Genomic DNA, 41,021 nt, shown 5'->3' on the forward strand with positions numbered 1-41,021 from the left:
AAAAATGCTCAAGATGATGCAATGTTTGAACGGAATACCGCCAAAGATGGAAGTCCGTTTTTTAATTTAAAATCGAGTAATGGTCAAGTAATTGGCACTAGTGAGATGTATTCGAGTACTTCGGCTATGGAAACTGGAATCACTTCTGTTAAATCAAATGCACCTGATACAGTAATAGTAGATAATTCTCAACTATAAACACATAAACGCTCTCTTTTGCTATTACTATAATAGCGATCATGATAAGGCAGACTAACACCAATTAGTCTGCCTTTTTGTTTACCTATTTTTTCCTTCTTCAACGGACACTTTTCTAAACTCTTTAAAAAGCTTTGTAAGCTCTAGTTCCAGCTGCTTTATTTCCACTTTCTAGTTGCGAGTTTGCATCTTTTTGAAATGATTCGAATTCGGCTTCGATCTTTGAAATTAAATCTTTCATGTTACTTTTTTTTAAATTGATGATGTAATATAAATAGAAAAATTATTTTTCATTTGAGGGCAAACTTTTTTCTATAGTATCACTATTACACCTTAAGTCCTAATGATATAGATTTGAACTTGTAATTATCTCATAGAAGAATTACGCCCAAGAATAAATGATGGTTTTATCACAATACTAGTGCTACTGCCGTACTGACTTGGAACTCCAATAATCCGCAATACTTCCAATAATTAATGAGATGGATCCAATTGTAAAAAGCATTGTATAAGACCCATACCTGGAGAAAAGGTAGGTTAATACATATGCAGTTAGGGCATGAGCTACAGAATAGGTTACTGTCATATAACTCCATACTTTTTTCTGGTGACTTTGTGAGACCAATTCTCCAGTTCTACCTGCGGCTAGAGAGCTTATTCCTAAAGCTAAACTACCCACAAAAACACTGGATGCAGCAAGGCTCCATATGGAGGTAGACATTAATGGTAAAATAACGCCAATAGCCTTGATCAGCAAACTTATCCTTATACTTTTTGCAAAACCAATTTTATCTGCGATGTACCCTGTTAATAAGGGTCCGAGCGCGGCAGCGATCCCTAAAAGCACCCACAATTGTGTCCCCTTCCCTATTCCTAATTTTAACCCTCTACTGATAAAATCTACCCAAAAGACCGTATGTGGAACAAACCCTACTGCATTAGAAGCATAAGAAACTATCAGTAAGATGATGGTTTTATTCCAAACCCTACTACCTGAACCATAAGTTAAGGATGTGATCTTATGCTTTTCATTACTTCCATTAGGCCACCCGTTCCAAGTAACCGATATCAAAACTATAGCTGTTATTACATAAGCAAACCATGTTATTGACAAGCCTTTATCTACAAGTAGCGGGATGATTGTTCCTGACAAGGCAATACCTATTCCAACTCCAGAGAAAACTAATCCTCCTACCAGTCCCTTTTTATCGTTTGATGTATATTTAAAAAGAGTGGGAGCTGTGAGAACCATTAAAACACCGCCAGTAATACCTGCAATAACTCTTAGTGTAAAGTACAAGAGAAATGAGAGTTGAAAAGAACATCCAAGAAATGTTATTGCTGTAAATAATAGCATTACCCGTATTAATGTAACCGAAGGAATATACCTATTCAATAGTGTTGCAATCATGGAACCTATAATATAGCCTGTTAAGTTAGCAGCTCCTAGGTAATCTGCCTGTGCAATGGTGAACCATTTTTGATTAATTATTTCGGGGATGAGCGGTGGATAGCCAAACCTACCAATACCTATCCCAACTAATAGCGCGGCTAGACCGGTAAAAGAATAACCAATAGGGTATTTCTTTTTCAATTCTTTATTCATAACAATTCATTTTAAACAATGCAAAACTATTTGTATTTTTACATATGTAAAAACGATATATAATGATATATATTTATCATTAAAAACGAATAATAATATTGATAAAATGAATATTAATGACTTAAAAATATTTATAGCAGTGGCAGAGTATGAAAGTATAACTAAATCCGCAGCCATAAATAATACTGTTCAATCTAACGTATCAGCGAGAATAAAATATTTAGAAGAACAATTGGGAGTGACACTCTTAACCAGAACAACTAGGGTAATAAAGTTGACAGAAGAAGGAATACAGTTCTTAAAAGCAGCTAAGGAAATTATAAATATTTTAAGTGATTATAAGAATTCAGTCAACAAAAATGGGGTGGTTACAGGGCAATTAAAAATTGGAGCCCTACAGTCTGTTGCAGCATTTAGAGCACCAGACATTCTTCAAAGATTTGTGTCTAAATATCCAGAGATGGATTTTATTCTGAAAACAGGAACAACGGATGAATTAATAAAGAAAGTGATTTCGTTCAAACTTGATGGTGCCTTTGTTGCAGGAAGGGTGAAGCATTCAGACCTAATAGTGAAACCTATTATTATGGAGAAGATGTGTATTGTCTCTACGCCATTATATGGCAGTATTGATCTTTTAAAAAAAAGTAATAAACCTATTAAATTAATTGTTTTCAGTAAAGGATGTTCCTACCGTAACCTTTTAGAAGAGTTACTTACTGAAATGGGTCTGATAAATTTAAAGATTATGGAGATGGATTCACTTGATAGCATTATTCGGTCAGTGGAAAATGGTTTAGGAATTACACTGCTTCCTGAGGAATTAATTAAGAAAAACTATGCTTATAGAAGTTTGGTTAAAATAAAGATACCGATAAAATATGCCCTATACCCTACTGTTTTTATAAGAATGAAGAACTCGCTTTCCAACAGAGGTTTGCAACTATTTGAGAATTCAATTGAAGACCAATAATTACAGTAGATTCTCAGTTTAAAGTTCAAGTGCTAGCTATACGCTGACCTGAATAAACTACCCTGCACTTAAAATGGAGGATGAGCTAAAAAAACAACATAGATAATTATAGTCTAGAGGAAAAAACTTAGCTACCAATTATTTTCCTTCTGTGCCTTTTTCCCCATTCTGTCAAATTATCTATAATTGTTCGTAATGTTTTTCCGTGCTCGGTAAGTTGGTAATGAATAGTTACAGGATGTGTATCTATAACTGTACGCGTGATTAACTGATTGATTTCAAGCTCCTTTAACTCTTTACTTAACATTTTATTGGATATGCCATGTACATCGTTTAGAATATCTGAGAATCTTCTTTTATTGTAAAAACAAATAGATGATAGGATCGTTATTTTCCACTTTCCCCGTAGCACATCCATAGTGTCTTGAACGGCCATCATTTCTTTTTTATGTTGATCTGGTTTGAATTCTTCGCACTCCATCATAAGTTACTTTGTTACTTTAAGGTTACTGTTACTTTTTGTTACTTAATAACAAAAATAAATAAAACTGTTCTAAGTTTGTATCCAAACTATAAATAATTATAAAATGAATTTCGAAAATAAAAATGTAGTAATTACTGGTGGAAGTACAGGTATAGGGTTTGCAACGGCAAAAGCCTTTATAGAAAAAGGTGCAAATGTATGGATCACAGGAAGAAGTGCAGAAAATCTTCAAAAAGCAGCTGCAAAAATAAACAGCCAACGATTGAATACAGTAGTTTCAGATACTTCAAATTTAACCGGGATTACAGTATTAGAAAAAGCAGTTTCAGAAAGTGGAATTAAAATAGACGTTCTTTTCATAAACGCGGGAACAGCTGTATTCGACTCCATTGAACAAGTAACAGAAGAAGATTTTGATGCCCAATTCAACACCAATGTAAAAGGAAGTTTCTTTACATTGCAAAAATTACTTCCTCACATTAAAGACGGAGGAGCTATATTATTTACATCATCAACCGTAGCAACAGCAGCCAATTTGGGATCAAGTGTCTATGCTGCCACTAAAGGGGCACTTAATAAGATTGCCCAAATTGCAGCAAACGAGTTGGCTGACAGAAAGATTAGGGTAAATATTGTGAGTCCTGGCCCTGTTCAAACAGAAGGTCTTGACAGTGTAGTTCCTACTAAAGAAGCAAAAGGCCATTTGGCTTCGGCAACAGCTCTACAAAGACTAGGGAATCCTCATGAAATTGCAAAGGCGGTATTGTTCTTAGCTTCAGATGAGGCAAGTTTTATCTTGGGAACAGAATTATTGGTTGATGGTGGCTACACCACCTTCGCAAAAAAATAAAGTAATGAATTTGCACAGGCATTAATTGTACTAATTTTTGCCTGTGTATTTTAATTAATAGTGGAATGGTCGGAACAAACTGTCATAAATCAAACTAATAAATTACCATTGGAATATAAATCGTTTTTAATTAAACTGATAATATAAAATCATAGTAGTAGACAGAAAATGGTCTTCTCTATTGCATATGATAAAACTAAGTAACGTAAGCACCTCATTCTCCTAAATTCCGAGAAAAGTTACATTTTCAGACGGTAGCGCTTCCGTAAATAAGTCTTGGACACCATCCCAAATTTCTCCTTTCCATTGCGTAAACTTTTCCTACTAAACTGGAGAAGAACACTTTGTCATTGCTCCAGAATTGTTTATTCAGTCTGCCCTACGAGTCTACTAAGAATGAAAAATGTTATGTCATCCCTAATAAATGACAGGGATAATATTATTTTTATATTTTATACAACAAATTACCTGAAAGCTAAAATATAAATGAAATACATAGATAAAATTTACGGAGAATTTGAAATCACAGGAGTAATTGAAGAATTGATTAATACAAGAGTATTTCAAAGATTAAAGGGAATCCATCAAGGAGGAGCAATTTTTTTAGTCAATCCGGAAATAAACCATACGAGATTTGAACATTCAATCGGAGTGATGTTACTCATAAAAAAATTAAGGGGCAGTAGTGAAGAGCAAATAGCTGGATTAATTCACGATATTTCGCATACAGCATTCTCTCATTTAATAGATTACGTATTGGAAATCGAAGAAGAAGATTATCACGAAAAAAGGTTTGAAGAAGTCTTAAGAGATAACGAACTAAACGCTGTTCTCAAAAAATATCAACTAGATATTAATAAATTCATTGAAATTGAAAACTATCAGATTTTAGAATATCCCCTACCCAATTTATCAGCCGATAGAATAGATTATACTTTAAGAGACTTATTTCAAATTGGAAAGATTACGAGGAAAGAAATTTTATGGTTTCTAAGTGGGCTGAAAATAGTTGATAATAGAATTGTCTTGATTTCTGAAGAGCACGCAAAGTGGTTTCAATCAAAATATGAATTTTTAGTAGCTGAATATTTTGGGGGGAAACAAAACAAAGGGGTGAATATCTTAATGAAGAAGATTGTAAAAGATTGTCTAACAAAAGGAATTATTCAAGAGGAGGATTTTTACCAAGACGATTTCTATTTAATAGACAAAATAAACCGCTCCGTTAATCTAAAAAAAATGATAAGCGAAATCAATAGTTTGAAGATAGAAAACGAAAAAATAACACAAAAGAAAAGAAAGATTGACCCTGAAATACTTGTTGATAATCGAGTCTTAAAATTATCCGAAATAAGTTAAAAAGCCAGCAGGTAACATTGCTTATAGCAAATGCTGGAAAAGTGCTCGAAATTTATGAAATTATCACTAAACAAATTTACGTCAGACAAACAAGAAAGCGACTTCAAAATTCCGAACTTGCCATAACCAGCGCCCTTAACGGTAATATTGACCCAAATAATAGCTGAAATCATTGGTTTCAGTTTTATTTTTTCTATTTTTGTATCGAATATTACAAAAATAAATGAAAGGAAGGCCAATAGTCTTTAAAGACAAGGAAATGGTGCTCAAAGCACAAGAACTATTTTGGGAAAAAGGATATAACGCCACGTCCTTGTCGGATCTAAGTACTGCGACAGGTGCAGGTGCAGGTAGTTTATACAACACCTTTAAAGGAGGAAAAAAAGAGCTTTTCAAAAAATCGCTTCAACAACGCAAAGAAGATTTAGAAGGTTTCAAAATCAAACTAGCCAATAGCGACACTCCTATTGAATTAATTAAATCGTTTTTCATAAGTGTGGCCACTGCATCAAAAAAATCTCACTTGAAAGGATGTATTGTTGCAAATACAATAGTTGAGATGACTTTTATAGATGAAGAACTAGAAAATGAAGCAATAGAAATTTTAAAAGAAACTGAAAAACTTTACACCACAACTATTCTTGCAGCACAGAAAAAGGGAAACATCAAATCAAAAATACCAGCACCTACTTTAGGAAAGCATTTAATTACCCTTTGGTGTGGAATTAATACATTACGAAGAATTTATCCGGATAAAGAAATTTTAAAACAACAAATTGAATTACAACTACAGCTAATCAATTAAAAAAATTTAATTATTTATTTAATAATCATTACAAAAATAAAATGGATTTAAAATTAAAAGGAAAAAGAGCATTTATTAGTGGCTCAACACAAGGCATTGGTTTTGCTATTGCACAACAATTATTAGAAGAGGGAGCTTCTGTGACAATTAATGGACGACAAAAATCAAAGACAGAACAGGCGAAAGAAAAACTACAAAAACAATTTCCTAATACTCAGGTTTCGGCAATTTCAGCAGATTTTTCAAAGAAAGAAGAAGTTGAAAACTTACTTAATCAATTAACTGATATAGCTATTTTGATAAACAATGTCGGAATCTTTGAAATTGAAGAATTTAAAAACATAAACGATCAAGATTGGTACAGATATTTTGAGATAAACGTAATGAGTGCTGTTCGTTTATCTCGAAAATTATTACCGCAAATGCAAAACAATAATTGGGGACGAATCATTTTTATCAGTAGCGAATCAGGTGTAAATGTTCCTGAAAATATGATCCATTATGGAATGTCAAAAGCGGCTATGGCTGCCATTGCAAATGGACTTTCTAAATTAACAAAAGGAACGGAGATTACGGTCAATACTATTTTGGGAGGACCAACCTATTCCGATGGCGTTGCAGCAACAGTAGCGCAAATTGCAGAAACACAAAACCTAGAATTAGAACAAATGAAAAATGCAATTGTACAACAGACCAATCCACACATTTTATTGCAGCGATTCATTGATCCAAGCGAAATAGCAAGTTTAGTAGCTTATTTAGCAAGCCCTCTATCCATTGCTACAAATGGAGCTTCTTTAAGAGCAGATTCAGGAGTATTGAAAACCATTTAAAAAGCAATAACAAACATTCAAAACGAAGTTCAGGTAAAAACTAATAGAATTTCCAAAACGTAGGCATCCTTAAAACAGTTCCAATTGATTGCTTTGTTTTGCTTTCAGTTTAAAACTCCCGTGCTAGCTATACGCTAACCTGAATGAAATTTATTAAAGATAGTTATTCTTGTAACAAGTTAAAATTAATCCTAGTTACAAAAGATATTGAACATTACATCTACAATATTTGATTTAGAAGGTAGTTAAAATACCGAAAATATGGCTATCAGTACCTCAAAGATTAGCTCCAGGTTTGTTTTTGATAATTATTTCTTTATTGATAAAGCAGCAAATTTCTACATAGATAAAGTAAAATTGCAGGAGTGTTACCACCCCTGCAATAATTAAATCAAACTAATACCCATTATTTTGGGTTACTAAACCAGCATCTACTCCATCAATATATGCTTGTGGAATTGGCCAATATTCATTTTTCCCTTCTATAAAACTGGCGTTAGATAGATGGGTTCTTCTAGTTTTCTCTACTTCAAGATATTTAGAGATAATCTCATCTGCCTTTTTCCATCTAACTAAGTTAAAAAAGCGATGTCCTTCAAGGGCTAATTCTAATCTAGATTCCATACGAACTGCTTCTCTGGCTTGCTCCTGGTTACTCCATACGGAATTATACAACTCAATACTATAATTGGCAGCATTGGCACTCCCATCTAGGGTTTTAACATATGCAGTATTCTTTGCACGATTTCTTATCTGATTGATTAATGTACGTGCTACTTCTAACTGACCAATCTCAACCGCAGCTTCTGCTCTCCATAATAAAACTTCCCCATACCTTAGGATGTAATAATTTAAAGCACTAACATAAGGCCATACTTCTAAATGAAATGATGAATTGGCTGAAACAATTCTTTTCTTCGGACTAAACTCTCCATAAGTAGCCAAATCTCTTGCCCAATTAGCTTCGTATAAAACACCTAAATCTTTATAAGGAACTCCTGGTCTACCTATAGTAATATCTATTCTTGGATCTACAAGATCGGTTTCTTTTAGATTTTCATTACTGTTGGCAGGAAGTCCATTTGCTGTTACCTTATAGGCATTAACCAGATTTTGTGAAGGTCTGTGAAAACCATACTGTGAATAAAAAGGCCCTCCGGGAGCTAACAATCGATCACCAATACTTCCATTATAATTACTTGGTTGCCCATCATTTATAGAATGTTGCACTGCAAAAATTATTTCCTTATTGTTATCGTTCTCAGGTAAAAATAGTTCTTGAAAATCATCCATCAACCCGTAATTACTATTAACAACTTCCGTGGTGGCATCAAATGCCATTTGCCACTTTTCTTGAAATAGATATGTTTTAGCTAAATATGCTTTCGCTGCAATTTTAGTAGGTCGCCCTGCATCTTCTTGAGTAACAGGTAACACATTGTACGCCGCCTGAAAATCAGCTTCTATTTTCCCCCATAACTCTTCAGAGGTAAATTCTGTGTTTGATTTCGCATAATCATTTACGGTTTCAGCAGTTTCATCAATATAGGGAATATGATTATATATTTTTTTCAACTCAAAATAAAAATGTCCCCGTAAGAATTGCAATTCAGCTTTTCTTTGTGCTTTTAAGTTTGTATCAAAATTTTCAGAAGCAGCCAGCAAACGCATTGCTTCATTAACTCTTTTAACACCTTCGTATAATGCCATCCATTTACGTTCTACATCAATAGTGGTAGGTAAGGTGTTAAATATTTCCATTTGGTGAATATTATTTTGATCCCCGGTTCCACCACCTCCCTTGTAGGCATCATCCGATACCACATCACCAAAGCTCCAATTAGACGCTGGAGAATTATAGGCATTACTTGCTCCATCAAATTGCCCATTTAGAACGCTATATGCTGAAATAATTGCGCGTTCAACATTTGCTGGCTTAGTCATTTCATCTGGAGAAACCTCCCCGTAAGTTACTTCTTCTAAATAATCATTCGAACAAGAAGTACTACTTATTACGATTGTTGAAACAACCATAATTTTTGCTATATATGCTTTAAATTTCATCATTATTTTTTTTAAAATTTCAGGTTAAATCCAAATACAAAAGTTCTGGATGGTGGGTAGATACCACGATCCACACCAATATCTAAATTCCTACTACTACTTGAATAGTTTTGAAGTCCTATCTCTGGAGTCATTCCACTATAATCGGTAATGGTAAAGACATTACTAGCTTGTGCATAAACCCTTAGATTTAAATCTCCTAATACGGATGCTGGAATGGTATAACCAACTTGCAAGTTATTGAGTTTTAAATAAGACCCATCTTCAACATAATATGAAGAAGGACGTATATTATTATTTGGATCATCAAGGCTAAGTCTTGGAATGTCAGCATCAGGATTAGCTGGTGTCCATGCACCAAGTAACGAAGAATCTTTGTTATAGGCAGATTGATTAAAAAATTGTGTTTTGTATTTGGTAAGATTGTAAAGGTCATTCCCAATACTTGCATTAAAGAACATGCCTAAGTCAAAATTTTTATAATTAAGATTCACATTAAAACCAATAACTACATCTGGGTGTGGAGAACCAATAAAAGTTCTGTCTTTATCATCAATGACACCGTCATTATTTACATCTTCAAACTTAATATCTCCAGGTTGTGCATCAGGCTGTAAACCGTATGCATCTACTTCTTGTTGGCTTCTAAATAAACCTGCTGCCTGATAACCAAAAAAAGATGCTATTGGCTCCCCCACTGTACTTCTTGAAATTTCCTGATCAAAGTTTACACTGTGTAATGAAGAACTTGGAATTCCTAAATAAGCTACGCTATAAAGTTCCTTTAATTCATTCTTATAACCTGTTACATTTAAACCTAAGTCATAACCAAAGTCTCCTTTTTGGTCTCTAAATTTAAAATTAAGTTCATACCCTTTATTCTCCATACTCCCATCATTAATCCACTGTCCATCATTTGTTCCTCCAAAGGTTAATGGCACTGCATTGTATACTAAAATGTCGTCTGTTACCTTTTTATAAACTTCTGCAGTTATACTCAATTTATTATTGAAAAAACCTAAATCTACTCCCAGGGAAGTCTGCGTAGTAGTTTCCCATTGAAGATCTGCATTAGGAACTCTTGTTTGTGCCAGCCCAGTTGACACAGAATTCTGTCCACCATCGATAGCATAGTCACTATAATTGTTATTATTGCTATAGCTATCCACTGTAGAGTAAGAAGGTACTTGTTGATTCCCTGTTTGTCCCCAACTTGCACGAATCATCATATTTGTAAATCCATTTCCAAAATCGAAGAAATTTTCTTTATCTACTCTCCAGCCTGCAGAGAATGCAGGAAAAGTTCCCCAATTATTATTTGCTAAACGGGAGGTTCCGTCTCTTCTAACTGTAGCGGTGAGAAGGTATTTTTCATCAAAATTATAATTTACTCGTCCGAAATACGAATTAAGTTTCCATTCACCTGCATTACCAGCATTTAACTGATTTTCAGTACCAAAACTCAAATACCTAAAATTTAAATCTTCATACAGAAAATTCTGTCTTGAGGCAGAGAAGTTTTCATTATAATACTCAATTGCTTCTTGACCTAACAATACATCCAGATTATGGTTTCCAAAGGACTTGGCATAATTTAATGTGTTCGTGAAAGTGAATTGATAATTATAACTATTCTGAGTACTTAAACTATTAATGGTATTTTGAGATAGAATTTCATCATAAACTGGCGAAAAACCGCGGTAATTAAAATTATTATAGTCCAAACCAAAGGATGATTTAAAGGTGAAATCTCCAAAATTAAGTGCAGCAAAAGCATTTCCAAAAGCGCGAACATTTTTACGCTTGTTATCCTTAGCACGATATAAATTCCCTAATGGGTTTCCCACATCATTTATTGGATTTCCTCCAAACTCCCCATTTAAGTCTTTTACAGGAACAATTGATGGAAATTGAAAAGAATCATAAATAATACTTCCCAAAGAGCTATTCGTTCCAACAGACACTTCTTCTGTATAAGACCCTGTGAAATTTTCTCCTATGGTGAGCCAATCTGTTACCTTATAATTTGAATTAAAACGAGCTGAATATCTTGAAAAACCAGTATGTTTAACAACACCTTCTTGATCATAGTATCCAAGAGAAAATGAATGTTGTCCTTTTTCTGATCCCTTTTGAATTGAGACATTGTAGTTTTGAATAAATGCTGGCTGCATAATTTCAGCTACCCAATCCACATCACTGCTAGGTAATGTTTGTTCTGTATTAAGCCATTCAGGGATTTGCGCTTGATTAGGATTGTTTCCATAAATATCATGCGCTGGAGTTTGCCCGTCATTTTTATATGCCTGCCATAACAAATCTCCATATTGCTGCGCATTCAACATTCTAGGTAAGTTAATAGCTGTTTGAAGCCCAGCATACCCATCAAAATTTACAACAAAAGAATCTTTTCTCGCTCCTTTTTTAGTAGTAATAACCACTACTCCATTTGCTGCTCTAGAACCATAAATAGAAGAAGAAGCTGCATCTTTAAGCACCTGTATGCTCTCAATATCCTGTGGATTAATACTACTCAACCCATTTGAAGTAGGCACCCCATCTATAACCACAAGAGGATCATTATTATTAATGGTACTAAAACCTCTTACACGAATGGATGTTCCTCCCCCTGGGCGGTTATCGCTCATTACTTGTACTCCAGGCATTCTCCCTTGAAGCATTTCTGCAACATTCGCCTTTGGTAACGACTTTATTTCTTCTGGATCTACTGTTGAAATAGCAGCTGTAATATTTTCACGCTTTTCCGTTCCATATCCTACGACTACAATTTGTTCCAACATATTAGTGTCTTCTTCTAAAGAAATTGAAATTTCTGTTTTTCCGACAATGTCTATGTCAGCTCTTTTAAAGCCCATAAAAGTCACGCTTATCGTTTCGGTATCTATAGGGACATTTAACACGAAGTTTCCATCAAAATCTGTTGGAGTACCTATATTGGTCCCAGCTACAAAAACATTAGCTCCTGGAACTGGTGTCCCACTATTGTCTCTTATCGTTCCACTAATTTTACGTTGTTGCTGGGTGCTATTGGTATTTACTATTTCTTTAACCAATATCCCATCTCCTGCTATTTTGAATTCTAAGCTTGTGAGTTTCTCAAGTTCAGTAAGGGTTTCTTTTATATTAGCATTATTTATATTTATACTGATATTTTCTTTAAGAAAATGCTGGTCTGATCTGTAAATAAATCGTCTTTTAGACTGTGCTTCAATCAGTTCAAATACTCTTTCAATAGAAGAGTTTTTAAGGTTTAAATTAATTTTTTCAGAGATTTCAATCTTATTGAAAGTATTCTGATTATTATTCCCTGCCTTAACTCCATACATTATGGAAAGTACCAACAAAGAGAAAAGTAAAATTTTGTTTTTCATTATTTTAGATTGATAATTTGTAGTTTTAACGGAAGTTATTTTCTGTTTTTCTTACGCAATACTTCTAGTTCTAAGCGAATATGTTTCATTGCTAAAGCAATATGATTTTCCACTGTACGAGGAGACAGGTCTAATATTTCTGAAATATCCTTATATTTAAATCCATCTATCCTACTTAACTCGAAAACTCTTCGAGATTTTTGTGGTATCCTCCCTAAAATAGACTGGATTAATTGTGTGTTAATTTCTTCTTGTTCCTGATCTATCATTTCATCCTCTATACTTGGGGAAAATGGAACATCTTGACTGTAACTTCCATCTAGTGAGTAGTGCAATTGGCTAATTTTGGTTTTCTTTAAAAGACTGTGTTTTGCTATTACATATATATAAGATTTTGGTTTTTCAATTTTTTTTAGTTGTTTCCGTTTATTCCATAGTAGAATAAAAACATCCGATATTTTCTCTTCAACAATGGCTATATTACTCTCATAGCTTAATCCAAAACGGCAGAGATCATCATAATATTTATCGAATATAACCTCTAAGGAAGCATACTCTCCTTTAGAAATTTTACAAAAATGTTCACGATCATGAGTTTGATTATCTATGGCTACTCCTTTACTATATCTAATTTTCATCGGAAGCTTGTATTGAGAATGTTTTAGCAGTATGCTTAATTACTTTTACATTTGTTATAAATTCTAATGAAGCTATAAAATCTTCTAAACTTTGATCCTTAAAGGCACCTGTTATTCTTTGTGTTTTTAATCGATCCTCATCAATAGAAAAATGAACTCCATAGAATTCATTTATTTTATGAATTGCTTCTGAAAAGGGAAGATTATCTAAAAGCAATGTATTTTCCTTCCAAGCTAAGAACTTCTGTGGTTTAAAATTTCTTTTTATAACCTCATTGGAAGATACATTCCAGATTAATTGTTCTTCGGGCAGCAAGTTGACCCTATCTTTAGTCCGCTTGAGTAATACATTTACTTTGCCAGTTTCTAAGGAAATTGTTTGCTTTTCAGCAGAAGCCAACACACCAAAACTAGTACCTACAACCTCTACATCAACTTCAGCAGTGTGTACGATGAACGGATTATTCTTATCTTTGGTGACCTCAAAAAAGGCCTCCCCATTCAAAAAAACCGATCTAGGATTTGAAAATTTCTGATTGTACTTTAAGGTAGCACCCGCATTTAAAATAACGCTGCTACTATCTGGTAAATAAAAGTGTAAGCGTTCTCCTTTATCTGCTATTTTTACGTTGGTATACTTAATAGTATCTGAAAATAATAGAGCTGAAACCCCCGATAGCATTAGAAAAATAAATAGAATAACAAGGATGATGTTTCGTTTAACAAATACCTTCTCACGAATCTTTCCTTGAATTTTTTGCTGACTAATTTCTGGATGTAACTCTAAGCTTTTATTAGGATAAAACATCCAAATTTTTTTATAATAACTATATAATGATTTCAATTCATCATCAATGGATAGTTCGATTTCAAAGACAGAACGGTCTTCTTTAGACATTTCATTGGCTAAGTACCGAATACACTTTTTATCTTTTTCCGTTAGGTTTTCCATTTACCTTCATGCGTTTATTATAAAGAGCTTGAAAGATGAAAAAACCCCTAGCTTCGAATATCAACAAAAGGTAAAATCAGAAAGTTTCTAATTAACATTTAGTTAACATCAACTAGGAGTGCAAAACAAGTATGCTTTTTATCAGAGGAATTTTAATTCATAAAAGAAAAAAACAAGGAAAATTAAAATGACATTAGAAGCATTCATTGACTACTCATAAAGTTTGAAGATGGTACAAAAAAACATATATCGGTAACTCACAAAAAATATTAATAGTTACACTGTTTAAAATTTCAATCAATTCTAACAATATGATTACTTATTTTAGGAAATTTAGAAAAAAATAAATCATCATGCCCTGGTATAATAAATAAAATATCTTTTACAAATGTTTTCATTCTTTCCATTTCTTTCACGTATGCAATGATGTCAAAGGTAGCATGGTTAGGTGCAGACATAAGATTATTTAAATTATAGTAAGTAAACACATTGTCTGAAGCAATTATTATATTATTCTTATCATTTTCCACCATCACATATTGTGATTCAAATGTATGCCTGGATCCAGTAAAAACTTTAATATTTGGAAGGATAACCTTATCATCTCCATCTATAAAAAATAATTTACCTTCAATATTTAACTTCATAAGTTTTAGAACATCTTCCTTATTAAAGCCTCCTCTGCCATTTTTTTGCCAAGCATCTGTTACAAAGTAATAATAATCCTTTTTTTGAATCCAAACATTTGCATTAGGATATAGGCTAACTCCTCCTACATGGCCCCAATGAGGATGCGTTACAATAATATCTGTAATATCTGATGCTTTTAAACCTAACTCTTGAAGCATTAAATCTGGGCGAACATAATTTATAATACCAAATGTTTTTACTTGTTCAATATCTCCCAAAAACCCAGTATCCACTATTATGTTTTTTCCATTATTACCTTTAAGTAGCCAATACATAAAAATTGGTTTCAATTGTTCAGACGCTGGAGCGTTTAAAACCATTCCGGATAATGGTTGTGTGGAACCTACTTCTGCAAATTTTATAGCGTATATTTCATAATTAGCATTCTTTGATAAAACAGTATTAATATTAATAAAACTAACTAAAATAGTAAAGAGTATTTGTATCATTTTTTTTAATTCTAAAGAGCTAGAAATCATACTTTTTTTTTATAGCAATAAATGAATTAAAACTTCTATTTGTTGTATGATGTAGTTCAAAGGTTCATGATTTTATATTAAAGAGTAGAAAATGTTTTATCCATGACTCATGATTAATTTGCCCAAGTTTAATTCTTGAATTATCTATTTGAATATGTCAAATATTAAAATCCTTTAATTTTTATAAACCCTATATAGCGTCCATACTTTTATGATTCTAATTATAAAAATGATTCTGTACTTAGTGTTGTATGCCAAAAACCATCAAGGTATTTAAGTCCTGTTCCAATTGCTCTGTCCATAGTAGCATGAGCAAACAGAATAATCCCAACGAGCATGAATTTTCGATTTCCTTTTACTAATCCATAGGTAATAAACAGTACAGCGATCCCTCTAAAATGAACTAAATTGTAGGTAACTGCACCAAAGGCATCGTTAACCAAGTACCCTAACATTCCCAAATCTGGCAACATTAATAAGGCAGGAAACCACCACCATTTAAAATTTAAAAGTGAAAATAAATAGATGGACATAAAGAACATTGTTAGTTCTTCAATTTGAATCAAGATTTCCATAAATGCTTTTTTTAAAAAATTAGTGTTAGAGATTATTTAGTGTTTAATATGAATATTTCTAATAAAATCTGTTAGATTTTAAGGATATTAACGTTTGCAACAATTAAATAACAGATTAATTTATATTCAATAATTTGATGAAGCAAATGTAAAGGCTCATTAGAACCTAAAATTGTATGAAAACGAGATTATTTTCGGGATTAAATTTTCATCTTTTGGTTGAATAGTTTCCATCCGAAAAATGTTGTCACAGTCTTCTAAATCAAAATTCCACTTAGCATTTTTACAAATTTTGTTAATGTTTGGTGTTAATTGATTTACTAATCTCTGGGTAGTTACTGAAGTTTTGAAAACATATACCATCATAAAAATGCCTTTTTAGTTTCTTGTTTCCACATCGCTACACGCTCTGTAGTTACCTTGTCAGCTTGATCAAAGAAAAAATGTTTTATAATTTCTAAGCCGCTATAAGTGTATATTCCGGTGTCAGATGTTAAAGAGAGCGCTTTGTCCATCCCTAAACTTTGATATTCCCTATGTGACTTTCCGTGTGTATTTATAATAACTACTTTCTTACCAGTTAGCAACCCTTTTTGGACGCCTGCATCATAACGGTAAGCAAAACCATAGCTAAAAACTCGGTCAATATACCCTTTCATGATAGCGGGTAAACCAGTCCACCAAATGGGGTGAATAATGGTAATACAATCCGCCCAGGTAATAAAATCTTGTTCTTGCTTTACATCAGCAGCTACGACTCCTTGTAGTTGTCCAGCCAAATCATCAAATGACAGTACTGGATTGAAATTTAAAGCATACAAATCCCTAACGTATACTTCGTTATTGTTTTCTTGAAGATATTCTACAACATAATCTTTTAATGTACTGTTTAAACTTTTGGTATTTGGGTGACAATAAATAATCAAATGTTTCATCTGTTTTTATTTTATAATTTGATGAAGCAAATGTAAATTCTAGCAACAGGCTAGAATTGTAGGAAAACGAAATCAGGATATTGGATTGCAAATATCTTGTTGAAATTTAATGTATTCTGTGGGGGTAAGATGGATATAATATTTAAAATCACGAATAAGTTGACTCTGGTCATAATAACCACATTGATTAACTATTTCAAACCAATCAATTTTTGAAGTATTGGAAGCTACCCCTTGGATAAATTCAGTGGCTTTTAAAAACCTTTTATAGCGTATCAATTCTTTGGCGGAATAACCAAAGTGTTTTTTATGTTGTAGTTGTATATTACGTGGGGTTTGCCCATATTCCTTGGCTACTGACTTTATTGAACTTATAGATTGATTTTCAAAATTAGCTAATTCTTTAGCAATTTTATTTCGTTTCATTAGATAAGGTTCACTGAATTTAAGAATGTGATTAACTCTGGCGTTTATATCATCCATTTTACTAAGTTGATGCCACAAAATATGGAAGCAGTCCCCATGTACAATAGCTTCTGGTTGGATAGGTAAATGTTCTGAAATAGCGGAATACCTAAAAAACCGATAAAAAGCATCATCTTTAAAGTTAACAATCAGTATTTCTGTATTTGGAGGGAGTGTGTAATCAAAGGCCTTTTTTACAGGACCAATAACAAGAAATTTATCAACTTCAATCCGTGTGTTTTGTTGGGTACGGAAAGATGGCTTTTCTTTAAAATTGAAAATTAGTATGGTTTGATACGATGGTAATAATGTTTTTGTAATACGTTTATTCGAATTGTTTTCAGCATAATAAAAATGTGTAAATACCTCCTCATAGCTCCTTGGTACTGCTATTCTATAATTATTGAATTCATGTTTATTTTCTTTCATTCTTTACAATTAAAAAATCCTTATTTAAGTAGTATACAAAATGACTTCACTATTCGTTGAAAAAATCCATTATCACTTTTTTTTACCGCAGTTTTTACTTCTTTTCCCAATTTTCTATAAAAGTTAAATGATTTGGGATGACTACTACTTACTAAAAGGTATTCAAACCCCCTATTCTTATACAGAGGTAGGATTACATTATGTAGCCAATAAGTTCCGTAACCATTCCCTTTATCAACCACATGAAAATACTTTAAAAGTAGGGTTTTATCAATTGGATAATTTATTAATTCTCCTTCTATTTGATCTAAAGCGCCTCCAACAATTAATACTACGCCTATTACAGTATTGTTTTTCTCCATTGTGTGCGTTTCAAACCAAATATTTTCTTGCTTTTTTATGTTTTCAATATACTGTATAGCATGATAAAGTTCGTTGTAGTCATCCCAATCATTTTTTAATTTCCAATTGACATATTTTCCTATAGGGAGTAAAAAATTATAATGAAATATAGCATGAATATAAAAAACTACAGTTCCCTTTCTACCTAATTCTTGCATCCTTATTTAGTGTTTTAAAATTATACTGATTTGTTTTACTTCATTACAAATTTATCCATAAAAAATATAAAAATATGATTCGGGTTGATATAGCTATATTATTATAAAACTGTAATAATAGGTCAAATAAGTACGAGATTCTGTTAGTGGAAATTCTTATTTTTTATGTGAAGACTTTTCTATAAAATACACTTGAGACTGGAATTACTATGTTAGACTTTCAATAGGTAGAGAAAATATATTTTGTATCCTTATTCTTTTGAAAATCTTTAGTTTACCATAATCTTCGGTCTTCTTTTCATTTCCACATTTTCAAATTAGAACATTCACAAATTTAAAACTTTGCCTCTTTACCTCTTCAAATCAGAAGTTATAAAGAAAAAACTGCCTACTGAACACTTTGCTTTATATTGAAAGATTGAAGAAGAAAAAGTCGGAAGAAAAAGGGTGAACAAGAATAAAGAGAAGAGAATATAGATTAAGTCGGAAGTTCTCAAATTTCTCTTAAATCCCTAGTGAACTAGTTATAAGGCTATGGTAATTTACTAAGAAAATTATTTAAGTGTTCTAAGTGCTTTTGCTTTAATTCATCGTTAATAATAACTCCTTTCTTTATAGAAAAATTCTCACTAAAAAGAGGTAAAGAAAACACATTGTCAATCTTTGCACCAAACCTTGGTAAGGTTTGTTCTGTATTTGTTATTGCAGAGATAGCTCCCCTTGTTCCTGGTGATGTCCCCATTAAAAAAACTGGTTTATCTAGTAGAAATTTACGCTCCACACGCGAAAGCCAATCGATTAGATTTTTAAAATAAGACGACACATTACTATTATGTTCATTTACACTAATAATTACGCCATCAGATTCCAAAATATCTTCCTTCAATTCTATTAATGAGTTTTTATAACCAAACTCACGTTCATCGTCTTCACTAAACATTGGAAAGGGCATATTAGCCATATTCAATAATTGTATGTCATGGTCGTCTATCAAAGAAACTGTATATTTTACGAGTTCATAATTAATAGAATTTGAAGAATTACTTCCAGCAAATGCAATTATTTTTTTCATCAAACAAAATAGTTATAGGATCAATATTCATAACAAGGTAATAATCTTTTTTAAGATAGTGAATTAGAATTTGTACTTTTAAGAAGAAAATATTATTTGCAGTATTACAATGAAAAATTCTGAAAAAGTAGCTATAAAAAACAAGTTTCTTCAAATTGAAATCACAAAAACTGGCGCTGAGCTTTGCAGTATTAAAAACAATGAAAATCCGGAATTTATATGGCAAGCTAACCCCGATATTTGGGGAAGTTCTGCTCCAGTACTTTTTCCAATAATTGGTGCTTTAAAAGACGCTGTTTTTTATTATGAAGGAAAAGAGTATAGTGTTCCAAAACATGGATTTATTAGGCACAATAACGCCCTACATATTATTTATCATAAAGAAGATAGTGTTACATTTGAGTATACTTATAACCAAGAGACCCTTAAAAACTATCCTTTTAAATTTGAGTTCTCTATAAGTTTTTCTTTAGATGATAAAAATCTAAACGTCTCTCATAAAGTAGTAAACCATGGAACTAATAATATGTTGTTTTCTTTAGGAGGACATCCTGCATTTAAATGTCCGCTCCAAGAAGATGAAAAATATGAAGATTATGTGTTGCAATTCGAAAAAATAGAGAATAGTTCTCGCCATTTAATTAATAATAATGGTTTACAAAATGGAAAAACAGCTACTAGCTTAATACATACAAATTTATTACCGCTCTCCCATAAACTTTTTACAGAGGACGCGCTCATATATAAAGATTTAAGGTCTAAAAAAATTAGCTTAGCGCATCAAGTTAAAGGGAAAGTACTTACAGTTTCTTTTTCTGATTTTGATTATGTAGGAATTTGGGCGAAGCCCAATGGGAATTTTGTATGTATAGAACCTTGGCTTGGAATTACGGATCATGAAGACACAAATGGCAATTTGAAGCAAAAAGAAGGTATTATTAGCTTAGCACCAAAAAAAGAGTTTAAGGCTAGTTATACCATTGAAATCCATAAAGCTTAGTTTTTAAACCCTCTTAGAGGGTTTAATTCCCCGAAGGATTCTACATCGAAATGAGTTGAATTAATTTCCTTTGAATATCTAGTGGTCTTGCCTCGAAGTAGTTAATTAACAAAAAGCTGTCTAAAAAGTAATTTATAGTTGTCAAACTGAGCTTGTTCGTTGTCAAACTGAGCTTGTCGAAGTTTAAAACAACTAGCACTCAAAAGAATCCTTCGACAAGCTCAGGAAAGCATTTAGAGTTTATATACTTTTTTAGACAGCCTCTTGCTGTTATATTATTACAACTATACGTGTAAAGCTCTATCTTCTGTTGCAGCCAGAGCGGCTTCTTTTACCGCTTCAGCATACGTAGGGTGTGCATGACTCATACGTGAAATATCTTCAGCGCTAGCTCTAAATTCCATAGCAGTAACTGCCTCTGCAATTAAATCTGCCGTACGAGCACCAATCATATGAACTCCTAAAACTTCATCTGTTTCCGCATCTGCAAGGATTTTAACAAATCCATCAATATCCATACTTGCACGAGCTCTTCCTAAAGCACGCATTGGAAATTGTCCTGCTTTGTATTTTACACCGGCTTCTTTTAATTGCTCTTCTGTTTTACCAACAGCAGCAACTTCTGGCCATGTATAAACCACTCCAGGAATTAAATTATAATCAATATGAGGTTTTTGCCCTGCAATACTTTCTGCCACTAAAACCCCTTCTTCTTCGGCTTTATGAGCCAACATTGCTCCTTTAATTACATCTCCAATTGCATAAATATTTTCAACATTTGTTTGCAAATGGTCGTTAACTTCCACTTGTCCTCTATCGTTTAATTTAACGCCTGCTTTATCAGCATTTAATCCATCAGTATAAGGACGTCTTCCTACAGAAACTAAGCAGTAATCTCCTTCAAAAGAAACCTCTTTCCCTTTCTTATCATCTGCTTTTACAACTACTTGCTCTCCTTTTCTGGTAACTTCTTTTACTTTATGAGAGGTGAAGAATTTAATACCTTTTTTCTTTAAAGAACGTTGTAACTCTTTAGAAAGTCCAGCATCCATTGTAGGAATAATTCTATCCATATATTCTATTACAGAAACATCCGCTCCTAAACGACTGTATACTTGACCTAGTTCTAAACCAATTACACCGCCACCAATAATAATAAGATGCTTAGGAATTTCTTTTAATTTTAATGCTTCTGTAGAAGTTATAACTCTTTCTTTATCTATTTCAATAAAAGGAAGACTAGATGGCTTAGAACCCGTAGCAATAATTGTTTTCTTTGCTTCGATTTCTTCGTTCTTTTCTCCTTTTATTTCAATATGAGTAGCGTCTTTAAAGCTTCCGATTCCGTGGTAAACATCAATTTTATTTTTGTTCATCAAGAAATCTATCCCGCTTGTAGTCTGGTCTACTACTCCTTGCTTACGAGCTATCATCTGCTCTAGATTAACTTTTACCTCCCCTGGAATTTCAATTCCGTGTTCTTTAAAATGACTAATAGCATCGTCATAATGGTGAGAAGAATCTAAAAGTGCTTTTGAAGGAATACAACCTACGTTAAGGCAAGTTCCTCCTAAAGTATTGTACTTTTCTATAATAGCTGTTTTCATTCCCAATTGTGCGCAACGAATTGCTGCAACATAACCTCCGGGTCCTGAGCCTATAACGGCTACATCATATGAGTTCATAGAATGTTTTTTGTATAACTTTTGTTTATCGACTAACAAAAATACAAATGTTTTACGGGAAGGCAACTATGTATCTTTTTAAAATTTGAATTATGTTTTTATCTAACAAAAAATCCATTTTTAAGCTAAAAATAAATTAGATGATAAATTCCAATATTTCACTTTTTAAAAAAATATCAGCTATTTTACTATATTTAAATTATTGTTGTCCGATAAAAGTTTACGGAATTTATTAAACTCCACTTATATCAAGGTCCAAAATGAGGTTTTAAAATAGACTTCTTGCTATTAATAAAAAGAGGATTTTAGCAATGTTGTTTCTTTAAAAGTGCTTATTTTTTGATAGTTAATATTTAGTCTTTGTTCTTATAGCGAAGTGGTCTTGTATTTTTACTCGGACATTAAAGTATTTAAATATAAATAATTAAAGAAACATCATCTTAATGAAACAGCTTCTCCTATTACTTTTATCTATTTGCTTGTTTGCATGTCAGACAAAAAAACAAGAGTTCCCTGCAGATACTAAAAGTATTGTTGGAATTCCAGAAATATCTGGAAAAGTTTCTCTTATTGTTTTAGGAAATGTTCAGGATGCAGGGTCTCCACAAATTGGTTGTACTAAAAAATGTTGTGAGAATTTATTTAAAAATCCAGATCGGAACAGAAAAATAACTTCGTTGGGGATTTACGATCAAGAAAATAATAAAACTTTTCTTTTTGAAGCCTCCCCAGATATTATAACACAAACAAAATATCTAAAAAATTACGCTCAAACAGTTGGCGAACTTCCTGATGGAATTTTCTTAACCCATGCTCATATTGGTCATTACAGCGGTTTGATGTTTCTAGGAAAAGAAGCTATGAACGCTTCCGATGTACCTGTTTATGTAATGCCAAAATTCAAGTTGTTTATAGAAACTAATGGTCCTTGGGATCAATTAGTCAATAATAAAAACATAGCTTTAAAAGCATTAAACCACAAAGACACCTTAGAAATTACATCAAATCTTAAAATTATACCTTTTAAAGTTCCGCATAGAGACGAATATTCCGAAACGGTTGGTTACACCATTATTGGTCCAGAAAAATCGGTTTTATTTATTCCTGATATTGACAAATGGGAAAAATGGGAAGAAAGCATCATTGAAAAAGTAAAACAAGTAGATTATGCCTTTTTAGATGCTACTTTTTTTGATGCTGAAGAAATTAACAATCGTGATATTTCCGAAATCCCACACCCCTTTGTAATAGAAAGTATGTCTCTTTTTTCTGATTTAAAGGTATCAGAAAAAAAGAAAATTCATTTTATCCATTTCAATCATACCAATCCCCTATTAAATCCAGAAAGTAAACAAACAAAAGAGGTGCTCCAAAAAGGCTATAAAATAGCCCGTCTAGGCAATACCATTCAATTATAAGCTAAACTAGCTCGAAGTAATCTTTCAAAGCATTTCAACGTAGAACCCTTTAAGATACTCAGGACAGACTCTGGGGAATAAAAGTGGCTATCTAAGAAAATTATAGTTTTACAACTGTAGTGTTTTTAACTTCCTCAATCATAAAAATACTATGCGTACTTCCTATATGTTTTAAAGACGTAAGTTTTGTAGTCATAAACTCACGATAAGCAACCATCCCTTCTACATTCACCTTTAAAATATAATCATAATCGCCACTAACATGATAGCATTCTAAAACTTCCTGTAACTTTTTTACTTCTTGTTCAAAACTAACAATATGCTCTTTGGTATGCTGCACCAGTCTAACATGGCAAAATACCACAAAAGACTTATTGATTTTCTTTTTATCTAAAATAGCAGTATATCCTTTTATAACTCCCTCCTTTTCAAGTTTTTTAATCCGCTCATAAACTGCTGTTTTGGAAAGATTTAATTGCATAGAAAGGGCTTTGGTAGTTTGCTTAGCGTCTTTTTGCAGTAATTCTAAAAGTATTTTATCAACTGTATCAAATATCATTCTGAAAAATTTTCATTAAAAATAAATTCCTTTCTGTGAAATTAAACTTTTTATCATAAATAACATTAATTATAAGAATAATTATCTAAATAAATGAATAGTAGTTGAATTTTATTCTTATTAAACCTTATTTTGATGATAAAATAAATTACCTATTATGAAATTTAATCCGGCAGATGCTATTCAAGACTTACAATATTTTGGAGAATTTGGAGGTGTAAATCCTTCTATTTCTGATTCTTCCACCTATACTTTTTTATCAGCAAAAACAATGTTTGATACTTTTGAAGGAAATACCGAAGGTTGCTATTTATATAGTAGACATTCTTCTCCTTCAAATTTATATTTAGGTGAAGCCTTAGCTGCACTAGAAGGAACTGAAACAGCAAATGTTACAGCATCTGGAATGGGCGCTATTACAGCCGTAATTATGCAGTTGTGCAATACAAACGACCATATTGTTTCTAGCCGAACAATTTACGGAGGAACCTACGCTTTTATGAAAAATTTCCTTCCAAAATTTAATATTTCAACCTCGTTTGTAGATACCACTAATCTTGAAATAGTTGAAGCGGCTATTACAGAAAATACAAAAATGATATACTGTGAAACCATTAGCAATCCGCTATTAGAAATTGCAGATATAAAAGGCCTGGCAGCTATTGCTAAAAAGCATAATATTCCGTTGGTGGTAGATAATACGTTCTCTCCGCTCACAGTTGCTCCAACAAAATTAGGTGCCGATATTGTTATTCATAGTCTTACAAAATTTATCAACGGTAGTAGTGATGCTGTTGGAGGTGTTGTTTGTGGAAGTGCCGATTTTTGTTTGAGTTTAAAAGATGTAAACGACGGTGCTGGAATGCTTTTAGGAAGCACTATGGATAGCCTAAGAGCAGCTTCCATTTTAAAGAATATGCGTACGCTACACATTAGAATAAAAAAACATAGTGATAATGCACTTTATTTAGCTGAAAGTTTTGAAAAAGACGGATTAAAAGTGGTGTACCCTGGATTAAAATCGCATACTGGACACGAAGTTATAAAAGCACAAATGAATGAAGAATATGGTTTTGGCGGGATGCTTACTATAGATGTAGGTTCTATTGACAAAGCCAATGCTTTTATGGAAAAAATGCAAGAAAATAATCTTGGTTATTTAGCAGTTAGCTTAGGATTTTACAAAACATTATTTAGTGCACCGGGAAGTTCTACTTCTTCTGAAATTCCACTAGAAGAACAAAAAGAAATGGGATTATCAAACGGATTAATTCGTTTTTCTATTGGATTGGATAACGATATTAAACGTACCTACGAAATGATGAAAACGTGTATGAAAGAGCTAGAGATACTTAACTAAAACTGACAATTAGGTTTAGGTATTTTTAAAACTGCAGTATCCTAATTTATATTAGGGCTGCAGTTTTATATTACTCGATAATCGAGATTTAAGCACTTCAACACTTGATGGACTAACGCAGGCAGACGGACTTAAACCTTAGCCCAAATACTATTGTCTTTTAATTATAATATTCTTCAATTTGATTTATTAAATCATCAGGCTTTCTTACATAGGTAAAAAAACTATCTTGCTCTCCATTTCTTTTTAATAAAACCATTGTCGGAACTGACTCTATCCCATAAATCTCACGATACTTCTTTACATATTCCTGATTCTCAGTATTCTCTTTATCCAAATCATCATAAATTTTAACCATAACAAACTTCTTGGAGTATTCTTTAAATTCTTCTGTTACAAAAGCATACTTTTTAATAAATCTGCAAGGGACACATTTTTTCATTCCAAAATAAATAATCACGTCTTTATCGGCCTTCTCTCCTAATTTTATTCCTTCATCGACATTATATACCCATTCCACAAGCTCTGTTAATTCATCAGTACTTTTTTCTTGTGAAAAACCTAAACATGTACTACTAAAGAAAATTATAAGAATTAATAATTTTTGATACATAAATAAGAATTTTAGTTTCTATAAAAATAACATATTTTCATTACATCTACTTATTCAAACAATTGTATTTGCAAAAAACTTAGTAATATTGTAACATTACATCCTAAACTATCTTTAGCGTATCTAAAGATTATTTATCAATCGTAATAATTCAATTTTACACTTAAAATCGGATAATTAAACCCTCTCTGAGGGATCAAATATTTTTAATGAAAGACGAAAAAGTAATTCAGAATAGAGAGCTTAGTATTTGGGAGGCTCTTATCCCAGTTGTAGTTTTAGTAGGTTTATTAGCATTTAATGTATTTGTTTTTGGAGATGATGCGCTTAGTGGCTCCAATCAATTTATTTTATTAATAGGTGGTGCTGTAGCTGCAATTGTAGGTATTTTTAATAAAGTTACTTATGAAAAAATGCTGGATGAAGTTGCTAACAACATTAAATCTACTGCTGGTGCCATTCTAATATTACTTTTTGTAGGAGCTTTAGCTGGAACATGGCTTATAAGCGGTGTTATTCCTTCCATGATTTATTATGGATTACAGATTTTAAATCCGACTTTCTTTTTAGCTGCATGTGTTGTTATTTGTGCCATCATTTCGGTAGCTACAGGAAGTAGCTGGACAACTTCAGCAACTGTAGGTATTGCCTTAGTTGGTATTGGAGGTGCTTTGGGCATTTCTCCTGGAATGACGGCTGGTGCTGTAATTTCTGGAGCTTATTTTGGAGATAAAATGTCTCCCCTAAGCGATACCACCAACCTAGCCCCTGCTATGGCTGGAACCGATCTTTTTACACATATTAGATATATGGCGTTAACTACCGTTCCTACGGTTGTAGTAACCCTCATTATATTTACTATTATCGGTCTTAATTTAGACACTACAAAGGTACCAGATACTGCTTCCTTACTTTCATCTATAGATGCATCTTTCAATATTTCGCCTTGGTTATTTTTAGTTCCTGTGGTTGTTATTTTCTTAATTGTAAAAAAAGCGCCGCCTCTTTTGGCTTTACTTATAGGAACACTTTTAGGAGGAATTTTTGCATTAATTTTTCAGCCTGAAATAGTAAAATCTATTACAGGGGCAGATAAGCTTACTTTTATCTCGGGTTATAAAGGAGTTATGAATGCTATTACAGTAGATACTTCTATAGAAACTACCAATGAAAAGCTAAACGATCTTTTCTCTTCTGGAGGAATGGCAGGAATGTTAGGCACTATTTGGCTAATTATATGTGCCATGGTTTTTGGTGGTATTATGGATGCTATTGGTGCTTTAGCTAGAATAAGTAAAGCGTTACTTACAGCTTTTGATTCTGTTTTTGGTTTGTTTGCCAGTACTGTTGCCAGCTGTTTAGCTTTAAATGTAACAGCATCCGATCAATATTTGGCAATTGTAGTACCTGGAAAAATGTATGCGCAAGCATATAAAGACAAAGGATTAGCTCCAGAAAATTTAAGTAGAACATTAGAAGATTCTGGAACTGTTACCTCTGTTTTAGTTCCTTGGAACACCTGTGGTGCCTACCAAAGTGGCGTACTTGGAGTAGATACTACTGCCTACATTGGCTATGCTTTCTTTAATTATTTGAGTCCGTTTGTAACATTACTGTATGCTGCTTTAAATATTAAAATAAAACAGCATACAGAAAAAAAATAATATCATAATTTTTCAAGCACTCTATTGAGTATTCCTTAATTAAAGAGGTCGAAAATTACATCATCAATAAAAATAATACCTATTCCGCACTAGTATAAGTAAACTCTATTTTTTAATAAGTTAATATAATTCAAAAAATATGGTTTCCTCTCTATTACTTTTTAAATTTGCATTGAAAGTTTAACACAAATAAAAAGTAATAAATATGGCATTAGTAGGTAAAAAATTTCCAAACATAGCAGTAGATGCTATGAACGAAATGGGAGACACTTTTAAATTGAATGTTTTAGAAGAAGCAATCAAAAACAAGAAAAAAGTAATCCTTTTTTGGTATCCAAAGGATTTTACATTTGTTTGCCCTACAGAATTACATGCATTCCAATCAGCTTTAGGAGAATTTGAAAAAAGAAACACCCTTGTAATTGGTGCTTCTTGTGATACTCCTGAAGTACACTTTGCATGGTTAAATACAGCAAAAGACAACGGAGGAATTGAAGGAGTTACTTACCCTCTATTAGCAGATAGCAACAGAAACTTAGCAAATATGTTACGTATTTTAGATTTATCTTCTGAAACGTATAACGAAGAAACAGATTCTTATGTTTACGAAGGAGATAATGTAACTTTTAGAGCTACTTTCTTAATCGACGAAGATGGTAAAGTATTCCACGAAAGTGTAAACGATATGCCTGTAGGAAGAAATGTAAACGAATATTTACGTTTAATAGACGCATATGCGCACGTTCAGAAAAACGGAGAAGTTTGTCCTGCAAACTGGGAAGAAGGTAAAGAGGCTATGAACGCCGACAGAAAAGGGGTTGCAGCTTACTTAAGTTCAAACTAAAAATACGATGTTAGTAGAATTAGAAAAAGATAATTTAGCTGATTTAGTTGCAGAAAACGATACCGTACTTGTACAGTATTCTGCTGGATGGTGTGGCAATTGCCGAATCATGAAACCTAAATTCAAGAAGTTTTCTCAAGAAGCAGCAAATGCAACTTTTGTTATTGTTGATGCTGAAAAATTTCCTGAATCTAGAAAGTTAGCAAGTGTAGACAACTTACCTACCTTTGCTGCTTTTAAAGGTGGAAAAGTGAGCAACCAAATTCAGACAAATAAAACAGACGTCTTAAAAGATTTTATTGATGAAGCTACCAGTAATTAAACAGCTTTCCAATTTTATTGAAGCCAACGATGAGGATTATGTAATTGAGGCCATTGAAACTTTGGAAGCTATTACAGAAGTCCCTTCATTAAAAGACGAAGAGTTGGACGTTATTGGAGAACTTATTTCCAATATGTATGGCGCTTTGGAGGTCAATAAAATGGTAAAAGAAGACGGAATGAACCAAAAAGAGGCTGTAAATGCCTTTATGAAGAGAGTTTTAGGTTCTATTGATAAATAGAATTGAATTCCTCAGATGGGAAAAAATTAGAAAAAGAAACAAAAAAGGTTGTCTGAAAAGACAGCCTTTTTTGTTTCTAATACCAGCATTTATTAATACCTTTAAATTTAGAAAAATCAACTATTTTTCTTTAAACATAAAAATTCAAGACAAATAAAATGGCAACAGTAACATTAAAAGGAAATCAAATTCACACATCAGGAGAGCTTCCTAAAACTGGAAACAAGGCACCCGATTTTAATCTTGTAAAAACAGATCTTTCTACTACTTCTTTAGCAGATTTTAAAGGTTCTAAAGTAGTATTAAATATCTTTCCAAGTGTAGATACAGGAACCTGTGCAGCCAGTGTACGTGCGTTTAATAAAGAAGTTTCTGCATTAGAAAACACAAAAGTATTATGTATTTCAAGAGACTTACCTTTTGCAATGGCTCGTTTTTGCGGGGCAGAAGGTTTGGAAAACGTAATTTCTCTATCAGATTTTAAAAATCATAAATTTGGTAAAGACTACGGTTTAGACTTTACAGATGGTCCTTTAGAAGGGCTTTTAAGTAGGGTTGTTATTGTTTTAAATGAAAATGGAGAAGTTATTTATTCAGAACAAATAGCTGAAACTGTAGACGAACCTAACTATGAAGCTGCATTAAATGCTTTAAAAGCTTGAACAATTTTATAAAAAATAGATTACACAGTATTAGGTACGCTTGTAAAGGAGCGTACCTTTTATTAAAAACTGAAGCCAGTATTCAAACGCAGGCTTCCATTGCCCTAATTGCTACAATTGCTGGTTTTTACTATCAAATTTCTCCTACTGAATGGATCTTACAAATTCTTACAATTGCTTTAATAATGAGTATTGAAGGTTTGAATACTGCTGTAGAAAAAATAGCAGATTTTATACATCCCGAGCATCATTATAAAATAGGATTTATTAAAGATATTGCTGCTGGCGCAGTTTGGATTTCAGCTATTACAGCTATAATAATTGGGGCTATAATCTACATTCCTAAAATATTTTAAAAATATAATTAGAAACTGTACGTTTGTAATTAGTATTTTTGCGACAAAACTTAATGTAGCCAATGGCCAAGAAAAAGACTAAAACGAGTACTAAAACTTCCTCAAAAAAAATTCCATCTTTTAAGGTATCCAATCAACAAAAAATTATTTTTGGAAGCCTCTTGATGCTTTTAAGTGTGGCTTGCGTTATTGCATTTATCTCGTATTTTTCTACTTGGCAAGAAGATCAAAGTTTACTTAAAGAGTTTGGAAACCGACAAGCAGAGGCTAAAAACTGGCTTAATAAATTTGGGGCTTCTGTAAGCCATTTATTTATTTATAAAGGTTTTGGAATTGCTGCATTTATATTTCCTATTTTACTTTTTCAAACAGGTCTTTATCTGTTTCTAAATTACAAACTTAAATTACTGACTAATAGGTGGTTTTGGGGAATTATTGTAAGTACTTGGTTAGCTATATTTTTTGGATTCTTTTCTGAAAGTGCCCCTTTGCTTGGCGGTGTTGTTGGGTTTGAAATGAATGATTTCCTTCGTGCTTACATCGGGAAAATTGGAGTTGCATTATTATTGTTTTTTATTTTTATAACCTATGCTGTTACTAGGCTTGGGGTAACTCCACAAAAGATAAAAGCTTTATTTTATACTACTCAAGAAGAGTTTAAAGCTGCTTTTAAATCAAATAAAGTAAAGGCTGAAGGTAATGAACCTGAAACAGCAACTTCTTATACAGAAACTTCTTCCACTCAAGAACCTAAAACTGTTTCAAATTCCTCAGAACCCGATACTACTTCTGATGTAGATATTGAAAATTCCTTCGAAATTAAACTAGCCGAAGAAGAGGAAGAGCTTGCTCCTCCAACATTAAAAACTCAAGCACCTTCTTCAAATAATGAAAATGATGAACTTAAAATAGAAGTAGAAACAGTTGAAGAAGAGAAAGAAGAAATTGATAATCTTTCTGAAAAACTGGTTAAAGATTTTGGGGAATTCGACCCGAAATTAGCTTTAAGCAATTATAAGTTCCCTACCCTAGAACTTTTAAACGACTATGGTTCTGGAAGTATCACTATTAATCAGGAAGAACTAGAAGAAAATAAAAATAAAATTGTAGACACTCTTAAAAACTACAAAATTGAAATTTCTCAAATAAAAGCCACTATTGGCCCTACTGTAACACTTTATGAAATTGTTCCAGCGGCGGGGGTGCGTATTTCAAAAATTAAGAATTTGGAGGACGACATTGCACTTTCTTTAGCGGCTTTAGGAATTAGAATCATCGCTCCTATTCCTGGAAAAGGTACTATTGGTATTGAAGTTCCTAATAAAAATTCTACCATTGTTTCTATGCGTTCGGTAATAGCTTCCAAGAAATTCCAAGCTGCCGAAATGGAATTACCTATTGCTTTTGGTAAAACCATTAGTAATGAAACTTTTGTTGTTGACCTTGCTAAAATGCCTCACTTATTGATGGCAGGAGCAACAGGACAAGGAAAATCTGTTGGATTAAATGCTATATTAACTTCATTATTATACAAAAAACATCCTGCGGAAGTAAAATTTGTATTGGTTGACCCTAAAAAAGTAGAGCTTACTCTGTTTAATAAAATAGAACGTCATTTTTTAGCCAAGCTTCCAGATAGTGAAGAAGCTATAATAACCGACAATACTAAAGTTATAAATACTTTAAATTCGCTTTGTATAGAAATGGATAATCGCTATGAGATGTTGAAAAATGCCATGGTGAGAAACATAAAAGAATACAACACAAAATTTAAAGCTCGTAAGTTAAATCCTAATGACGGTCACCAATTCCTCCCATATATTGTATTGGTTATTGATGAGTTTGCCGATTTAATTATGACGGCTGGAAAAGAGGTAGAAACCCCTATTGCTCGTTTAGCTCAATTGGCTCGTGCTATTGGAATTCATTTAATTGTTGCTACTCAACGTCCTTCTGTAAACGTAATTACTGGTATTATTAAAGCAAATTTCCCTGCGCGAGTAGCTTTTAGAGTGACTTCAAAAATTGACTCAAGAACAATTTTAGATTCTCCAGGAGCCGACCAATTAATTGGACGTGGAGACATGCTTTATACACAAGGAAATGACCTTACCCGTTTGCAATGTGCCTTTGTAGATACACCAGAAGTAGATAAAATAACTGACTTTATTGGTGGACAACGTGCATATCCAGATGCTCATTTACTGCCAGAATATGTAGGAGAAGAGTCTGGCACAGGACTTGATATAGATATCTCAGAACGAGATGCTCTATTTAGAGAAGCAGCCGAAGTAATTGTTATTGCTCAACAAGGTTCTGCTTCCCTATTACAACGTAAATTAAAACTAGGTTATAATAGGGCTGGAAGAATTATAGATCAGCTAGAAGCCGCTGGTATTGTTGGACCTTTTGAAGGAAGTAAGGCTAGACAAGTACTTGTTCCAGATATGGTAGCACTCGATCAATTATTGAATAACGAATAAATTATTTTAACACAAAACATTCTATTCCTTTTCAATTTATAAATAGAATAGAAAAATAAGTATACAAAAACATGAAAAAAATATTCTTTTTTATAGCAATAGCTCTAATATCATTTAATACAAATGCACAAAATGATGCAAAAGCAAAAAACCTTCTAGATGAAGTATATGCTAAAGTTAAAAGCTATGATAATATATTTATCGAATTTAAATATGCTTTAGACAACACTGCAGAAAGTATTCACCAGGAAACAAAAGGAGATGTTACTATCCAAGGAGATAAGTATGTATTTAATTACTTAGGAGCTACCAAAATATTTGACGGAAGTAAAACATATACTATTATTCCTGAAAATGAAGAAGTAGTTATTGAAGCTAGTCAAGAAGAAGGAGAAGGCGCTATAACACCATCTAAAATGCTTACTTTTTACAAAGAAGGTTATAATTATAAATGGGATATTCTAAAAAACGTAAAAGGAAGAAACATTCAATATGTAGAATTAACGCCTATTGATAGCAATTCAGAAATAAAGCAAATCCTTTTAGGAATCGACGCGCAAACAAAGCATATCTATGATTTGATTGAAGTTGGCAGCAACGGTACCAAAACTACAATTACCGTAAATTCCTTCAAAACAAACGAACCAATTTCGAAGTCTTTATTTACTTTTAATAAAGCAAAATACGACGAATTAGGGTATTACATCATAACAAACTAGTACATTGAAAATTTTAGACAGATACATTCTATCAAGGTTTTTATATAATTTCATCAGTTCGTTTGTGATTCTGATGTTTATATTTATCTTTCAAGCAATATGGTTTTTCATAGATGAATTTGCAGGTAAAGATATCGACCTAATTATTGTAGGGAAATTTCTGTTTTACTACTCCCCTAACCTTGTTCCAAATGTTCTTCCGCTAACAGTACTATTGGCGTCTATTATGACCTTTGGTTCTTTAGCAGAAAACTATGAATTTGCGGCAATGAAAGCCTCTGGTATTTCTTTATATCGAGCCATGCGGGGACTTATTATTTTTATTACTTTTCTGAGTATCGGTACCTTCTTTTTTGCTAATAATGTTATTCCTGCTGCCGAATATAAATCGTATAACTTAAGAAGAAATATCGGACAAATGAAACCTGCAATGGCTATTACCGAAGGGGTATTTAGTAATGTAGGGGAAGATGTTAGCATGAAGGTTGAAAAGAAGCATGGAAATAACGACAACCTACTAGACAATGTAATTATTCATCAATTAGCAGATGGAGGACTTAATAATAAGGTTATAAAATCTGTTGAAGGGGAATTAGTAAGTAGCGAAAATTCTAATATTCTTCAGCTTGTATTAAAAGATGGAAATTATTACGAAGATTTAAAGGCTGAAAGTAGAGATAAACGTGATAACTATCCGCATGCTAAAGCATATTTTGATCGCTATACCATGTTTATGGACTTATCAAAACTTAATGATGTTGATTTAGATAAAGGGGACATTAAAAACTCTTACAAAATGCTAAGAGTGAGCGAATTAGATTACGCTATTGATTCCATACATACTTCACATAAAAAAATATTTACCAACTTTGGGGAGAATATTTATAAAAGAACAGGCGCTGCAAATCTTTACATCAAAAGAGACACTAAAAAAGAGGCTCCAAAAAAAGATACTCCTGAAATAAAAGCAGATAGTATTTCTAGTAATAATTTTAAAGTATTAGTTGATAAAAACACCGATAGTATTATTACCATTTTTGAAGACTACAGACAGAATCAATTGGTAGAAATGGCTTTGAATACCGTTAAAAATACGAAGACCACTTTAGAAGGAAAAAAATGGGATTTAAATAGAAGAACAAAGCTTTATAACCATTACAAACTTGCAATGCATCAAAAATATGCGCTTGCATTTGCTTGTTTTATTCTGTTTTTTGTGGGTGCTCCTTTAGGTGCAATTATCAGAAAAGGTGGTTTAGGACTCCCAATGGTTCTTGCTATTGGATTGTTTTTGACTTATCATTTTATAGGAATTTTTGCTAAAAATTATTCAGAAGATGGAAGCATCCCTCCTCTTATTGGTGCTTGGGTTGCTACAGGAATTATGCTCCCACTAGGAATTTTCTTAACCCGACGGGCAACTGCCGATAAAGCAGTGTTTGATTCTGGTGGTATTTTTTCAAAAGTATCTAGTCTGTTTAGTTTTTTAAAGAAAAAGAAATCGGATTCTAAAACTAACCCATAATAATGTAAAATAAACATCCTTGAGGAGTTTAAATAAAATAACTTAAATTCAATTCGACTGAGAGTACTTCGGTAAACTCAGAACAGGCTCTTAGGAATTAAACCCTCTATGAGAGGTTAATTTAGAAAAGCAAATTAATAATTCAATGCTTACCTAGCGAGTCAAAAGTGAAGAATTAAGTATCTTTGATAAAAATTTGCAATGAATACAGATACGCTAATGCCAACATCAGATATAAAATTAAATACTATTGAAGAAGCAATTGCCGATATCCGCCAAGGAAAGGTTATTATTGTTGTTGATGATGAAAATAGAGAAAATGAAGGAGACTTTGTAGCGGCTGCAGATAAAGTAACGCCAGAAATGATAAATTTTATGGCTACTTATGGGCGTGGTCTTATTTGTACCCCGCTTACTGAAAAACGTTGTAAAGAGTTAGATTTACACCCTATGGTTGGTAATAATACCGACCCTATGGAGACAGCATTTACAGTTTCTGTAGATTTACGAGGTTATGGCGTAACTACTGGTATTTCTGCTGGAGATAGAGCCAAAACAGTGAAAGCACTTATAAATCCTGAAACAAAATCTTACGAATTAGGAAGACCCGGACATATTTTCCCATTAGTAGCTAAAGAAGGTGGGGTTTTAAGACGTACAGGACATACGGAAGCAGCTATTGATTTTGCACGCTTAGCAGGACTCTCTCCTGCAGGAGTGATTGTAGAAATTATGAATGAAGATGGTTCTATGGCTAGACTTCCAGAACTATGCGAAGTTGCTAAAAACCTTGATATCAAAATTGTTACTATAGAAGATTTAGTTGCTTATAGAATGCAACACGATAGTTTGATTGAGAAAAAAGAAGATTTTGATATTGAAACAAGATTTGGTAAATTTAGACTTAGAGCCTACAAACAAACTACAAACGACCAAATCCATATAGCACTTACCAAAGGTAATTGGAACAGTGAAGAGCCTGTTTTAACACGTATTAACTCTACCTTAGTAAATAATGACATTTTAGGCACACTTACCAGCAATGCTGACAAAAAGCTAGACGATATGTTTAAATTGTTAAATAAGGAAGAGAAAGGCGCTATTGTGTTTATTAATCAAGAAAGTCATTCACTTAACTTACTCAATCGTTTATCAGAATTAAAAAAGCTTCAAGAAGAAGGAGAAATGAGAGCGCCAAAAGTAAATATGGATGCTAAAGATTTTGGAATTGGAGCACAAATACTACACGATTTAGATATCTCAAAAATTAAATTAATGTCTAATTCCTCACAAACAAAAAGAGTAGGAATTATTGGTTACGGACTTGAGATTGTGGAATATGCAAATTATTAATTTTTTTATTGTTGTCCGATAAAAGTTAACGGAATTTATTGCACTCCACTTATATCAAGGTTTAAATGAGGTATTCAAAATAGCCCCTTGCTATTAATAAAAAGAAGATTATAGTAATGTTATTTCTTTAAACTACTTATTCTTTGATAGTTAACATTTAGTCTTTGTTCTTTTTTCTTATAGCGAAGCGGTCTTGTATTTTACTCGGACATTAATGTGATTTTTTTATTATACTAAATCACTCTGCACATAAAGTACAGAGTGATTTAGTATTTTTACATCTCCATCTGAGTAACTACCTACTTATATTAGATTAATCATCTTCATACTCAGTAGTAAAGGCAATATCCTTCCCTTCAGCTCTTGCTTGATCGATTTATTTCGTTTCTAACAAAACACCACTTAATACTTGCTTCATTTTTTGAGCTCTCTCATTAACTTCTTCGTCCGTCCAGCTTAGTTTTATTAATACTGAAATATTACGTCCTAACCATTGGTCGGACTGACTAAAATCTTGAGAATTATAATCTGGTAATCCTTTAATAACTTCTTCAGGAAGCTTTCCTAAACTTTTTAAATCTTTTAAATGCTCCCATTTTTTGATATAATGCCAATTATTATCAAACCAATAAAAACAACCATCAACTCCATTGGCTACCAGCTCCTTTTGTGTAGCTCTAGCAGTTTCTTCATCGTTCATAAAAAAGCTGAGAAAAGAATAATTCTCTTCCCCACCATCTGGAACTGTTCTCATGGTAATCCCAGAAATAGTTTCAATAGCTTCTCTTAAAACAGTATAGTTTTTTTTCTGAATTACTAAAAAATCATCCAAACGATTTATTTGCGCCAAGCCTACTGCCGCATTCAATTCTGAAATTCGATAATTATATCCTAAAAACGGATGCGTTTCTGCTCCCCTATCTTTTCCTACATGATTATGCCCATGATCTGAATAATGATCGGCATTGGTAGCATAGTTTTCATTATTTGTAATAACAGCACCACCTTCACCACAAGTAATAGTTTTAACATAATCAAAAGAAAAACAACCTAAATCGCCATAACTACCAAGAGGTTTTCCTTTATAACTCCCTCCTATAGCCTGGCAAGCATCTTCCAGAAGTAAAAGTCCATTTGCCTCACAAATATCTTTTAGTGCTTTTAAATTCGCCATAGAACCACACATATGTACAGGCATTACTACCTTTGTTTTAGCGGTAATTGCTTCTTCTACTTTTTTGGGATCTATTGTTAACGTATCATCAATATCTACCAAAACAGGAACAGCTCCCAAGGCAATAATCGATTCAAAACTCGCTACAAATGTAAATGTTGGCATAATAACTTCATCTCCTGCTCCAATTCCAGCACTTGCCAACGCTATTGTTAATGCAGATGTGCCGCTACTAACTAATTGTGTATGTGCAACCTCCATTCTTTTTGAAATAGCTTTTTCCAGTTCAACAGCCTTCCAATGTCCATTTCTCATTCCATCAAAACCATAGCGCATTAAAACACCACTTTCCAAGACATCATTTACGTGTTTTCTTTCTTCGTCTCCAAATAATTCAAATCCAGGCATCCTTATATTTTTATCATTGCTTAGCCACAAAGTTAGCTAAAAGCATATATATTATAAAGTCTATAAATAAACAATATCTTACTTTAATTCTATCACGCTATCTTGCAAAGGTTTACGTACCTTTTTAAATGCTGCAAACATATCATCTTCAGCACGATATCCAATAGGTAATACTAAAACAGCTGTGAGATTTTTTGATTTAAGGTCAAGAATTTCATCATATTCTTCAGAAGAAAAACCTTCCATTGGGCACGCATCTATTTTTTCGATAGCACAAACCGTAAGTAAATTTCCCATAGCAAGGTAAACTTGGTTTTTAGCCCAGTTTTTAATCTCTTCAGCATTTTTACTATTAAAATCTTCAATTAAGAAATTCTGAAAAGGTTCTAAAATTTCATCAGGAGTATTACGGATATGCTTCACTCTTGCAAAGTAATTTTTGATATAGACATCATCAATTTTATTTTCGATTGAAAAAATCAATAGATGTGAAGCATCTTCTACTTGCGCTTGATTCCATGAACTGGCTCTTAATTGCTTCTGAAGTTTTTTATCGGAAACTATTAGCAATTTTACTGGTTGTAAGCCATAGGAAGTAGCCGTTAGATTAAAGGCTTTCTTTAAAACATTTAATTTTTCTTCGGTAAGAAATTTGGAAGAATCAAATTTCTTAACAGCATAACGCCATTCTAAAGCATTAATAATACTCATTCTAAATTGGTTTTAAACAAAAGTAAGTGATAATATAATGATATAACACTTGTTTTAGCTTTTTCTGACCCCTAAAAAATGTTTGAAATTCACATCTAATATTAGTTTAATTATGCATAGTGATGCTACTTGAAGTAAACTCTGAAAGAGTTAATATGAAAAACAAATAACCATTTTAGATATAAGCTCTTTAATAGACTCAGCACATAATTTTTAAGTATTTAAACCTTAATTATAGAGTAAAAATGAAAAGTCTAACAAATAAATTTAAAAAAAAGGAAAATTATATAGCTGATAATCAGCATCAAGAAATAAAAGCATAAAAAAAACCGCATTTTAGTCTTTTATATTCAAAAAAGGTTTTTATATTTGCACCCGCAAAGGAGAAATGGCAGAGTGGTCGAATGCGGCAGTCTTGAAAACTGTTGAGGGTCACACCTCCGGGGGTTCGAATCCCTCTTTCTCCGCTGAGAGCGTAATAAGCTCCAACAAAATCCCGTAAACCATCAGTGTTTACGGGATTTTTCATTTTATACCATTTCATTTAAATTCAATTAATAGCAATAAAAAGTGGGGCAATTCGGTGTCTGTCCAATCCACAAAATAAGTGACACCGAATGAAGTGAAACCCCTTTATTTTAGCGCTATTTGGCGTTTTTTGGATTTTGTAATTCGATGTCTATTTTGTACCTTTTTTCAAAATTCGGTGTCACTTATGATAAATTCACTTTCACTTTTGTATTACATAAAGAAATCCAAAGTCGATTCTAATAATAAATGTAATATCTACATGAGAATAACTATAGATGGTAAAAGAGCAGAGTTTAGTGTTAATAGGAAAGTTCAGCAAGATCGTTGGATCGCTAAGTCTGGAATGGCTAGAGGATCTAACCCTGAGATTAATGAACTCAATAACTATTTAAATAAAGTTAAAACAGCTATTCTTAATAAACATCAAGAATTCATAACTAATGAAAAGGCTCTAACAGCAATTGCGCTTAGAGATGCCTATCTTGGGAAAAATAAGAAGCATAAAATGCTTTTAAGAATTTTTCAAGAGCATAATGATAAAGTTGATAGTCTTATTGGAAAAGATTTCTCTGCGGGTACTGCAGAACGTTATAGAACCGCAAAGAAACATATTGAAAACTTCATTAAACATGAGTATAAACTTAACGATATTCCTGTTACTGATGTTGACTACCAATTCATAAGCGGATTTGAATACTATCTTAAAACCGTCCGTAAGTGTAGCCATAATACAGCAATTAAATACATAACGAACTTTAAAAAGATTATACGTATTGCTTTAGCTAATGACTGGATTAAAAAAGATCCTTTCTTAAACTGGAAGGTTCGATTGAAAAACGTAGAGCGTGAATTTCTAACAAAGCAAGAAATAGAAACATTATTAAAAAAGAATCTTAGAACGCCAAGACTAGAACAGGTTCGAGATATTTTTATCTTCTGTTGCTTTACTGGTTTAGCCTATGCTGATGTAGAGAAGTTAAATGAAAATGACATCACAATAGGTATTGATGGTGAAAAATGGATCAAAACTAAAAGGAAAAAGACTAATTCAAAAAGCAATATTCCAATTTTACCTATTGCTGCTATGATTTTAGATAAGTATTCTGATTATAAAGATAATGAGGGAAACAATAAGTTATTACCTGTATTAACCAATCAAAAAATGAATGCCTATTTAAAAGAAATAGCCGATTTATGTGGTATCCATAAAAATTTTACCACTCATATGGCAAGGCATACATTCGCCACAACTGTAACTCTTTCCAATGGAGTTCCTATAGAATCGGTTAGTAAAATGCTTGGTCATAGCTCCTTAAAAACAACACAACATTATGCTAAAATTTTGGATATGAAAATAAGTGATGATATGAATGTATTAAAACAAAAGTTTAGTTGATATCCTAGTAAATTTCACCTCTGCCAATAGTATGAATTGAAGTAAGTAAAAAACTGAATTATACAAATAATATTAAATCATAACACTAAAGTTACATAACAAATATTTCGTTTATTCCTATTCTAAGATATGATTATCATTTTAATTCTCTCCCCTATTCAACCCCTACAATTCCACTAATAATTTTTGCTTATCGCTAAGCACATATTTAGGAAGGACATATAAAGTATAGGGATTAGCCATACCATATTTTAGAGGGAGAATTATAAATATAATTTGATTTGATTTGATTTCAAGTCTTTGACAGGAGGCTTTTCGCTTTATACGCTATCCCTGTAAACTTTTAAATAATCTACTTCAAAAGGAATAACCTAAGTCTTGAATACTTCCATGACTAAATAGGTTTCAGATTTGTGATAAACCATTTTCTGAAGCTGTAGTTTAATTACATTTTTTTTGGACGACAATCTTATGGGTTTGATTTCAAGTAAGTTAGCACTGAAGTATTTATAGTTCCCTAACCTTTCTCCATACATTAGTGACCTCTAAAACTCTATTAGGCGGTAACCGTGGTAAATTATTATATAGAGTATTCCTATTAAACGAAGGTAAATATTACCATTTTCACCTCTGTTTTG

Annotated in this window: 38 protein-coding genes and 1 tRNA gene; 21 read left to right on the forward strand and 18 right to left on the reverse strand. The window is 32.5% G+C overall.

What is annotated here, in order from left to right:
• The coding region (locus tag AC13CQ_RS15865) for a YegP family protein (protein ID WP_482882972.1) at positions 1–198 on the forward strand (198 nt) is incomplete at its 5' end.
• 124 nt (positions 199–322) lie between these two features.
• Here AC13CQ_RS15865 and AC13CQ_RS15870 read toward each other — a convergent pair.
• Together AC13CQ_RS15870 and AC13CQ_RS15875 are read right to left on the reverse strand one after the other, a co-directional pair.
• On the reverse strand, positions 323–439 hold the full coding sequence (locus AC13CQ_RS15870; protein ID WP_008615097.1) for a hypothetical protein: 117 nt from the start codon (positions 437–439) through the stop codon (positions 323–325).
• Between the two features lie 183 nt (positions 440–622).
• Positions 623–1,804: a YbfB/YjiJ family MFS transporter gene (locus tag AC13CQ_RS15875; RefSeq protein ID WP_008615098.1), complete on the reverse strand. Its 1,182-nt coding sequence runs from the start codon at positions 1,802–1,804 to the stop codon at positions 623–625.
• Between the two features lie 106 nt (positions 1,805–1,910).
• Between AC13CQ_RS15875 and AC13CQ_RS15880 the strand changes: the two genes are divergently transcribed.
• On the forward strand, positions 1,911–2,777 hold the full coding sequence (locus tag AC13CQ_RS15880; protein WP_008615099.1) for a LysR family transcriptional regulator: 867 nt from the start codon (positions 1,911–1,913) through the stop codon (positions 2,775–2,777).
• Between the two features lie 127 nt (positions 2,778–2,904).
• Here the strand turns inward: AC13CQ_RS15880 and AC13CQ_RS15885 are convergent, their stop codons facing one another.
• A complete protein-coding gene (locus AC13CQ_RS15885) occupies positions 2,905–3,261 on the reverse strand; it encodes a winged helix-turn-helix transcriptional regulator (protein WP_008615102.1) in 357 nt (118 codons plus the stop codon).
• A 103-nt stretch (positions 3,262–3,364) separates the two neighbouring features.
• Here AC13CQ_RS15885 and AC13CQ_RS15890 point away from each other — a divergent pair, with 103 nt between their 5' ends.
• From AC13CQ_RS15890 to AC13CQ_RS15905, 4 genes are all read left to right on the forward strand, one after another.
• Complete coding sequence (locus AC13CQ_RS15890; RefSeq protein WP_008615105.1) at positions 3,365–4,111, forward strand: SDR family NAD(P)-dependent oxidoreductase; 747 nt, start codon at positions 3,365–3,367, stop codon at positions 4,109–4,111.
• Positions 4,112–4,597: 486 nt separating this feature from the next.
• Complete coding sequence (locus tag AC13CQ_RS15895) at positions 4,598–5,470, forward strand: HD domain-containing protein (RefSeq protein WP_008615106.1); 873 nt, start codon at positions 4,598–4,600, stop codon at positions 5,468–5,470.
• 259 nt (positions 5,471–5,729) lie between these two features.
• A complete protein-coding gene (locus tag AC13CQ_RS15900; RefSeq protein ID WP_482882973.1) occupies positions 5,730–6,275 on the forward strand; it encodes a TetR/AcrR family transcriptional regulator in 546 nt (181 codons plus the stop codon).
• Positions 6,276–6,316: 41 nt separating this feature from the next.
• Entirely contained in the window at positions 6,317–7,108 is a 792-nt protein-coding gene (locus tag AC13CQ_RS15905; RefSeq protein WP_008615108.1) for an SDR family NAD(P)-dependent oxidoreductase, read from the forward strand.
• 396 nt (positions 7,109–7,504) lie between these two features.
• Here AC13CQ_RS15905 and AC13CQ_RS15910 read toward each other — a convergent pair whose 3' ends face one another.
• From AC13CQ_RS15910 to AC13CQ_RS15955, 10 genes are all read right to left on the reverse strand, one after another.
• Positions 7,505–9,172, reverse strand: coding sequence for a RagB/SusD family nutrient uptake outer membrane protein (locus AC13CQ_RS15910; protein WP_040880157.1), 1,668 nt, complete (start codon positions 9,170–9,172; stop codon positions 7,505–7,507).
• Between the two features lie 11 nt (positions 9,173–9,183).
• A complete protein-coding gene (locus AC13CQ_RS15915) occupies positions 9,184–12,564 on the reverse strand; it encodes a SusC/RagA family TonB-linked outer membrane protein (RefSeq protein ID WP_008615110.1) in 3,381 nt (1,126 codons plus the stop codon).
• Positions 12,565–12,599: 35 nt separating this feature from the next.
• On the reverse strand, positions 12,600–13,202 hold the full coding sequence (locus tag AC13CQ_RS15920) for an RNA polymerase sigma factor (RefSeq protein ID WP_008615111.1): 603 nt from the start codon (positions 13,200–13,202) through the stop codon (positions 12,600–12,602).
• On the reverse strand, positions 13,192–14,154 hold the full coding sequence (locus AC13CQ_RS15925) for a FecR family protein (RefSeq protein ID WP_008615112.1): 963 nt from the start codon (positions 14,152–14,154) through the stop codon (positions 13,192–13,194). Before AC13CQ_RS15925 ends, AC13CQ_RS15920 begins: the two co-directional genes overlap by 11 nt.
• Before the next feature lie 293 nt (positions 14,155–14,447).
• Positions 14,448–15,293 (reverse strand): MBL fold metallo-hydrolase, encoded by an 846-nt coding sequence (locus AC13CQ_RS15930; protein WP_157136696.1) that lies wholly within the window; start codon positions 15,291–15,293, stop codon positions 14,448–14,450.
• Positions 15,294–15,544: 251 nt separating this feature from the next.
• Positions 15,545–15,898 (reverse strand): DUF4260 domain-containing protein, encoded by a 354-nt coding sequence (locus AC13CQ_RS15935; RefSeq protein WP_008615115.1) that lies wholly within the window; start codon positions 15,896–15,898, stop codon positions 15,545–15,547.
• A gap of 362 nt (positions 15,899–16,260) precedes the next feature.
• Positions 16,261–16,833, reverse strand: a complete 573-nt coding sequence (locus tag AC13CQ_RS15940) for an NAD(P)H-dependent oxidoreductase (RefSeq protein ID WP_008615117.1) — start codon at positions 16,831–16,833, stop codon at positions 16,261–16,263.
• A gap of 72 nt (positions 16,834–16,905) precedes the next feature.
• Complete coding sequence (locus AC13CQ_RS15945; RefSeq protein ID WP_008615118.1) at positions 16,906–17,727, reverse strand: helix-turn-helix domain-containing protein; 822 nt, start codon at positions 17,725–17,727, stop codon at positions 16,906–16,908.
• A 20-nt stretch (positions 17,728–17,747) separates the two neighbouring features.
• Positions 17,748–18,287, reverse strand: coding sequence for a hypothetical protein (locus tag AC13CQ_RS15950; protein WP_008615119.1), 540 nt, complete (start codon positions 18,285–18,287; stop codon positions 17,748–17,750).
• A gap of 532 nt (positions 18,288–18,819) precedes the next feature.
• The gene (locus tag AC13CQ_RS15955; protein ID WP_008615120.1) at positions 18,820–19,359 is read right to left on the reverse strand and encodes an NADPH-dependent FMN reductase; all 540 of its coding nucleotides are present in this window, start codon (positions 19,357–19,359) and stop codon (positions 18,820–18,822) included.
• A gap of 109 nt (positions 19,360–19,468) precedes the next feature.
• Between AC13CQ_RS15955 and AC13CQ_RS15960 the strand changes: the two genes are divergently transcribed.
• Positions 19,469–20,359 carry an aldose 1-epimerase family protein gene (locus tag AC13CQ_RS15960; RefSeq protein WP_008615122.1) on the forward strand — a complete coding sequence of 297 codons (891 nt, stop codon included), beginning with the start codon at positions 19,469–19,471 and terminating at the stop codon, positions 20,357–20,359.
• A 284-nt stretch (positions 20,360–20,643) separates the two neighbouring features.
• On the opposite strand, the gene lpdA is transcribed toward AC13CQ_RS15960, so the two are convergent.
• On the reverse strand, positions 20,644–22,044 hold the full coding sequence (gene lpdA / locus AC13CQ_RS15965) for a dihydrolipoyl dehydrogenase (protein ID WP_040879794.1): 1,401 nt from the start codon (positions 22,042–22,044) through the stop codon (positions 20,644–20,646).
• Positions 22,045–22,487: 443 nt separating this feature from the next.
• Between lpdA and AC13CQ_RS15970 the strand changes: the two genes are divergently transcribed.
• Positions 22,488–23,462, forward strand: a complete 975-nt coding sequence (locus AC13CQ_RS15970; protein ID WP_008615126.1) for an MBL fold metallo-hydrolase — start codon at positions 22,488–22,490, stop codon at positions 23,460–23,462.
• 100 nt (positions 23,463–23,562) lie between these two features.
• On the opposite strand, the gene AC13CQ_RS15975 is transcribed toward AC13CQ_RS15970, so the two are convergent.
• Entirely contained in the window at positions 23,563–24,021 is a 459-nt protein-coding gene (locus AC13CQ_RS15975; RefSeq protein ID WP_008615127.1) for an Lrp/AsnC family transcriptional regulator, read from the reverse strand.
• Between the two features lie 157 nt (positions 24,022–24,178).
• Between AC13CQ_RS15975 and AC13CQ_RS15980 the strand changes: the two genes are divergently transcribed.
• On the forward strand, positions 24,179–25,381 hold the full coding sequence (locus AC13CQ_RS15980) for an aminotransferase class I/II-fold pyridoxal phosphate-dependent enzyme (RefSeq protein WP_008615133.1): 1,203 nt from the start codon (positions 24,179–24,181) through the stop codon (positions 25,379–25,381).
• A 160-nt stretch (positions 25,382–25,541) separates the two neighbouring features.
• Here AC13CQ_RS15980 and AC13CQ_RS15985 read toward each other — a convergent pair whose 3' ends face one another.
• Positions 25,542–25,994 (reverse strand): thioredoxin family protein, encoded by a 453-nt coding sequence (locus AC13CQ_RS15985; protein WP_008615135.1) that lies wholly within the window; start codon positions 25,992–25,994, stop codon positions 25,542–25,544.
• A 209-nt stretch (positions 25,995–26,203) separates the two neighbouring features.
• Here AC13CQ_RS15985 and nhaC point away from each other — a divergent pair, with 209 nt between their 5' ends.
• The 10 genes from nhaC to ribB all read left to right on the forward strand — a co-directional run bounded on the left by nhaC (position 26,204) and on the right by ribB (position 36,163).
• On the forward strand, positions 26,204–27,658 hold the full coding sequence (gene nhaC / locus AC13CQ_RS15990; protein WP_474507199.1) for a Na+/H+ antiporter NhaC: 1,455 nt from the start codon (positions 26,204–26,206) through the stop codon (positions 27,656–27,658).
• 205 nt (positions 27,659–27,863) lie between these two features.
• Positions 27,864–28,502, forward strand: coding sequence for a peroxiredoxin (locus tag AC13CQ_RS15995; protein WP_008615147.1), 639 nt, complete (start codon positions 27,864–27,866; stop codon positions 28,500–28,502).
• 7 nt (positions 28,503–28,509) lie between these two features.
• Positions 28,510–28,824, forward strand: coding sequence for a thioredoxin family protein (locus AC13CQ_RS16000; protein ID WP_008615150.1), 315 nt, complete (start codon positions 28,510–28,512; stop codon positions 28,822–28,824).
• On the forward strand, positions 28,805–29,065 hold the full coding sequence (locus AC13CQ_RS16005; RefSeq protein ID WP_008615152.1) for a DUF6952 family protein: 261 nt from the start codon (positions 28,805–28,807) through the stop codon (positions 29,063–29,065). Before AC13CQ_RS16000 ends, AC13CQ_RS16005 begins: the two co-directional genes overlap by 20 nt.
• Before the next feature lie 158 nt (positions 29,066–29,223).
• Positions 29,224–29,727 carry a thiol peroxidase gene (gene tpx, locus AC13CQ_RS16010; protein ID WP_008615153.1) on the forward strand — a complete coding sequence of 168 codons (504 nt, stop codon included), beginning with the start codon at positions 29,224–29,226 and terminating at the stop codon, positions 29,725–29,727.
• Positions 29,724–30,083, forward strand: a complete 360-nt coding sequence (locus AC13CQ_RS16015) for a diacylglycerol kinase (RefSeq protein ID WP_008615155.1) — start codon at positions 29,724–29,726, stop codon at positions 30,081–30,083. The genes tpx and AC13CQ_RS16015 overlap by 4 nt, the downstream gene beginning before the upstream one ends.
• A 62-nt stretch (positions 30,084–30,145) precedes the next feature.
• On the forward strand, positions 30,146–32,566 hold the full coding sequence (locus AC13CQ_RS16020) for a DNA translocase FtsK (protein ID WP_008615157.1): 2,421 nt from the start codon (positions 30,146–30,148) through the stop codon (positions 32,564–32,566).
• Positions 32,567–32,637: 71 nt separating this feature from the next.
• Complete coding sequence (gene lolA1, locus AC13CQ_RS16025) at positions 32,638–33,285, forward strand: outer membrane lipoprotein periplasmic chaperone LolA1 (protein WP_008615167.1); 648 nt, start codon at positions 32,638–32,640, stop codon at positions 33,283–33,285.
• Between the two features lie 73 nt (positions 33,286–33,358).
• Positions 33,359–34,810 (forward strand): LptF/LptG family permease, encoded by a 1,452-nt coding sequence (locus AC13CQ_RS16030; RefSeq protein WP_008615168.1) that lies wholly within the window; start codon positions 33,359–33,361, stop codon positions 34,808–34,810.
• A gap of 201 nt (positions 34,811–35,011) precedes the next feature.
• Positions 35,012–36,163, forward strand: coding sequence for a 3,4-dihydroxy-2-butanone-4-phosphate synthase (ribB, locus tag AC13CQ_RS16035; protein WP_008615169.1), 1,152 nt, complete (start codon positions 35,012–35,014; stop codon positions 36,161–36,163).
• 376 nt (positions 36,164–36,539) lie between these two features.
• On the opposite strand, the gene AC13CQ_RS16040 is transcribed toward ribB, so the two are convergent.
• Both AC13CQ_RS16040 and AC13CQ_RS16045 read right to left on the reverse strand, forming a co-directional pair.
• The gene (locus AC13CQ_RS16040) at positions 36,540–37,745 is read right to left on the reverse strand and encodes a DegT/DnrJ/EryC1/StrS family aminotransferase (protein WP_008615170.1); all 1,206 of its coding nucleotides are present in this window, start codon (positions 37,743–37,745) and stop codon (positions 36,540–36,542) included.
• Between the two features lie 78 nt (positions 37,746–37,823).
• Entirely contained in the window at positions 37,824–38,456 is a 633-nt protein-coding gene (locus AC13CQ_RS16045; protein WP_008615171.1) for an NAD(P)H-dependent oxidoreductase, read from the reverse strand.
• Between the two features lie 382 nt (positions 38,457–38,838).
• Between AC13CQ_RS16045 and AC13CQ_RS16050 the strand changes: the two genes are divergently transcribed.
• Together AC13CQ_RS16050 and AC13CQ_RS16055 are read left to right on the forward strand one after the other, a co-directional pair.
• A tRNA-Ser gene (locus AC13CQ_RS16050) sits at positions 38,839–38,923 on the forward strand.
• 248 nt (positions 38,924–39,171) lie between these two features.
• A complete protein-coding gene (locus AC13CQ_RS16055) occupies positions 39,172–40,383 on the forward strand; it encodes a site-specific integrase (protein WP_040879796.1) in 1,212 nt (403 codons plus the stop codon).
• Positions 40,384–41,021: the final 638 nt, after the last annotated feature.

The organism is Galbibacter sp. L-19, from assembly GCF_056857615.1.

What these genes read in the sequence shown, in the direction of transcription:
- AC13CQ_RS15940 (WP_008615117.1), bottom strand. Translation starts at nt 16,833, where the DNA reads ATGAAACATTTGATTATTTATTGTCACCCAAATACCAAAAGTTTAAAC.
- AC13CQ_RS15985 (WP_008615135.1), bottom strand. Translation starts at nt 25,994, where the DNA reads ATGTATCAAAAATTATTAATTCTTATAATTTTCTTTAGTAGTACATGT.
- AC13CQ_RS15915 (WP_008615110.1), bottom strand. Translation starts at nt 12,564, where the DNA reads ATGAAAAACAAAATTTTACTTTTCTCTTTGTTGGTACTTTCCATAATG.
- AC13CQ_RS16040 (WP_008615170.1), bottom strand. Translation starts at nt 37,745, where the DNA reads ATGCCTGGATTTGAATTATTTGGAGACGAAGAAAGAAAACACGTAAAT.
- AC13CQ_RS16020 (WP_008615157.1), top strand. Translation starts at nt 30,146, where the DNA reads ATGGCCAAGAAAAAGACTAAAACGAGTACTAAAACTTCCTCAAAAAAA.
- nhaC (WP_474507199.1), top strand. Translation starts at nt 26,204, where the DNA reads ATGAAAGACGAAAAAGTAATTCAGAATAGAGAGCTTAGTATTTGGGAG.
- AC13CQ_RS16030 (WP_008615168.1), top strand. Translation starts at nt 33,359, where the DNA reads ATGTTTATATTTATCTTTCAAGCAATATGGTTTTTCATAGATGAATTT.
- AC13CQ_RS15930 (WP_157136696.1), bottom strand. Translation starts at nt 15,293, where the DNA reads ATGATACAAATACTCTTTACTATTTTAGTTAGTTTTATTAATATTAAT.
- AC13CQ_RS15880 (WP_008615099.1), top strand. Translation starts at nt 1,911, where the DNA reads ATGAATATTAATGACTTAAAAATATTTATAGCAGTGGCAGAGTATGAA.
- AC13CQ_RS15995 (WP_008615147.1), top strand. Translation starts at nt 27,864, where the DNA reads ATGGCATTAGTAGGTAAAAAATTTCCAAACATAGCAGTAGATGCTATG.
- AC13CQ_RS15960 (WP_008615122.1), top strand. Translation starts at nt 19,469, where the DNA reads ATGAAAAATTCTGAAAAAGTAGCTATAAAAAACAAGTTTCTTCAAATT.
- AC13CQ_RS15905 (WP_008615108.1), top strand. Translation starts at nt 6,317, where the DNA reads ATGGATTTAAAATTAAAAGGAAAAAGAGCATTTATTAGTGGCTCAACA.
- AC13CQ_RS15975 (WP_008615127.1), bottom strand. Translation starts at nt 24,021, where the DNA reads ATGATATTTGATACAGTTGATAAAATACTTTTAGAATTACTGCAAAAA.
- AC13CQ_RS16045 (WP_008615171.1), bottom strand. Translation starts at nt 38,456, where the DNA reads ATGAGTATTATTAATGCTTTAGAATGGCGTTATGCTGTTAAGAAATTT.
- lolA1 (WP_008615167.1), top strand. Translation starts at nt 32,638, where the DNA reads ATGAAAAAAATATTCTTTTTTATAGCAATAGCTCTAATATCATTTAAT.
- lpdA (WP_040879794.1), bottom strand. Translation starts at nt 22,044, where the DNA reads ATGAACTCATATGATGTAGCCGTTATAGGCTCAGGACCCGGAGGTTAT.
- AC13CQ_RS15980 (WP_008615133.1), top strand. Translation starts at nt 24,179, where the DNA reads ATGAAATTTAATCCGGCAGATGCTATTCAAGACTTACAATATTTTGGA.
- AC13CQ_RS15925 (WP_008615112.1), bottom strand. Translation starts at nt 14,154, where the DNA reads ATGGAAAACCTAACGGAAAAAGATAAAAAGTGTATTCGGTACTTAGCC.
- AC13CQ_RS15885 (WP_008615102.1), bottom strand. Translation starts at nt 3,261, where the DNA reads ATGATGGAGTGCGAAGAATTCAAACCAGATCAACATAAAAAAGAAATG.
- AC13CQ_RS15895 (WP_008615106.1), top strand. Translation starts at nt 4,598, where the DNA reads ATGAAATACATAGATAAAATTTACGGAGAATTTGAAATCACAGGAGTA.
- AC13CQ_RS16005 (WP_008615152.1), top strand. Translation starts at nt 28,805, where the DNA reads ATGAAGCTACCAGTAATTAAACAGCTTTCCAATTTTATTGAAGCCAAC.
- AC13CQ_RS16055 (WP_040879796.1), top strand. Translation starts at nt 39,172, where the DNA reads ATGATAAATTCACTTTCACTTTTGTATTACATAAAGAAATCCAAAGTC.
- AC13CQ_RS15935 (WP_008615115.1), bottom strand. Translation starts at nt 15,898, where the DNA reads ATGGAAATCTTGATTCAAATTGAAGAACTAACAATGTTCTTTATGTCC.
- AC13CQ_RS15910 (WP_040880157.1), bottom strand. Translation starts at nt 9,172, where the DNA reads ATGAAATTTAAAGCATATATAGCAAAAATTATGGTTGTTTCAACAATC.
- AC13CQ_RS15950 (WP_008615119.1), bottom strand. Translation starts at nt 18,287, where the DNA reads ATGCAAGAATTAGGTAGAAAGGGAACTGTAGTTTTTTATATTCATGCT.
- AC13CQ_RS15945 (WP_008615118.1), bottom strand. Translation starts at nt 17,727, where the DNA reads ATGAAAGAAAATAAACATGAATTCAATAATTATAGAATAGCAGTACCA.
- AC13CQ_RS15920 (WP_008615111.1), bottom strand. Translation starts at nt 13,202, where the DNA reads ATGAAAATTAGATATAGTAAAGGAGTAGCCATAGATAATCAAACTCAT.
- ribB (WP_008615169.1), top strand. Translation starts at nt 35,012, where the DNA reads ATGAATACAGATACGCTAATGCCAACATCAGATATAAAATTAAATACT.
- AC13CQ_RS15900 (WP_482882973.1), top strand. Translation starts at nt 5,730, where the DNA reads ATGGTGCTCAAAGCACAAGAACTATTTTGGGAAAAAGGATATAACGCC.
- AC13CQ_RS16000 (WP_008615150.1), top strand. Translation starts at nt 28,510, where the DNA reads ATGTTAGTAGAATTAGAAAAAGATAATTTAGCTGATTTAGTTGCAGAA.
- AC13CQ_RS15875 (WP_008615098.1), bottom strand. Translation starts at nt 1,804, where the DNA reads ATGAATAAAGAATTGAAAAAGAAATACCCTATTGGTTATTCTTTTACC.
- AC13CQ_RS15890 (WP_008615105.1), top strand. Translation starts at nt 3,365, where the DNA reads ATGAATTTCGAAAATAAAAATGTAGTAATTACTGGTGGAAGTACAGGT.
- AC13CQ_RS15970 (WP_008615126.1), top strand. Translation starts at nt 22,488, where the DNA reads ATGAAACAGCTTCTCCTATTACTTTTATCTATTTGCTTGTTTGCATGT.
- tpx (WP_008615153.1), top strand. Translation starts at nt 29,224, where the DNA reads ATGGCAACAGTAACATTAAAAGGAAATCAAATTCACACATCAGGAGAG.
- AC13CQ_RS15955 (WP_008615120.1), bottom strand. Translation starts at nt 19,359, where the DNA reads ATGAAAAAAATAATTGCATTTGCTGGAAGTAATTCTTCAAATTCTATT.
- AC13CQ_RS15870 (WP_008615097.1), bottom strand. Translation starts at nt 439, where the DNA reads ATGAAAGATTTAATTTCAAAGATCGAAGCCGAATTCGAATCATTTCAA.